Origin of the sequence: Serratia sp. JSRIV004 (genome assembly GCF_019968705.1) — a bacterium.
Classification (GTDB): Bacteria; Pseudomonadota; Gammaproteobacteria; order Enterobacterales; family Enterobacteriaceae; genus Chania; species Chania fonticola_B.
In genome coordinates, this window is sequence record NZ_CP074140.1 from 6,024,972 (window position 1) to 6,068,281 (window position 43,310).

Sequence of the window (43,310 nt, forward strand, 5' to 3'; positions counted from 1 at the left end):
CGTGTTTATCAAGGTGATGTGCCGTTCGATCGATGCGTTGCAACAGGTTCTGATCAACAAGATCCAGACCATCGATGAGATTCAGTCAACGGAGACGCTGATCTCCCTGCAGAATCCTATCATGCGTACCATTACGCCTTAATAAGCGATTTTTCACAGCCCACAAGCCTCTATGATAGGCCCGTGGTGCTGTGTAAAACAGCCCAAACATGATTTGAGTAAAATCAAAAAAAGATTGAAAATCGAGTTTACGGAGGGCACGTTTGCATCAATAGGGTGTTTCTGAAGCATGTTGATCAATTGTTGATTAATTTGGTTATGCACGTAAATATCAGTAATCTGTTAATAATTATAAATGTAAGTCTTACATATGTAGGAATCATACGACATCTGTCGTTATATGCTCTTATATACCTAATGAGTCGTTTAAAATATTATTCTCTCACTTTATAGAACTACACTTTGATCATGCGCTGATAACAGGCGTGGCAAGCAAGGGAGAGATCATGGTTTATATTGACAGTGATACCATTAACAAACTCAGTCTCCGGATATTGAGCAAATATAAAAAAACAGTTTTGTTTTTAGCCGTATTGTTTTTACTGTGCGGCACTTTATGTTTACTGATCCCTGTCTATTCTGGCATTGCTTTGAGCTACCTTATAGGAAGCTTATTTGTTATTTCAGGGGTATACTCCTTCGTCAGCGCATTCGCTTTCATAAAAAACACTTCGAGTTTTTTTTCATTGCTTCTGTTCGGTATTATCTATGCTTTTCTGGGAGTGAGTTTTTTATCAAGCCCCATGATAGGAATGAATATTCTTTCAATGCTCATTTGCATTCTATTTTTGTTAGGGGGATTGAGTCGTCTGACCACAGCATTTAACAATAGTGAAATGATTGGGCGTTACTGGTGTATTTTTATCGGGATCCTGGATTTTGCTATTGCATTCCTGTGGCTGAGTGCTGGTGAAAACACATCATATCTATTAACCGTAATGTTAATCGGTCTTGAAATGGTGTTAACTTCATGGTTTTTCTTCATGCTTAACTATGGTTTAAACCATCATAAGGACAGTTACTCCGGCGCATAATTTCGACACATTTTTCAATATTTTCATTATTAACAGGAGATAATTATCATGACTAAACTTACCAAAAATATCCTTATCGCTTCCGCTTTGGTTGTAGCTGGCATTAATGTTGCCAACGCAGAAACCACGGTTAAAACAACCCCGCAGGATATGACTTGCAAAGAATTTATCGATCTGAATCCTAAGGCAATGACCCCCGTAGCATTCTGGGTGGTCAATAAAGATAATGTTTTTCAGCAAGGTGATTATGTTGACTGGAATGAAGTAGAAACCACCTACGTTCCACTGGTCATCAAAGCCTGCAAGCAAAAACCTGAAAGCAAGCTGGAAGAATTTAAGCAGTGGATTAACGACATTAAATAATGTCTATCAGATAAAGTCAGCTATCTACGATAACTGACTTTATCTGTATAAAAAATTAACTCCACACTAATACCCTTCAAAATTAGTTAGTACTCTCAGCATTAATTTCGGGAATTCTACCTTAAAAGGAAAAAGGATTTACGCTAAAAAAAATAACAATCTACACCGTTATTTTTTATAAGAGGAAGATAAATTATGCCTACAGGCATAGCAGGAAAAGATAGCAATCAAAAATTAGGTCTTTTGGCATTAGTTGCTATCGTCGTCAGTTCGATGATTGGCAGCGGCGTTGATGGGCTACCACAGAATATGTCCGCCAGTTCAGCAGTAGGTTCTGTGACTATAGCCTGGCTAATCTGCGGTTTCGGAATGTTTTTCATTTCTCGTACATTTATTATTCTTTCGGATATTCGGCCAGACCTACAGGCTGGCATCTACATGTATGCTCAGGAAGGCTTTGGTACCTTCTGTGCATTTATTGTCGTATGGGGCTATTGGCTGATGACTATTTTCAGCAACGTCGCCTTTGGTATCATGGTGATGGATACGCTGAATTATTTTATCCCGGGAGGTTTTAGCGGCGGGAATAATATTCCTTCAATTATTGGCATATCAATTCTCATCTGGGGATTCAATTTTTTAGTGTTGTCTGGCACAAGACTGGCTGGTGCGGTAAATATTATAGGGACGTTAGCAAAATTAATACCTCTAGTGATATTTGTATTCGTTCTGGTTTATTTCCTTAACGTTAACGAACTCACCAGTAACATCTGGGCAAACAATCCTTTATTTCCTAAGGAGTATCTAGGCTCGGTATTCTCCCAGATAAAGTCGCCACTTGATGTTGCTCTATGGTGTTTTATTGGTGTTGAAGGTGCCGTTGCGTTGTCTGGAAGAGTAAAAAACAAAAAAGATGTCGGCAGGGCAACCTTAATTGGTTTTATCATTTCACTTATCATATGTATCTTGATTTCTATCCTGCCTTTCGGGGTCTTGACTCAAAAACAACTGAGCGTGATCGCCACGCCATCAACGGCAGGGATCCTGAAGATTGTTGTCGGCGAGTGGGGCGAAAGACTGATTAATATTGGTGTGCTGATCTCGGTGTTAACCAGTTGGTTAGCCTGGACCATGATTTGTGCAGAAATCCCTATGGTTGCGGCCCAAAATGCAGCTTTCCCAGAAAAATTTGCCAGACGAAACCATCAAGGAGCGGCATCGGTTTCACTATGGGTCAGCAGCGCTTTAATGCAGCTTGTGGTTTTGATGGTTTACTTTTCAAGTAACGCCTGGATAGCCATGCTCTCGATTTCAGCCTTGACAGTTTTACCCGTCTATCTGCTGTCCACCGCTTACTTATGCAAGTTATGTATCAATGGTGAATATAATAATTATGTTCGTAATGGTCGTATCAGTGCACTAATCAGTGGTGTCATAGGGCTGTTATTTTGCTTGTTTATGTTTTACGCCAGCGAGCCGAAATATCTTGCCATGGTGCCAATGCTTTTAACTCTGGGATTACCGTTATTCTTTTGGGCACGTATCCATGATGGAGGAATAAAAAAAATATTTAAGGGTAATGAAATGAAAATTTTCTTATCATTAATCGCTCTTGATGCATTTACAGGATTTCTCTTTATGAATGGTACGATAAAGCTATAACCCAATTTTTGTTGTTCTGACGTCATGTTTTGTCGCCTATTAATCGGTGGCCACTCATTTATTCATTCAAAAAAGGTAATTAATCATGAAGTTTAATCACAATATTTTGTTTGTATCCTCTCGAGGATTAAAACAAAATAATCCCGCGATACAAGCTCTCGAAGAGCTCAACGCGGCGGTTAAAGCCAGAGGGTTTACCACCTTCATTGTGGATCAAATTAGCGATGCAGTGAAGGTTGTTAATGAAAGCCAAAAATACAGTGCGGTAGGGATCTGCTGGGACTCAAGCAATCCTGAAACAGGTATTGAATGTCAGGAGTTCATTGATGTTTTCCGTAAGCGAAATGCCACTGCGCCTCTTTTCTTATTATCTGAAGATAATGTCACTGACGGGGTGCCCCTTGCTATACTCAAAGAGATAAATGAGTATATTTATTTATTTTCTGAAACCCCGACCTTCACTGCCAACCGTATTTATACGCTTATTCACCGATATGCTGAAAACCTGCTGCCGCCTTACTTTAAAACGCTAAAAAACTTTACCGAAGACGGCGACTATTACTGGGACTGCCCAGGGCATATGGGCGGCATGGCCTATTTAAAGCATCCTGTCGGTACCGAATTTATCAACTTCTTCGGCGAAAACATGATGCGGGCCGATATCGGGGTCGCTACCGCTGAAATGGGGGATTACCTCATTCATGCTGGGCCGTCCAAAAAATCAGAAGACATCGCCGCAGAGCTTTTTGGCGCTGATTGGACGTTCTATGGCGTTTCCGGCTCATCCGGCTCCAATCGTATCGTGGCTCAAGGGGCGGTCGCAGCGGATGAAATTGCCATTGTCGACCGTAACTGCCATAAATCGCTAAATCATGGTCTTACCCTTTCCCAGGCACGTCCAGTTTATCTTAAGCCCACGCGTAATGCCTATGGGCTGATTGGCCCAATACCGACTCAACGCCTGAAAAAAGAAAGTATTGATGAGTTGATCGCCAAAAGCCCGCTGACTTCAGATGCGGTAGACACCTCGCCTACTTATGCGGTTGTCACTAACTGTACCTATGATGGTTTCTGTTACAACGTTAATGACGTGGTGAAATATCTGGGAGCCAGCGTACCACGTATTCATTTTGACGAAGCCTGGTATGCATATGCCCGTTTCCATCCGATGTATAAGAACCGTTTCGCCATGGACGTTGAAGACACTCCCGATCGTCCGACCATTTTTGCCGTGCAGTCGACCCATAAAATGCTGCCTTCTCTATCAATGGCCTCAATGATCCATGTGAAAAAAAGCCACCGCGCGCCGCTGGATTTTGATGATTTTAACGATTCCTTCATGATGCACGGCACCACATCTCCCTTTTATCCGATCATTGCTTCAATTGATGTAGCGGTAAGTATGATGCAGGGAGACTCCGGTCGTTCCTTGGTACAGGAGTCGATCGATGAAGCCATCGCGTTCCGTAAAGCCGTCGTTTCCGTTAAACGCCAAATTCGTGAGCAAGAGGGCGAATCAGCCTGGTTTTTTGACGTTCTACAACCGACGGAGGTTCATGATAAGGCAACGGGTAAACAGTACAGCTTTGAAGAGGCTCCGCTTGAGCTACTCAACCAGGGCCCTGAATGTTGGGAATTGTGTGCGGGCGATAGCTGGCACGGCTTTCACGATGAAGATCTGGTTGATACCAATAGCATGCTTGATCCGGTAAAAGTCACCATTACCTGCCCAGGCATTAATCTGGACGGTAGTTATCAAGAACAGGGGATCCCTGGCTATTTGATTACCAAATTCCTCGATGACAAAAGGATTGAAATTGCCCGCACCGGCGATTACACGATCCTCATTCTGTTTTCTGTAGGTATCACCAAAGGAAAATGGGGCACGTTAATTGAAAGCCTGCTGACCTTTAAAAAACTCTATGACTCCGATGCGCTTGCCGTTGATGCTATTACATCTTTGAAAGGTCTATCACCGCATTACGATAACTTGACCCTGAAACAACTCTGCCAGCAGATGCATGAAAAAATGCGCGAGCTGGATCTGATGAACCACATTAATGAGGCGGTTAATACAGACCCTGAACCGGTGATGACTCCGTCTGCGGCCTATCAGAAAGTGTTGCGCTATAAGGCGGAACACATCCGCCTGGATGACTTTTCTGGCCGTATTGCCGCCAGCATGTTGGTCCCTTATCCGCCAGGTATTCCAGTATTAATGCCAGGTGAACGTCTGCCAGTGGGCGACAAAGGCATTATGGGCTATCTGCGTGCTTTACAGGAGTTTGATAAGCACTTCCCAGGTTTTGAACATGAGATCCAGGGTATCAACGTTGATGAAAATGGTGATTTTTGGGTAAGAGCCATCATTGAAGATGAACGCGAAGCCGTAAAGCGGCCGGAACAGCTCCGTTTCAAACGCCGGGTGTCTCCAACAATTAAAAAAGGTCGTCAATAATCAGCTGGTTATCTCATCACTCCGACCCGCCAGGGCCGGGGTGATGTCTATTCCGATGCAAGGGTTTTATTTATGTCAAATCAATCTTCAACATCAGCAACAAGTGCTACTGACGCAGCAAAGACGGACGGCGAGCACAAGCTCGGGCTAATTGCATTAATCGCCATTGTTGTAGGTTCTATGCTGGGCGGTGGGGTATTTAGCCTGCCCCAAAACACAGCTGCTACCTCGGCAGTAGGGCCGATCATTATCGCGTGGCTTATCGCAGGTATTGGTATCTACTTTATCGCTAACTCGTTTCGCCTGTTGTCCGACCTGCGCCCAGACCTACAGGCGGGTGTCTATATGTACGCCCAGGAGGGCTTCGGCTCATTTATTGCTTTCAACGTCGCCTGGGGATACTGGCTGATGACTGCCTTTGGCAACGTCGCCTTCGCCGTAATCTTGATGGATGCGTTAAACCAGTTTTTCCCCGGTGTATTCACCGATGGGAATAACCTCAATTCAATTATCTGCGGTTCGGTTTTGATTTGGGGTTACAACTTCCTGGTCTTGTCCGGGACAAAAGTTGCAGGTTTTGTGAACACTCTCGGTACTATCGCCAAACTTGTACCACTGGTGCTGTTTGTTGTCATACTGGGCTTCTTAATCAACTATTCTCAGCTGTTTAGCAACTTTTGGGGAACGGCACCACAAATCGTTGAAGGGGTCGGCAACCACGCTAAGCCCGTATCATTGATGTCGCAAATTCTGGCCCCAATGACGGTAACACTATGGGCATTTATTGGCGTAGAGGGCGCCGTCGTTCTTTCAGGACGCGCCAAAAACAAGAAAGATGTCGGTAAGGCCACGCTACTGGGCTTTCTATTGGCGCTTATCATCTACATACTGATGTCAATATTGCCGTTTGGCGTTATGCCACAGGCTGAACTTTCTCAAGTCAGTAATCCATCAACCGCAGGCGTCCTGGCGAAAGTAGTCGGTCACTGGGGTGGTTGGTTAATGAACGTAGGATTGATTATTTCCGTACTGGCAGGCTGGCTAGCCTGGACGATGCTCTGCGCCGAAATTCCCATGGTTGCCGGGCAAAAAGGCGCTTTCCCACGGGCTTTTGCGCGCACCAATAGCAAACAGGCCGCCAATGTTTCCCTTTGGGTCAGCAGTTTTGTGATGCAGGCCGCGATGTTATTAGTCTATTTTTCTAATGACGCCTGGAACACGATGTACAACATTAGTGCGTTGATGGTGGTGCCTGCATACATCACCACGACCTTGTATATGGCGAAAATTTGCCTCAATCGAGAGTATGATCAGTATGCCAAAAAGGGGCGTAAATTTGCCCTTGTCAGCGGCATTCTTGGCGTCATATTCTGCCTGTTTATCCTTTATGCCAGCCAAATCCAATATGTAGCACTGGTCCCCATTCTGCTTACCTGCGGGCTACCGGTGTTCATATGGTCTCGTAAAGAGAAGGGTGACAATCAGCCGCTGTTCCAGAATAAAGAAATTTTTTATCTGGCTATCCTGTTGCTGCTTGATGCCATCGTCATCTGGTTGCTAATGATGGGGCGCATCACGCTATAACCGATCTTTTGCCCCCTAGCCCGGGAGAAGCTAGGGGAGCAAAGCTGCGATTTGAAGACCTTAGGGTTTGATGAAGGAATGGGTGACAGGGTTAACCATAGCCGCGGCTGATCATGTCATCATACTGCCAGCCTGCTTCTGCGCTCATGCACAGGGCTTTCGCGCCCCCCTCTGTCTTATCCACCAGCTGAAAAATAAAACTTATCCTCACATAGCAACCACCACGGCAAGGTTGGCAAGATGGCTTCAGCCCCCGCCAACAGAATTTCTAGCTAGTTAAATCAATCAATTATGAAAAAATAGCACCATAATTGTGTCTGATGAACCGTAGATGTTGTGGGTGGATCCAGATTCCCTCGATCGTTATACCCATATTATCCACAGGTAGATCCCAGCTGATTCACAGAGTACAATACGGCCTCTTGAGTTTAAGGTTGGGATCATTCATTCATGGCAGACATCACTCTGATCAGTGGCAGCACGCTTGGCAGCGCAGAATACGTGGCTGAACATTTGGCCGAGAAACTCGAAGAAGCAGGTTTCTCAACAGAAATGCTGCATGGCCCTGAATTGGATGAATTGACGCTGTCAGGCCGCTGGCTGGTGGTTTCCTCCACTCACGGTGCCGGTGATTTACCAGATAACTTGCAGCCGCTGCTGGAACAACTGGCAGAGCAGCAGCCTGATTTATCTCAGGTGCAGTTTGGTGCCGTCGGTTTGGGCAGTTCTGAGTACGATACCTTCTGTGGTGCGATCAAACAGATCGACGATCTTTTCCAGGATCGTGGAGCGAAAAGGATCGGCGATCGTCTCGAGATCGACGTGACCCAACATGAAATTCCCGAGGATCCTGCCGAAGAATGGCTGAAGAATTGGATTATTTTACTCTAATTCGGTTAAAGATCGCGCGAACGATTGTGTATAACTAGGCTTGAAAGCAGGGTATAACCGGTAGTTATCCCAATAACAACCGTCGTACGCTTTCTGTCCTGTGGATAACATGCCATTTAGATCCCAGCTTATACTGACCAGGATCACCGATCATTCACAGCAAACGATCCTGCTTAATCGGCTGATCTTTATCTGGAATAATCACTTATCCACAGAGGATCGCGATCCTAATAAGAGATCTAATAAAGAGATCTTTAAATAAAAAAGATCTTCTTTTAATTACCTAAGATCCTGACCGCTTGGTCGATCGACTAAACTTGAGTAGAATCCTCCCCCCAGGGCAAACAACGATCGTTCGCAAGTACTCCGAGGTGCTGTTCCATGTTTTATCCAGAGCAATTTGACGTCATTATCATCGGTGGTGGCCATGCCGGAACCGAAGCCGCCATGGCTGCGGCACGTATGGGACGTCAGACTTTATTACTGACCCACAATATTGACACGCTGGGACAAATGTCCTGTAATCCGGCGATCGGTGGTATCGGGAAAGGGCATCTGGTCAAGGAAATCGATGCACTCGGCGGGCTGATGGCCAAGGCGATCGACCATGCAGGCATTCAGTTTAGGATACTAAACGCCAGCAAAGGCCCGGCAGTGCGAGCCACTCGAGCTCAGGCAGATCGCGTCCTGTATCGCCAAGCCGTTCGTACCGCATTGGAGAACCAGCCAAACCTGATGATCTTCCAACAACCGGTTGAGGATCTGATCGTCGAGAACGATCGAGTGGTGGGTGCGGTGACCCAGATGGGGCTGAAATTCCGTGCCAAAGCGGTAGTACTGACCGTGGGCACCTTCCTGGATGGCAAGATCCACATCGGCCTGGAAAACTACAGCGGTGGCCGTGCCGGGGATCCTCCGTCGATCTCTTTGTCACAGCGTCTGCGTGAATTGCCTCTGCGTGTCAATCGCCTGAAAACGGGTACACCTCCCCGTATCGATGCACGCACCATAGACTTCAGCGTTCTGGCTGAGCAGCATGGCGATACGCCAATCCCAGTGTTTTCTTTCCTGGGCAACGCCAGCCAGCATCCGCAACAGGTTCCGTGCTACATCACGCACACCAATGAAAAAACGCATGACGTGATCCGCAATAACCTCGATCGTAGCCCGATGTATGCCGGGATCATCGAAGGGATCGGCCCACGCTACTGCCCATCGATCGAAGACAAAGTGATGCGCTTTGCCGATCGTAATGCGCACCAGATCTTCCTGGAACCTGAAGGGTTAACCAGCAACGAGATCTACCCGAATGGGATTTCCACCAGTTTGCCGTTTGACGTTCAGATGCAGATCGTACGTTCGATGGAAGGGATGCAAAATGCCCGCATCGTTCGCCCTGGTTATGCCATCGAGTACGATTTCTTCGATCCACGCGATCTGAAGCCGACGTTGGAAAGCAAATTTATTCAAGGGCTGTTCTTCGCAGGCCAGATCAACGGCACCACCGGTTACGAAGAAGCTGCTGCACAAGGTCTGTTGGCCGGGTTGAACGCCGGGCGTTATGCCGTTGAAGACGAAGGCTGGTCACCACGCCGCGATCAGGCTTACCTGGGGGTACTGGTAGACGATCTCAGTACTCTGGGCACCAAAGAGCCGTACCGCATGTTTACCTCACGTGCCGAATACCGTCTGATGTTGCGTGAAGACAACGCCGATCTGCGCCTGACGGAAAAAGGCCGAGAGCTGGGGCTGGTTGACGATGAACGCTGGCAGCGCTACTGCGAAAAGCTTGAGCACATCGAACAGGAACGCCAGCGTCTGCGTGATATCTGGGTGCACCCGCATTCAGAGAACGTCGAACAGGTTAACGTCCTGCTGAAAGCGCCTCTGTCACGCGAAGCCAACGGCGAAGAATTGCTGCGCCGCCCGGAAATGGATTATGGCCAACTGACCGCAGTAGCTGCTTTTGCTCCTGCACTGGCAGACACTGAAGCCGCTGAGCAAGTGGAAATTCAGGTGAAATACGAAGGCTACATCGCTCGCCAGCAAGATGAGATTGACAAGCAGCAGCGCAACGAGAACACCGTGCTGCCGCTTGATCTCGATTATCGTCAGGTCTCCGGATTGTCCAATGAGGTGATCGCCAAATTGAACGATCACAAACCTAACTCGATCGGCCAGGCTTCGCGCATTTCCGGTATCACCCCAGCAGCGATCTCCATTTTGCTGATCTGGCTGAAAAAGCAGGGCTTACTGCGCCGCAGCGCATAAATACGCTCACCGAGTGGCCGTTTGCCTATCTGCTGAGCAAACGGCCGCTGACATCACCTCAAGCCTGAATTATCATAGACTGCCTAAGAGAGCAGTTGCAGATTGGCCTGCTGTTCCACGCCTGTCAGAGGACTCTGTTGTGCAAAAAAAATTGGATTCGTTGCTTTCGGCGGCTGGAATTTCGCTTCCCGATCAACAAAAACAGCAATTGTTGGGCTATGTCGCTATGCTCGACAAGTGGAACAAGGCTTACAATCTCACTTCCGTTCGCGATCCGCAGCAAATGCTGGTGCGTCATATCATGGACAGCATCGTGGTGAATGCCCATCTGACAGGTTCACGCTTTATCGACGTTGGCACCGGTCCTGGTTTGCCTGGCATTCCGTTGGCAATAGTGCGGCCCGATGCGCATTTCACCCTGTTAGACAGCTTGGGCAAGCGCGTACGCTTCCTGCGGCAGGTTCAGCATGAGCTGGGGTTGAACAATATCGAGCCGGTACAGAGCCGTGTAGAAGAGTTTGTGGCAGAACCGCCGTTTGATGGCGTGATCAGCCGTGCTTTTGCTTCACTGCAAGACATGTTGGCCTGGTGTCACCATCTGCCAGCCAAAGGGCAGGGGCGTTTTTATGCGCTGAAAGGGGTTTGCCCGCAAGACGAGTTGGCTCAGTTGCCAGAAGGGATTGCTTTGGAGTCGGTGGTGCGTTTGCAGGTGCCGGAGCTGGAGGGCGAGCGCCATTTGATCGTCCTGAAAGCTCACTAAAGCCAAATCAGAATTGTTTAGCATCAAATAATCAGCGATTGGTGTAGGGTATAGAAGATAAATAGCAAGCAGGCTAATCATATAGGTTCTCCCCTTAGCTTATTTACCTTTGATTAACATTGTTGTGTCAAAAATGCATCATTCCAGTGGGTGATAGTCACGTTAGCAACAATGTGTGAAAGATTCCGATTTGCTGTCAGTGTTAATTGAGTGTTGCTTTATTATTCCTGTGAATGTCAATAAAAGGTTTTTACGGGGTATAAGGATTGTTTTTGAACGGTTACGTTGTAATGATTTGATTTATAATATTTTTTGATCGCCCAAAAAGCTAAAGACCTCGGTCGTGAACCTGGGCTATAACTCATTAATAGTCAGTATTGTGATCGGTTGCACGTTTCTTACCGCAACCGTGGAATAGTCAGACAAATAAATGCGAGCGATTATTCCGGCCATTTTCTTGTGAAAAGAGCCCGAAAAGGGGAAATTTAAATAATTGTTCACCTTTTCGCTACTTATCGATTGAATTCGTTGGAGTGGCCCGTATAATTTGCACGTTTTTTGCTGCTTGACTCAGAACCGCAAAGGCAGTTTTATACGTCGGCATACCCCCTCAGGGGTACGGAGAGAACAAACGTCATGTCTGTGTCCCTGTACAGCGGAAAAGTTGCACGCAAGTTGCTGTTGCTGCAGTTAATGACTTTTGTTTTGATCAGCGCTGCCTTCGGCCTGAAAAGTCTGGAGTGGAGCGGTTCGGCACTGGCAGGTGGCCTGGCTGCCTGGTTACCCAATGCCATGTTTATGCTGTTTGCCTTGCGTCACCAGGCACAGACGCCGGCACCCGGACGGGTTGCCTGGTCGTTCGCCATTGGTGAAGGGCTAAAGGTCGTGATCACCATCGTTTTGCTGATCGTGGCGCTTGGGGTGTTCAAAGTGGCGTTTGTACCGCTTGGCCTGACCTATTTAGCGGTGTTAGTGGTGCAGATAGTGGCACCCGCCGTGATTAACAGTTACCGAAATTAACTAAATAAGGGTAGAGGCATCATGTCTGCAGAGGGATTCAACAGTCCACAGGAGTATATCGGTCACCACCTGACGCAGCTTCAGGTCGGGACTGGTTTTTGGTCGATTAACCTCGACTCGATGTTTTTCTCCGTCGTCCTCGGGGTGGTTTTTCTGGCTATTTTCCGCAAGGTAGCCAAAAACGCCACCAGTGGCGTTCCCGGCAAGCTGCAAACCGCCGTTGAGCTGATCGTTGGCTTTGTCGATAACAGCGTCAAGGATATGTATCACGGCAAGAGCAAGGTGATTGCTCCGTTGGCGCTGACGGTGTTCGTCTGGGTATTCCTGATGAACCTGATGGACCTCATCCCGGTTGACTTCCTGCCTTATATCGGAACCCAGCTTGGTCTGCCGGCACTGCGTGTCGTCCCTACCGCCGACGTGAACATCACGCTGTCGATGGCGTTGGCCGTATTTGTCCTGATCCTGTTCTATAGCATTAAAATGAAAGGCATTGGTGGGTTCGTCAAAGAGTTAACCATGCAGCCGTTCAACCACCCGGTATTTATTCCCATTAACCTGATCCTTGAAGGTGTCAGCCTGCTGTCCAAACCTGTTTCACTGGGTCTGCGACTGTTCGGCAACATGTATGCGGGTGAGTTGATCTTCATCCTGATTGCTGGTCTGTTGCCGTGGTGGTCACAGTGGATGCTGAGTTTGCCTTGGGCAATCTTCCACATCCTGATCATTACGCTTCAAGCCTTTATTTTCATGGTTCTGACGATTGTCTATCTGTCGATGGCGTCTGAAGAGCACTGATTTTCTTAAAACACTTGCACTATTAAACTGAAACAAACTGGAGACTGTCATGGAAAACCTGAATATGGATCTGCTGTACATGGCTGCCGCTATTATGATGGGGTTAGCGGCAATCGGTGCTGCGATCGGTATCGGCATCCTGGGTGGTAAATTCTTGGAAGGCGCTGCACGTCAACCTGATCTGATCCCGCTGTTGCGTACACAGTTCTTTATCGTTATGGGCCTGGTTGACGCCATCCCGATGATCGCTGTTGGTCTGGGTTTGTACGTGATGTTTGCTGTCGCGTAAGTAGGGTTCACACTCTACAAAGAAACCACATTATTAACTTTTAAAGAGGCATTGTGCTGTGAATCTTAACGCAACAATCCTCGGCCAGGCTATCGCGTTCATCCTGTTTGTCTGGTTCTGCATGAAGTATGTATGGCCGCCAATTATGGCTGCCATCGAGAAGCGTCAGAAAGAAATTGCTGATGGCCTCGCTTCCGCAGAACGTGGCAAAAAAGATTTGGACTTAGCGCAAGCCCATGCGACCGACCAGCTGAAAACTGCCAAAGCGGAAGCCCAGGCGATTATTGAGCAAGCAAACAAACGCAAAGCTCAGATCGTGGACGAAGCGAAAGCAGAAGCCGAGCAGGAACGTAACAAAATCGTGGCGCAGGCTCAGGCTGAGATCGAAGCCGAACGTAAGCGCGCTCGTGAAGAGTTGCGTAAGCAAGTCGCGATGCTGGCAATTGCCGGTGCCGAGAAGATCATCGAACGTTCCGTGGATGAAGCTGCTAACAGCGACATCGTTGATAAACTGGTCGCTGAACTGTAAGGAGGGAGGGGCTGATGTCTGAATTTATCACCGTAGCTCGCCCCTACGCCAAAGCAGCTTTTGACTTTGCCGTTGAGAACCAAAGCGTAGAACGCTGGCAGCAAATGCTGGCGTTTACTGCTGTTGTCACGCGTAATGAACAGATGGCGGAACTGCTTTCCGGTGCGGTAGCACCAGAAACCTTGTCCAACACGTTTATTGCGGTTTGTGGCGATGAGCTCGACGAACATGGCCAGAACTTTATCCGTGTAATGGCCGAAAATGGGCGTTTACTGGTCCTTCCTGCGGTGCTGCAACAGTTCATCGAACTGCGCGCCGCGTTGGAATCCACCGTCGAAGTCGAGGTGCTCTCATCGAGCGCACTGAACGACACACAGCAAGCCAAGATTATCGCTGCGATGGAAAAACGTCTGTCACGCAAAGTTAAGCTGAATTGCAAAATTGACAAGTCTGTACTGGCCGGTGTCATTATCCGTGCTGGTGATCTGGTGATCGATGGCAGCGTACGTGGCCGTCTCGAGCGCCTGGCAGACGTCTTGCAGTCTTAAGGGGACTGGAGCATGCAACTGAATTCCACCGAAATCAGCGAACTGATCAAGCAGCGCATTGCTCAGTTCAATGTAGTGAGCGAAGCTCACAATGAAGGTACCATCGTTTCCGTCAGCGACGGGATCATCCGCGTACACGGTTTGGCCGAGGTTATGCAGGGCGAAATGATCGCACTGCCAGGCAACCGTTACGCAATTGCATTGAACCTGGAGCGTGACTCTGTAGGTGCCGTGGTAATGGGTCCGTATTCGGATCTGGCCGAAGGCATGAAGGTAAAATGTACCGGCCGTATTCTGGAAGTTCCGGTTGGCCGCGGCCTGCTGGGCCGCGTAGTCAACACCCTGGGCGCACCTATCGACGGTAAAGGCCCGGTTGACAATGACGGTTTCTCTCCGGTTGAAACTATCGCACCTGGCGTTATCGAACGTCAGTCTGTTGATCAGCCTGTACAGACCGGCTACAAATCGGTCGACGCCATGATCCCAATCGGTCGTGGCCAGCGTGAGCTGGTGATCGGCGACCGTCAAACCGGTAAAACCGCCCTGGCGATCGATGCGATCATCAACCAGCGCGATTCCGGTATCAAATGCGTTTACGTGGCTATCGGCCAGAAAGCGTCCACCATCGCTAACGTTGTGCGCAAGCTGGAAGAGCACGGCGCACTGGCCAACACCATCGTGGTTGTGGCTACCGCGTCAGAATCCGCTGCACTGCAATACCTGGCACCATATGCCGGTTGCGCAATGGGTGAATACTTCCGTGACCGTGGTGAAGATGCGCTGATCGTATACGATGACCTGTCCAAACAGGCCGTTGCTTACCGTCAGATCTCCCTGCTGCTTCGCCGTCCACCAGGTCGTGAAGCTTACCCAGGCGACGTATTCTACCTCCACTCCCGTTTGCTGGAGCGTGCTGCGCGTGTTAACGCCGACTACGTTGAAGCCTTCACCAAAGGTGAAGTCAAAGGCCAAACCGGTTCACTGACCGCTCTGCCGATCATTGAAACCCAGGCGGGTGACGTTTCCGCGTTCGTTCCGACCAACGTAATCTCGATTACCGATGGTCAGATCTTCCTGGAATCAAACCTGTTTAACTCCGGTATTCGTCCGGCGGTTAACCCGGGTATTTCCGTATCCCGTGTGGGTGGTGCAGCACAGACCAAGATCATGAAAAAACTGTCCGGTGGTATTCGTACCGCTCTGGCACAGTATCGTGAACTGGCTGCGTTCTCTCAGTTCGCTTCCGATCTGGACGATGCAACGCGTAAACAGCTGAGCCACGGTCAGAAAGTGACCGAGCTGCTGAAACAGAAACAGTATGCGCCGATGTCCGTCGCACAACAGTCTCTGGTGCTGTTTGCCGCCGAGCGTGGCTACCTGAACGACGTAGAAGTGGCGAAAGTTGTCAGCTTCGAAGCCGCTCTGGTTGCTTTTGCGGACCGCGAGCATGCCGAACTGCTGAACCACATCAACCAAACTGGTGCTTATAACGATGAGATCGAAGGCAAGCTGAAAGGCATCCTCGATACCTTCAAGGCAACCCAGTCCTGGTAACGCATAGCGGCCTGACGTTGCAAGACGGCAGGCCGCTGGCAATGAGGAGAAGCAGAGATGGCCGGCGCAAAAGAGATACGTAGTAAGATCGCCAGCGTGCAAAACACGCAGAAGATCACTAAAGCGATGGAAATGGTCGCCGCCTCCAAAATGCGTAAATCGCAGGAACGCATGGCGGCCAGCCGTCCTTATGCAGAGACCATGCGCGAGGTGATTGGTCACCTGGCTTTAGGGAATCTGGAATATAAGCACCCGTACCTGGATGAGCGTGACGTTAAGCGCGTCGGGTATCTGGTGGTGTCTACTGACCGTGGTCTCTGTGGCGGCTTGAACATCAACCTGTTCAAGAAGCTGTTGGCAGAGATGAAAGGCTGGTCTGAAAAAGGCGTTGAAGCTGATTTAGCGCTGATTGGCTCAAAAGCGGCCTCTTTCTTTGGTTCCGTGGGCGGCAACGTGGTTGCCCAGGTGACCGGCATGGGGGATAACCCTTCCCTGTCGGATCTGATCGGTCCAGTGAAAGTGATGCTGCAAGCCTACGACGAAGGTCGTTTAGACAAGCTGTACGTTGTCAGCAACAAATTTGTTAATACGATGTCCCAGGAACCGCAGTTACTGCAACTTCTGCCATTGCCACCTTCTGATGACAGTGAACTGAAGAAAAAATCCTGGGATTACCTGTATGAACCCGATCCAAAAGTGCTGCTTGATACCTTGCTGCGCCGTTATGTGGAATCGCAAGTTTATCAGGGCGTCGTGGAAAACCTGGCCAGCGAGCAGGCCGCACGAATGGTCGCGATGAAAGCCGCAACCGATAACGGCGGTAGCCTGATCAAAGAGCTGCAGTTGGTATACAACAAGGCGCGTCAGGCCAGCATCACTCAGGAACTCACCGAGATCGTTTCGGGAGCCTCCGCGGTTTAAGCTAGGTTTACGAATTACGTAGAGGATTCAAGATGGCTACTGGAAAGATTATCCAGGTAATCGGCGCCGTGGTGGACGTCGAGTTCCCTCAGGATGCCGTACCAAAAGTGTACGACGCTCTTGAGGTCGCAAACGGCTCCGAGAAATTGGTGCTGGAAGTTCAGCAACAGCTGGGTGGCGGCGTGGTTCGCTGTATCGCAATGGGGACCTCAGACGGTCTGCGTCGTGGTCTGGCCGTAACCGACCTGCAGCACCCAATTGAAGTACCGGTAGGTAAAGCTACCCTGGGCCGCATCATGAACGTATTGGGTCAACCAATCGACATGAAGGGCGACATCGGCGAAGAAGAACGTTGGGCTATTCACCGCCCGGCGCCAAGCTACGAAGAGCTGTCCAACTCTCAGGATCTGCTGGAAACCGGTATCAAGGTAATGGACCTGATCTGCCCGTTCGCCAAGGGTGGTAAAGTCGGCCTGTTCGGTGGTGCTGGTGTAGGTAAAACCGTAAACATGATGGAGCTGATCCGTAACATCGCGATCGAGCACTCCGGTTATTCTGTGTTTGCGGGCGTGGGTGAACGTACTCGTGAGGGTAACGACTTCTACCACGAAATGACCGACTCCAACGTACTGGACAAAGTTTCCCTGGTTTACGGCCAGATGAACGAGCCACCTGGTAACCGTCTGCGCGTTGCGCTGACCGGTTTGACCATGGCTGAGAAGTTCCGTGACGAAGGTCGTGACGTACTGCTGTTCGTCGATAACATCTACCGTTATACCCTGGCCGGTACCGAAGTGTCCGCACTTCTGGGCCGTATGCCATCGGCGGTAGGTTATCAGCCAACGCTGGCGGAAGAGATGGGTGTTCTGCAAGAACGTATCACCTCTACCAAGACCGGTTCAATCACCTCTGTGCAGGCCGTTTACGTTCCTGCGGATGACTTGACTGACCCATCACCAGCCACCACCTTTGCTCACTTGGATGCAACCGTGGTACTGAGCCGTAACATCGCTTCTCTGGGTATCTACCCGGCCGTTGACCCGCTGGATTCCACCAGCCGTCAGCTGGATCCGCTGGTAGTTGGCCAGGAGCACTACGACGTAGCGCGTGGCGTGCAGTCTATTCTGCAACGCTACCAGGAACTGAAAGATATCATCGCCATCCTGGGTATGGACGAGCTGTCAGAAGACGACAAGCTGGTTGTATCCCGTGCGCGTAAAATCCAACGTTTCCTGTCTCAGCCGTTCTTCGTGGCAGAAGTCTTTACCGGTTCTCCGGGCAAGTTCGTATCGCTGAAAGACACCATCCGTGGTTTCAAAGGCATTATGGACGGCGACTATGACCACCTGCCGGAGCAGGCGTTCTACATGGTTGGCACCATTGAAGAAGCAGTGGAAAAAGCCAAGAAACTGTAACGCCTTGAGAGGAGGGTGATATGGCTATGACTTACCATCTGGATGTCGTCAGCGCGGAAAAACAGATGTTTTCCGGCCTGGTGCAGAAGATCCAGGTGACAGGCAGCGAAGGCGAACTGGGGATCTTCCCTGGCCATGCGCCGCTGCTGACTGCCATCAAGCCTGGCATGGTGCGTATTGTTAAACAGCACGGTGAAGAAGAGTTCATCTACCTGTCCGGCGGTATCCTTGAGGTACAGCCGAGCGTGGTAACCGTGCTGGCGGACACTGCCATCCGTGGAACGGACCTCGACGAAGCGAGAGCGCTGGAAGCTAAGCGTAAAGCTGAAGAGCACATCCGTAGCTCTCATGGCGATGTCGACTATGCTCAGGCATCTGCTGAACTGGCGAAAGCGATCGCGAAACTGCGCGTTATCGAGCTCACCAGAAAAGCGATGTAAATTCCCGCGTTGCCTGCAGCGTGTGGAAATAAGAAAGCGGCCCCTGTGGGTCGCTTTTTTTTTGTTTTAAAATAAGCGTTTCATCCGGCTAGGCATTGTGCTGTATTAGCGCTTTCAGTTGAATTAAGCGTCGCCGATCGCCGACAGTTTTTTCACCGTACGGTTGGATTACAGCCATTGGCGGCAGGCTAGGAGCCATGCGGCCTGCGCCGGATTCGTGTAGAGAAATATGTAGTAATTCCGCCATCAAACGGTTTTACTTTCGTCCATCAAAATGGAGTTATCAGGTTGCTTATGTCTAACAGCGCAATGAGCGTGGTTATCCTCGCCGCGGGCAAGGGAACACGCATGTATTCCGACCTTCCCAAGGTGTTACATCCGCTGGCGGGTAAGCCAATGGTGCAGCACGTCATTGATGCCGCCATGAAGCTGGGCGCCAAAAACGTCCATCTGGTTTACGGCCACGGCGGCGAGCTGCTGAAAAGCACCCTGCGCAATGATGCACTAAACTGGGTGTTGCAGGCTGAGCAGTTGGGAACTGGCCATGCTATGCAGCAGGCGGCACCGCATTTTGCCGATGATGAAGACGTGCTGATGCTGTATGGCGATGTGCCACTGATCGCCGTCGAAACGCTGACGCGTCTGCTGGCAGCCAAACCTCAGGGGGGGATCGGCCTGCTGACAGTGAAGCTGCAAGACCCGAGCGGTTATGGCCGCATCGTACGCGAAAACGGCACCGTGGTGGGTATTGTCGAACATAAAGATGCCAACGATGAGCAGCGCCAGATTAATGAGATCAACACCGGCATTCTGGTGGCCAATGGCCGCGATCTGAAGCGCTGGCTGGGCAAGTTGAATAATAATAACGCGCAGGGTGAATTCTATATTACCGACATCATTGCCTTGGCGCATGCCGAGGGTAACAAGATTGAGGCGGTACACCCGGCGCGCCTGAGCGAAGTTGAAGGCGTGAATAACCGCCTGCAACTGTCCCAGCTTGAACGCGTGTATCAGGCTGAGCAGGCAGAGAAGTTGCTGCTGGCTGGCGTGATGCTGTTGGATCCGGCACGCTTCGATCTGCGTGGCGTACTGGAACATGGCCGTGATATCTCCATCGATGCTAACGTGATTATCGAAGGCATGGTCAAGTTGGGTAACCGCGTGAAGATCGGTGCTGGCTGCGTACTGAGAGACTGCGTGATTGGCGACGACTGCGAGATCAGCCCTTACAGCGTGCTGGAAAATGCGCAGCTGGAAGCGGCCTGTACCGTTGGCCCATTTGCCCGTCTGCGCCCTGGTGCCGAACTGGCAGAAGGTGCCCACGTTGGCAACTTCGTGGAAATCAAAAAGGCTCGCCTGGGCAAAGGCTCCAAGGCTGGCCACCTGAGCTATCTGGGCGACGCCGAAATTGGCGACGATGTGAATATCGGTGCCGGTACCATTACCTGCAACTACGACGGTGCCAACAAGCACAAAACCATTATTGGCGATGGCGTGTTTGTCGGTTCGGACACTCAGCTGGTGGCTCCGGTCACCGTAGGTAAAGGGGTGACGATCGCTGCAGGTACCACGGTGACCCGTGATATTGCGGATAATGAGCTGGTGTTGAGCCGGGTCAAGCAGGTGCACATTCAAGGCTGGCAGCGTCCAACCAAGAAAAAGTAATATTTTTACCTCCCTCTCCTTTGGGAGAGGGGTGGTGATAGGGTTTTGCTCTGTACTTTCGCTAAAGAGTACAGAGCAAAACATAATAATCCCCATTCTCTACAGGCTCGGGGAAGCACGGTAAAACCGGCAAAAATCAGGTCGAGACATCGAAAGCGCCCGCAAGGCGTTTAATTAGGAATACAACAGATGTGTGGAATTGTAGGTGCAGTAGCGCAACGTGATATCGCCGAGATCCTGCTGGAAGGTTTACGCCGCCTGGAATATCGGGGCTATGACTCAGCGGGTCTGGCCGTGGTGGATAGCGAGGGGAACGTCAGCCGTCTACGTCGTGTCGGTAAAGTACAAAAACTGGCTGAAGCGGCAGAGCAACAGGATCTGCATGGTGGTACCGGGATTGCCCATACCCGTTGGGCGACGCATGGTGAACCTTCAGAAGCGAACGCGCATCCTCATGTTTCAGATTACATCGCGGTGGTGCATAACGGCATCATCGAAAACTACGAACCGCTGCGCGAACAACTGATTGAGCGTGGCTATCACTTCAGTTCTGAAACTGATACCGAGGTGATTGCTCACCTGGTGCATTGGGAACAGAAGCAGGGCGGTACGCTGCTAGAAGTGGTTCAGCGTGTGATCCCGCAGTTGCGTGGCGCTTATGGCACCGTGGTGATGGATAGCCGCGATCCGAGCGTATTGGTGGCTGCCCGTTCAGGTAGCCCGCTGGTGATTGGCCGTGGCGTAGGCGAAAACTTCATTGCCTCCGACCAACTGGCCCTGCTGCCGGTAACCCGCCGCTTTATCTTCCTGGAAGAAGGCGACGTGGTAGAAGTGACCCGCCGCACCGTCAGCATTTTTGACAAGCAGGGTAATGCAATTGAGCGCCCAGAGATCGAATCTCAGGTGCAATACGACGCCGGTGACAAAGGCGCGTACCGTCATTACATGCAAAAAGAGATTTTTGAGCAGCCAATGGCGCTGAAAAACACCCTTGAGGGGCGTTTCAGCCATGGCAAGATCGACCTGAGTGAGCTTGGCACGCACGCTGACGAACTGCTGTCAAAAGTGCAGCACGTGCAGATCATCGCCTGTGGGACTTCTTACCACTCGGGGATGGTGGCTCGTTACTGGTTCGAGGCGCTGGCCGGTGTGCCTTGTGACGTCGAGATCGCCTCTGAGTTCCGTTATCGCAAGTCTGCGGTACGCCCAGGCAGCCTGATCATCACCCTGTCTCAATCCGGCGAGACGGCTGATACGCTGGCAGCGCTGCGCCTGTCCAAAGAGCTGGGCTATTTGGGTTCTCTGGCGGTGTGCAACGTGGCGGGTTCTTCGCTGGTGCGTGAATCCGATCTGGCGCTGATGACCAAGGCCGGTACCGAAATCGGCGTTGCTTCCACCAAAGCCTTTACCACCCAGCTTGCTGTATTGCTGATGCTGGTGGCGCGTTTGGGCCGCCTGAAAGGCATGGCGGAAAGCGTAGAGCATGACATTGTGCACGGTCTGCAAGCGCTGCCTGCGCGTATCGAGCAGATGCTGTCATTGGACAAGAGCATCGAAGCGCTGGCGGAAGGTTTCTCTGACAAGCATCATGCCTTGTTCCTTGGCCGCGGCGATCAATACCCGATCGCGATGGAAGGGGCGCTGAAGCTTAAAGAGATCTCCTATATCCACGCCGAGGCGTACGCCGCCGGTGAGCTTAAGCACGGCCCGCTGGCATTAATCGATGCCGACATGCCAGTGATCGTGGTTGCGCCTAACAACGAGCTGTTGGAGAAGCTTAAATCCAATATCGAAGAGGTGCGTGCCCGTGGTGGCCAGCTATATGTGTTTGCCGACCAGGATGCTGGCTTCGTCAGCAGCGAAGGGATGACCATCATCCCACTGCCGCACGTGGAAGAAATCGTCGCACCGATCTTCTACACCGTGCCGTTGCAGCTTTTGTCCTATTACGTCGCCCTGATCAAAGGTACCGATGTGGATCAGCCACGTAACCTGGCGAAGTCGGTTACCGTGGAATAATCGTTAACCTTCCTGCTATGAATACCGTGTTGGGTGACTCAACACGGTATTTTTTTCGCCCCAGTTTTACCATTAACGCTATGATTGGCGGGTGATGCTACAGGGAAGGGTATACGTAGATAATGAATATTTTGATTACTGGAGCACGGGCTCCGGTCGCAATAGAGTGGGCACGTATTGCGTTGCGCAGCGGGCACCGCGTCTGGTTGGCGGACAGTCTTAAATGGCCGCTGGGCCGCTTTTTACAAGGGATTGAAGGTTATCTACGGCTTCCCTCACCGCGCCAGGACCTTGCCGGTTATCAACAGCAGCTGCAAGGCTATCTCGACCAACATGCTATTGGGTTGCTGATCCCTACTTGTGAGGAGATCTTCTACCTCTCCCAGGCGTTTGCTGCGTATATCGGGCCTACCGAGTGGCTAATGCCAGAGCGGCAGTTGCTATTTGAACTGCATCATAAATATCAAAGCCTGAGCCTGTTAACGGCATTGGGCGAGGTGCGGACTCCCGCGACCCGATTACTGATCTCTTGCTCGCAAATTGCAGACGATCCCCAGACCATTTTGAAACCGGTTTATTCACGCTTTGGTCGCCAAGTGATCCGTACGCCAAAACCGGGTGTATTGAACGATCGGCAGCTCAACGAGCATATCCCCTGGGTGCAGCAGCAGAAATTAAACGGCGTGGCCTTGTGCAACTATGCCGTGTTCGAACATGGCAGGCTGATCGCTCATCAGGCATATCAACCCAAATATTGTTTCAATCAGGCCGCAGGCAGCTACTTTATCCCCTATCAGGATCGGCGGCTGGACGATTTTGTCTGTCAGTTTGGGGAAAAAACCGGCTTTCATGGCCAGGTGGCGTTCGATTTTATCGAACAGGACGGGGTGATTTTTGTTATTGAGTGTAACCCCAGGGCCACCAGCGGCCTGCATTTGTTGGGGTCTCAGATGTCCATCGCCGCCGATGGGCAATTGCAATACCAGCCAGCGCAGCCCAAGGCAGGACATGTGGGCGTGATCATACTGTTATTCTTTGCCTGGCAGGCTTGGCGCGATAAGCAGTTGGCGACGCTATGGCGGGATTTTCACCAAGCACCTAATCTGCTCAACGATCACCGTTGGCCGATAAGTGCCGGAGCGCAGTGGTGTGCGTTGTTAGAGATGGGATACCGCAGCTTACGCTATCGGCGGCCCCTCACCGATGCCAGCACTTTCGATATCGAGTGGGACGGTTAGCATGGAGCAGGTTAATGATTGGCAGCGCCTGCAAGTGGCTCTGCTACAACAACCAGGCATGATCGCCAATCTCCAGACGTCGATGACCGAGTATCAACAGGATGGTTTCTGGATACCGGCGACGGTTAATGATTACGTACCCGGTAATTGCTATGTGGTTTCCCCGTTGGCGCTGATCGTCGATTACGCGCGGGATGAAATTATCAAAATCGATAACGGCGCGTTGCGGGCGCTGTGCAACGGGCTGACGCTGCTGCTTAAGTGGCCCTTATTGCTGGCACACGTCGATCGGCTCCAGGTGCTGAATAATCAGTGCCTTTCGACCAATATAACCAGCAGCCACTGGCAATCCCTGGATACCGACGCGTTGCGGCAACAGGCATTGCAGCGCTATCCCCAGCATACGTTGATGATCCGTTCGCTTAATGGGCAGCAGACTCCCGAGTTGTTGGCGCGGCTCTCCCGGCAAGGTTGGCTGCCTATCGTCAGCCGTCAGGTTTATTGCCTGGACGATCCTTTACGCTGGTGGGGAAAAATCAATGCGCGCCGGGATGACAAACTGCTGCATCAGATGGGATGGGAGTTCAAACGGCTGTCTGCCGATGCTCCCGAGCTGATGCAGTGTGCCGAACGCCTTTATAACCAGCTCTACCTGGATAAATACAGCCGCCAGAATGTGCAGTTTACCGCTGGTTATTTATCTCAGGCCTCGCAACTGGGTATGTTGCAACTGTACGGTTTGTTCCACCAGCAGCAGATGGTGGGGGTGTTGGGAATGGTTCAGTTGGAACAGACGGTAACGGTGCCGATCGTCGGCTATCGGACGGAATTACCCGCATCATTGGCGCTATATCGTCGGCTGATCGCCTTTGCGTTACGCTACGCCATGGATCGTAAGCTGTTTCTCAATTTGAGTTCTGGTGCGCCAGATTTTAAGCGGGTTCGCGGTTGCCAACCGGAGATTGAATACAGCATGGTTTACGTCCGGCACCTGAACGTTTATCAGCGTAGCGTTTGGGCGATGATTTCCTGGCTTTCCCGCAAGGTCTATCAGCCGTTGCTGAGGCATTATCAGTTATGAGGGGCATGAAGCTTGGAAAATCCGGGTGCCGTTCAAAAAGCACACCGGATTTACTATGACTGGACCGGAGTAATGATTAACCTCTGCTTGATGTTGATTACAAGGCAGCTAACGTATCCAGCGTCATGGGGTCTTTTTCAACCATACGGATCAAAAGAAGTGCCTGTTTGTTGGGTTTGGCTCTGCCCTGTTCCCAGTTTTGATAAGTAGTGACACCGGTATGCAAGTAATCCGCAAAAACGGCTTGTGAAAGACGCAGTTTTTCACGTATTGCTTTTAACTCGTCTGGTGACATAGATATGTTTTTTTTCAGTGATACGGCGTGGGTTTTAAGCGTGATTTTACCCTCATTGTAATCACTCCAGTCTTTCATTCCCTGGGATAGTTCTTCAAAAAGGCTGAGTTCGCTCATAAGGTGCCCCCTTGTTTCAAAATTTCCAACATCCTACGCAGCATCTCGCGCTCGTTGCGGCTAAGGTCATCTTTTTTGTCTTTGTCGTAAATGACAAAAAGCAAAAAGTGAGACTTTTCAAGCCACCAATAATAGATCACCCGCAAGCCACCTCGTTTACCTTTTCCACGACGGTGATCCGCAAATCTGACCTTCCTTAACCCGCCAGTGTGCTGGATAACATCACCGCAGAATGGATTAATCAGCAGCATCTGCTGGAATGTCTTGAATTCATCATCGGAAAGATAATCAGCACGCTTCGCTTCAAAAATACTTAACTCAACAAATATAGCATCCATAACCAGATATCTCCCTGCTACTTGGGGATATTCTACCCCCAAGTTGGGTATACATCAAAGGATGATATGCTGGTTTTTTTGCCGCTTTTGGCAATATGACAAGCGTGTAAAAAAGAGCGAAAACCGCTCATATTCAGAGAGATAGTGCAGCAACAGGCAGATTTTTGCAGATTGTTTTTTGCCTAAAAATGACGTCATCTCACTGATTTTAATCAAATAAATATCAACCACCCTCCGCTGTAATATAACTGTCATATTTCGTACATTTTACTGTCACCAAACTGTCCTATTTTCCCTCCTGCAGCAATACTTACTCTGATGAAAACGACTCAACGTCGATTTTTGAAATATCCCATTAGGAGGGATTATGAAACTGATGCGTACCACCGTCGCCAGTATTGTGGCAGCGACTTTCTCTTTGGCCTCTGTGTCCGCCTTCGCTGCTGCTAGCCTGACCGGTGCAGGTGCGACATTCCCCGCTCCGGTGTATGCCAAGTGGGCAGATTCTTATCAGAAAGAAACCGGCAACAAGGTTAACTATCAGGGGATCGGTTCCTCTGGTGGTGTGAAGCAAATCATCGCCAACACCGTTGACTTTGGTGCTTCTGATGCCCCGCTGTCCGATGAAAAACTGGCTGCGGACGGCCTGTTCCAGTTCCCTACCGTGATCGGTGGTGTGGTACTGGCGGTGAATATTCCGGGCATCAAATCCGGTGAGCTGACTTTGGATGGTCAAACCCTGGGTGATATCTACCTGGGCAACATCAAAAAATGGAATGACCCGGCGATCGTTAAGCTGAACCCGGGCGTCAAGCTGCCGGATCAGGCTATCGCCGTGGTGCGTCGTGCTGATGGTTCCGGGACTTCTTTCGTCTTCACCAGCTATCTGGCCAAGGCTAACGCGCAGTGGAAAGAGAAAATTGGTGCAGGCTCAACCGTAAACTGGCCAACCGGCCTGGGTGGCAAGGGCAATGACGGCATCGCCGCGTTCGTTCAGCGTCTGCCTGGCTCTATCGGCTACGTTGAATACGCTTACGCCAAGCAGAACAACCTGGCCTACACTAAATTAGTGTCTGCCGATGGCAAAGCGGTCAGCCCAACCGAAGAGAGCTTCAGCGCCGCAGCCAAAGGCGCGGATTGGAGCAAAACCTTCGCGCAGGACCTGACCAACCAGAAAGGCGACAACGTCTGGCCAATCACCTCCACCACCTTCATCCTGGTGCACAAAGAGCAGAAGAAGCCTGAGCAGGGCGCTGAAGTGCTGAAGTTCTTTGACTGGGCTTACAAGACCGGTGCCAAACAGGCTAGCGAACTGGATTACGCCGCCTTGCCTGCCGAAGTGGTCGAGCAAATCCGTGCTGCCTGGAAGACCAACATCAAAGACAGCTCCGGTAAGGCCTTGTTCTAACAACGCAGGGGGTGCGGAAGACCGCGCCTCAACCTGACTGTCGGGGCCTGGCGTGCCGGGCCCTCCAAGCTTTAAACAGAAGAGTAATCTATGGCTGAGTACAAGCCGACCATTAAAGCACCGGGCAAAAACGGTGACATCATCTTCAGCGCGCTGGTCAGACTGGCGGCGCTGATTACCCTATTGTTGCTGGGCGGCATCATCGTTTCGCTGATTATCGCCTCCTGGCCCAGCATGCAGAAGTTTGGTTTTGCCTTCCTGTGGACCAAAGAGTGGGATGCGCCAGCCGAGCAGTTTGGTGCGCTGGTGCCGATCTACGGCACGGTCGTCACCTCGGTGATTGCGCTGATTATCGCCGTGCCGGTCAGTTTTGGTATTGCCCTGTTCCTGACCGAGTTGGCCCCTAACTGGCTCAAGCGCCCATTGGGGATCGCAATAGAACTGTTAGCGGCAATCCCTAGCATCGTTTACGGCATGTGGGGCCTGTTCGTGTTTGCCCCTCTGTTCGCCAAATATTTCCAGACCCCGGTGGGGGAAGTGTTGTCCGGTATTCCGATCGTTGGCGAGCTGTTCTCCGGCCCGGCATTTGGTATCGGTATTCTGGCTGCCGGGGTGATCCTAGCCATTATGATTATTCCTTACATTGCGGCGGTAATGCGCGATGTGTTCGAACAAACGCCGGTGATGATGAAAGAGTCGGCCTATGGCATCGGCTGCACCACCTGGGAAGTGATCTGGCGCATTGTGCTGCCGTTCACCAAAAACGGCGTGATCGGTGGCGTGATGCTTGGCCTGGGGCGCGCCCTGGGGGAAACCATGGCGGTGACCTTTATTATCGGTAACACCTACCAGCTCGACAGTTTCTCGCTGTATATGCCGGGCAACAGCATCACCTCGGCGTTGGCCAACGAATTCGCCGAAGCCGAATCCGGGCTACATACCTCTGCATTGATGCAGCTTGGGCTGATCCTGTTTGTGATCACCTTTATCGTCCTGGCGCTGTCGAAGTTGATGGTGATGCGCCTGGCCAAGCGTGAGGGTCGCTAACATGGCAACGATGGATATGCAAAACCCGGTAGCACTGGCGGAAAGCCGCCGTAAAATGCAGGCCTGGCGTCGGCAGAAAAACCGTCTGGCGCTGTTCCTGTCGATGGCGACTATGGCCTTTGGCCTGTTCTGGCTGGTGTGGATCCTGTTTTCGACCATTACCAAGGGCATCGATGGCATGTCGCTGGCGCTGTTTACCGAAATGACGCCGCCGCCGAATACGGCGGGTGGTGGTCTGGCTAACGCTATCGCCGGTAGTGGCTTGCTGATCCTGTGGGCCACCATTTTCGGTACTCCGCTGGGCATCATGGCGGGGATCTATCTGGCGGAATACGGCCGTAAATCCTGGCTGGCGGAAGTGATCCGCTTTATCAACGATATTCTGTTATCCGCACCGTCGATCGTCGTGGGCCTGTTCGTTTACACCGTGGTGGTGGCGAAGATGGAACACTTCTCCGGTTGGGCCGGGATTATTGCGCTGGCTCTGTTACAGATCCCGATCGTGATCCGCACCACCGAGAACATGCTCAAGCTGGTACCAGACACGCTGCGTGAAGCGGCCTATGCGTTGGGCACACCGAAATGGCGCATGATTTCCGCCATTACGCTGAAGGCATCTGTTTCCGGCATTATCACCGGCGTGCTGCTGGCGATTGCGCGTATAGCAGGGGAAACCGCTCCGTTGCTGTTTACCTCGCTGTCGAATCAGTTCTGGAGCACCGACCTGATGCAGCCGATCGCCAACCTGCCGGTCACCATTTTCAAGTTTGCCATGAGCCCGTTTGCCGAATGGCAACAGCTGGCCTGGGCCGGGGTACTGTTGATCACCCTGTGCGTACTGTTACTGAATATCCTGGCGCGTGTGATTTTCGCCAAGAAAAAGCATTCATAAAAATTTAGGTGCCGCTCAGGCGACACCGTGAAAAGAGAGAAGTCTTGATGAGTATGGTTGACTCCACTTCCAGCAGCAAAATTCAGGTACGCGATCTGAACTTTTACTACGGCAAATTCCATGCGCTGAAAAACATCACGCTGGATATCGCCAAGAACAAGGTGACCGCGTTTATCGGCCCTTCTGGCTGCGGCAAATCGACGCTGCTGCGGACTTTCAACAAGATGTACCAGCTCTATCCCGAGCAGCGTGCTGAAGGCGATATCCTGCTGGACGGGCAAAACATCCTGACCGATAACCAGGACATCGCGCTGCTGCGTGCCAAGGTGGGCATGGTGTTCCAAAAGCCAACGCCGTTCCCGATGTCGATTTACGACAACATCGCGTTTGGCGTGCGCCTGTTCGAGAAGCTGTCCCGTGCGGATATGGACGAGCGTGTCCAATGGGCGCTGACCAAGGCAGCACTGTGGAACGAGACCAAGGACAAGCTGCACCAAAGCGGTTACAGCCTGTCCGGTGGCCAGCAGCAACGTCTGTGCATTGCGCGCGGCATTGCCATTCGCCCGGAAGTGCTGTTGTTGGATGAGCCTTGCTCAGCGCTGGATCCGATTTCCACCGGCAAGATTGAAGAGCTGATCAGCGAGCTGAAGTCTGACTACACCGTGGTGATCGTGACCCACAATATGCAGCAGGCGGCGCGTTGTTCCGACTCCACCGCATTTATGTATCTGGGTGAGTTGATCGAGTTCAGCGATACTGACACTCTGTTTACCGCGCCACAGAAAAAGCAGACCGAAGACTACATTACTGGCCGCTATGGTTGATTAGGATGCATCATGGATAACCTGAATTTAAACAAACACATTTCCGGCCAGTTCAACGCTGAACTCGAGCACATCCGCACCCAGGTGCTGACCATGGGTGGGCTGGTGGAGCAACAGCTGACCGATGCCATTACCGCGATGCATAACCAGGACGGTGAACTGGCCAAGCGGGTGATTGAGGGCGATGCCAAGGTCAATATGATGGAAGTGGCGATCGATGAGGCCTGCGTGCGCATCATCGCCAAACGCCAGCCGACCGCCAGCGACCTGCGCCTGGTGATGGCGATCATCAAGACCATTTCCGAGCTGGAACGCATCGGCGACGTAGCGGACAAGATCTGCCGCACCGCCCTGGAGAAATTCTCGCACCAGCATCAGCCATTGCTGGTCAGCCTAGAGTCACTGGGTCGCCATACCGTGCAAATGCTGCACGACGTGCTGGATGCCTTTGCGCGTATGGATCTGGATGAAGCGATCCGGATTTACCGCGAAGACAAGAAGGTCGATCAGGAATATGAAGGCATCGTGCGTCAGCTGATGACCTACATGATGGAAGATACGCGCACCATTCCGAGCGTGCTGACGGCGCTGTTCTGTGCCCGCTCTATCGAGCGTATCGGCGATCGCTGCCAGAATATTTGCGAATTCATCTTCTACTTCGTCAAAGGCCAGGATTTCCGCCATATCGGTGGCGATGCGCTGGACAAACTGTTGTCAGACGGTAAAGACGAGAAAAAAGCGTAATTCAACCAGTGATTTACTCCAGAAGGCGCTGAAGACGGCGCCTTTATGCCATTTAAAAACCGCAAAGTTAAAAAGGTTATAACTATAGCGTTTAATATTATTTCCTGACCTAAGTGAGGCTTGCTAGCTTATCAGCCAGCGGGACATCAATCACTTGGGAGCCTTTCATGAAACAGCGCGTCTTAGCCTTATCTCTGTTAGCCAGCCTGACCAGCCTTGCCACCGGTGTGGCACATGCCGATAAACTCGATGATATTCAAAAAGCTGGCGTGGTGCGTATTGCGGTATTCGATAGCAACCCACCGTTTGGTTATGTCGATCCGCAGAGCAAAAAGCTGGTGGGTTATGACGTGGACGTGGCCGAAGCCATCGGTAAGGCGCTGGGCGTCAAGGTTGAACTGCGCGCCACCAACCCGGCTAACCGAATTCCTTTGCTGGTGTCCAAAAAGGTTGATCTGATCGCGGCCAATTTCACCATCACCGACGAGCGTGCCAAAGAGGTGAATTTCAGCGTGCCGTATTTTGCTACCGGCCAGAAATTCATTGCTCATAAGGGCGTGCTGAAAACCCCGGAAGATATCAAAAAACTGCGCATCGGCGCGGATAAAGGCACCGTGCAGGAAATTACCCTGCGTGAGCACTACCCAACGGCCAAGGTGATCTCTTACGACGATACCCCACTGGCGTTTGTTGCCCTACGTAACGGCAACGTGCAGGCGATTACCCAGGACGATGCCAAACTGGTTGGCCTGCTAGGCAACCTGCCTGCCGCGCAAAAAGCCGACTTTGAAATCTCTCCGTTCAGCATCACCAAAGAATATCAGGGCGTTGGTATCCCGAAAGGCGAAGATCGCCTCACGGCTACCGTTAACGATACCTTGATCAAACTGGAAAAAGACGGCGATGCGGTGAAGATTTACGATCGCTGGTTCGGCCCGGAAACCAAAACCGCCCAACCGCGTGGCGATTTCAAGATCGGCCCATTGGATCAGCAACCTAAAGCCTAATCTCCCTTTTCCCTCTCCCCCTGATTTTGTACCGTGGCGGAGAGGGTTGGGGTGAGGGGAAGTACCTCGCATGAATCTGCAACAACTCTCAGATTGGCTGTTGGCGCCGCAGTATCTGAGCTGGCTATGGAATGGCTTCTTGATGACCTTATGGCTGTCGGCCTGTGCCGGGCTTGCGGCAACGCTGCTGGGTTTTGGTCTGGCGGCGATGCGTGACAGCAGCCTGCGCCCGTTAAGCTGGCTGGCGGTGGCCTATAGCGCGCTGTTTCGCAATACTCCTCTGCTGGTGCAACTGTTCTTCTGGTATTTCGCCGCCGGGCAAATCTTGCCCTCCTCCGCCATGCAATGGCTGAATACCCCCCACCAGTTAGGTTTTCTCGATTGGCCCTCGTTTGAATTCCTGGCGGGCTTTTTCGGTCTGACGCTTTATTCCACCGCGTTTATTGCCGAAGAGATCCGTTCTGGCATCCGTGGCGTCGCCAGTGGGCAAAAGCATGCAGCCTTCGCGCTAGGGCTGACCGGTTGGCAATCGATGCGCTATGTGGTGCTGCCGCAGGCGCTGAAAATCGCTTTCCCGCCGCTGCTGGGGCAGTACATGAACGTGATTAAGAACTCATCGTTAACCATGGCGATCGGCCTGGCTGAGCTGTCTTACGCATCGCGCCAGGTGGAAACCGAAACCCTGCGGACCTTCCAGGCGTTTGGCGTGGCAACGGTACTGTATATCGCCATTATTGCCCTGTTGGAAGGTTGGGGCATGTGGCGTCAACAGCGCAAACCGCTGGGGGGGCACTAAGATGGACTTTACCGTTATCCAGGAAAACCTGGGCTACCTGCTGTGGGGCACCTTCCCGGATGGGCCTTTGGGCGGTGCTGCGTTGACGTTGGCGATCAGCCTGATGGCCGGGCTGGCTTCGGCAATTCTGGGCACGTTGCTGGGCGTCGCGCTGGCGATGTCGCGTGGGGTGCTGGCTGGGTTATTGGCTATGGTGCTCGGGTTCTTCCGCGCCATCCCGGTGATCATGCTGATTTTCTGGACTTACTTCCTGCTGCCAATCGTGTTTGGCGTCGATATCCCGGAAATTACCACCGTAGTGTGCGCGCTGGCGTTGATCGCCTCGGCCTATCTGGCCCATGCGGTAAAAGCGGGCATCGTGGCTATTGGTGCTGGACAGTGGCAGGCGGGGCTATCGCTCGGTTTAAACCGCTGGCAGGTGCTGCGGATGATCGTCTTGCCTCAGGCGCTGCGCATGATGGTGCCTTCGTTTATCAACCAGTGGATCTCGCTGATTAAAGACTCTTCGCTGGCGTACATCGTCGGCGTGGGTGAGCTGACCTTCCTGGCTACTCAGGTCAATAACCGCAGCATGGTTTACCCGATGGAGGTGTTCCTGTTTGTGGCGCTGGTCTATTTTATCTTCTGCCTGACGCTGGACGTGCTGGCGAACGGGCTGAATAAACGCCTTAGCCCGCAGACCAAAGCGCTAAAACGCAGCTGGCGCTGGTGGCGTAATCGCCCGCCGCTACCGGCTAGTTAATCAGACACAATAGGAATGGCTGCCCCTATCTATACCATGGCTAATTAGTTGTCATGATTGAGGGGCTTGACGTATTACAATTTATTATCGTATTACGTTAAATTTATGATTGAGATCAACGTATTGCACTTTTTTAATGCAGCTTGAGTTATTTAGAGTATAAGTAAGATTGATTTATATATTTCCATTGGATGGTAATCATTATGAAAATTAGTGCGTTATTTATAACAACGGATCCAAGTCGGCGGCGGTATGGCGTTGCCTTGTTTGTTGGCATTATTGGCGGGATCCTCTCTGCTTTTGTCAAATGGGGGGCTGAGGTTCCGCTACCGCCAAGAACCCTGAGTGATGGCCGGGCTGAATTTAACCCGCCCTACCTTTTTTTAAGAGATTATCTTGGGATAGATCCAACCGGTACGGTATATACCTTTTCTGAGCATATTATTAATCCGGTTATGGTTACGCACGTCATATTTTCGTTGGTCTTTGCTATCGGTTACTGCTTGGTTGCCGAAGTTTTTCCAAAGATCAAACTCTGGCAGGGGGTGTTGGCGGGTATCATTGCCACCGTTGCCGTGCATGGCATTAGTTTCCCTCTGCTTGGTTTGACTCCCCCACTTTCAATGCTGCCATTTGATGAGTATCTTTCTGAAATATTGGGGCATATATTTTGGTTTTGGGTGATTGAGATAGTACGCCGGGACTTACGTAACAGAATTACCCATGAGCCTGACGCCGAAGTTCCGCTGGGATCCTATCGTTAATCGATAAAGTTCAGCGGGGTATTTTCCCCGCTGAATATCAACGCGGTTTAACGGGTAAGTTGCCAACCCCGCTGTTGCCATAGCGCAGGCAGTTGTGCCAGATCCTCAAACGTCGTCACCAGCGGGTGATCGATCGGTTGATTATGAGGATCGGCGCAGAAGTAGAACACCGGGATGCCAGCCGCGATCCCTGCCTGGGCACCGGCAACGGAATCATCCACCAGAATACAGCGCTCTACGGGCACCTGCATCTGTTGGGCGGCATGGAATACGATGGCCGGATCGGGTTTCCAGCGTTGAATATCGTAGCCGCTGAACAACCGGTCATCAAAATAGGACAGCATGTCGGTTAACCCCAGCGAATGCTGCATTTTGCTCACCGGGCCGTTAGAAACGGTGCACATCGGGGCAGTCATTTGTGCCAGCAACTCCCGTGCACCGGCAATCGGCTGGAGCTCGGCATCAAACAGACGGGCCACTTCCTGGCGAAAAATCGGCTCCAGATCGCTGGCGGGTAAATTGACACCCTGCTCGGTGTTAACCCGCTCAATGATCTCGTAGAGCTTGATCCCTTTGTACTTTTTAAATACCTCTTCCAGCGCCAGCTCGATACCGTAGTGGGCAAACATATGCACATAGGCCTTGCTGCACAGCACTTCGCTGTCTACCAGCGTGCCATCGCAATCAAATAAAACACATTCAACCTGATTCATTGGGGTAAGCGCCCTCGGTTAAGTCATAACTGCTGTTACTTTAACCGGATCGCAGCGGGTTGTCCCTCTTTGGCAATCAATCTCAATAAATACAACTTGTTGGCCGTTTTAGCCGTAAAGATGGCGAAAAAAACCTGTGAGCGAGGTCAAAACCCGGACTTTTTGTTATAGGATAGCCAGCGACAGTCCTAATCCCTCTTCGGAATTCTATAATGAGCAAACAAGACCTCAGCCTTGATGCCAATCAGGGCTTGCTTGAGCGCGTGTTTAAACTCAAGCAGCACGGCACCACGGTACGTACGGAAACGATTGCCGGCATCACCACCTTTTTAACCATGGTGTATATCGTGTTCGTTAACCCGCAGATCCTGGGCGCGGCGGGCATGGATACTCAGGCGGTGTTTGTCACCACCTGCCTGGTTGCCGCGTTGGGCAGTATCCTGATGGGCTTGCTGGCTAACCTGCCGGTGGCGCTGGCTCCGGCGATGGGCCTCAACGCGTTCTTCGCGTTTGTGGTGGTCGGCGCGATGGGTATTTCATGGCAAGTCGGTATGGGCGCTATTTTCTGGGGCGCAATCGGTTTCCTGTTGCTGACCATTTTCCGTATCCGCTATTGGATGATTGCCAATATCCCGCTGAGCCTGCGCGTGGGCATCACCAGCGGTATCGGCCTGTTTATCGCCATGATGGGGCTGAAAAACGCCGGTATCGTGGTCGCCAACCCGGATACGCTGGTAGCGGTAGGCAATCTGACCTCTCACAGTGTGCTGCTGGGAGCCTTGGGCTTCTTTATTATCGCGGTGCTGGCTTCGCGTAATATTCATGCTGCGGTACTGGTCTCAATCGTGGTGACTACGCTGATCGGTTGGGCATTGGGTGACGTGAAATATGGCGGCGTATTCTCCCTACCGCCGGACGTCACCTCCGTGGTCGGCCAGGTGGATATCGCCGGGGCGCTGAATATCGGCCTGGCAGGTGTGATTTTCTCCTTTATGCTGGTCAACCTGTTTGACTCCTCGGGTACGCTGATCGGAGTGACCGACAAGGCTGGCCTGACGGATGAAAACGGCAAGTTCCCGCGTATGAAGCAGGCGCTTTACGTGGACAGCATCACCTCGGTCGCCGGTGCTTTTGCGGGTACCTCTTCGGTCACCGCCTATATTGAAAGCTCCTCTGGGGTGGCCGTTGGTGGGCGCACGGGCCTGACCGCCGTGGTGGTAGGCATTCTCTTCCTGCTGGTGATTTTCCTGTCACCGCTGGCGGGAATGGTGCCAACTTATGCTGCTGCGGGCGCGCTGATTTATGTGGGGGTGCTTATGACTTCCAGCCTGGCGCGGGTGAAGTGGGAAGATATGACCGAAGCGGTTCCGGCCTTTGTGACCGCCGCTATGATGCCTTTCAGCTTCTCGATCACCGAAGGGATTGCCCTGGGCTTTATCTCTTACTGCATCATGAAGCTGGGCACCGGCCGCTGGCGTGAAATCAGCCCCTGCGTGATCGTGGTGGCGCTGCTGTTCGTGCTGAAAATTGCGTTCGTTGACGGGCATTAATGCCCGCTACGTGGGGCGCAGCATGCTGCGCCCCGTTGTAAGCTCCTGTTACTCTCAAGCGCCGGGTGAGGCATCCTGTTCTCTACCCATTACCCAGCGTAAAGGCCGGTTATACCGCGTCTGCCAGCCACCGATATTATCTTCCCCCTCGGCAAAATTGGCGATCTCGACCTGATTTTTGTCTCTGAACAAGTCAGCAAAATCAAGAGCCAGCGCCCGATCGTTGAAATTCTGTCGATCGTAATAGGCAATCATGATGCGTTTGTTTTCTGCCAGTGAATGCTTCGCTGGGAGGAGGCGGCCCTTCGGGGCAATCAGCAGCGCTCCGGAATAAAACTGCGGGTAATTGGCCATCAGGTTAGCCGCGTGTAGCGCCCCCTGACCACGGGCGGTCAGGTAAACCTGTTGGAGATTAAGCTTCAGCTTGGGGCCCAGGTTTTCCAGGGTGCGTTGAATGGCGTTCTGGGTGCTGGTAGAGCTGTAGTTAGACCAGCGAAAGCTCCCTTCCGCCAGCATCTGGGTGCCGTTTATCTCAATGTAGGCCACTCCGGCTTCGGCAAACAGCAACCGATCCTCCGGGATGATGGTGGCGGCTTTCCCGTAGGGATGGAGGTAGACGATGGTTGGCCAGCCTCCGGCCGGGGGCTCGCCACTCGGCACGGCATAGTGAGGTTTACCTTCAAACTTTGCGGCGTGTTGCTGATAGCGCGCTTTGGTGGTGGCCAGAATTGAACGGTAGGTGTCACTTTGCTGAATGCTGCTGAACGAGTCGTCTTCCAGCAGATTGTAGTAATACCACAATCCTCGCTTGGCGCTAAGTTGCAGATAACGTTCGGCTAACTCGGTCTGACCCTGTTCGGCCGAGGAGGCAGCCAGTTGAAAGGGGGCCCAGATATTACGGCCATCTTCACGCATCAACGTCAGATATAGCGATGTGGCGCCGGCTTTTTTATCCTCATGATTGTACGCTGAGCGAGGTAATGGCTTACTCAGCGGGCTATGGATAGGCAGTTCTAGCGGCTCTTCTCCCTCAGGATAGAGCATGGGTGCAGCAAACAATGGACTGGTGGCAAAAGCCAAAAAGATGGCTAAAATAAAAAAAGGCATGATTTTATAACTTTGTTTTTCAATAATATTAATGAGAAAACGATGAAAAACGGCGCCTTCGATAGTGTTATCTCTGTGCGCCGCCTGGCAGCTTATTTTACACGGCGGATATAGTCGCTGAATGCGGACAACTGGCCGGTCAGGAAATCCCGCGTGCCTTGGTCAACCAGTTCACCCGCCTGCTCATCAACCTTATTCTGTATCACTCCCCCCATAAACTCAGGTTTGTTGATCACCATGGCATCCAGAAACACCAGGATCTGGCGTAGGTGATATTGGCAACGTGCTCCGCCAATCGGCCCCATAGAGCTGGTCTGGATTGCTACCGGTTTGCCAGCCAGCGGTTGGTTAGGCAAACGGGACAGCCAGTCTATGGCGTTTTTCAGGCCACCTGGCACAGAGTAGTTATATTCTGGCGTTACGATGATCACGCCGTCAGCCTGACGGATTTGTTCGGCAATGGCTTCTACCGCGGCCGGGAAACCCTCTTCTTGCTGGAGGTCTGCATCGTACAGTGGGATATCGCGGATGGAGGGAAGGGCTTCGATAGTAACACCCTGAGGAGCTAACTGAGGTAAAGCGCGTGCGACGATGGCGTTATAAGAGCCTTTACGAAGGCTCCCCAGTAGCGTGACGATCTTTAGTGCTTGCTCTGACATTTTGATTCTCCCTTTTCTGATGAACAGACTCAGCTTAGAACAACCAGCAGATAATAGGGCAAATAAGGGATGTATCCTAGGTAGAGGCTAAGTCTTTATCTGTTTTTACAATTCAAAGCAGTAAATCATGCGTTAAGAAAAGTTTTATTTTGATTATTCCCCCGAAGGCAGACGTTAAATCGGTGCTTTCAACGTGTAACAGAGGCGAGGCTGGTCAGTTTCAAAAAGTGTGTGGAGAGGGGCGGGTTGCGCGATGAAATTTCGCCACATTTCTGTAAGCCCTGGCTATCGTCATATTGCCAGCAAATCAGCCGATCCAAGCCAGGCTGATGGGCGCAGGCCCAGCTGAGATACTCCCCTGCATCACTCATGACGTGCACGTTAGGCAGGGTGTTGCAGCGTAATTGGCCGGAAAAAGGGTGCAAATTCAGCAAACTCTGGCCACTGTTACCCAGGCCGGCCAGTTTCAGCACGCATTGGCGGATGCTCCACAGCTGGGTTTCGGCTTCCAAGCGGTCGTTCTGCGCCGCGATCCATGCGTTCTCCGTGGTGCTGGAGTATTGATGCAGCAGGTTGTGGCTCCGTGCGCGCATCACCTCAATATCCAACCCCACCTTGCCTTCTAGGCTCAGTAGCACGCCTACGGTATTGCCAGCATAGGCGAGGCTGAAGTCAGGTAGATGATGATCGGCAAAGCACGGGCGCCCGGTCGGTGCCGTAGCAATGGGGGGAAGTACCGGGATACCATACAAATAAAATATCATTTCGGCCAACAGGATCCGGCCTTGCAAAAAACGCCGGCGGCGCTTGACGGAAAAGCGAGCAGTTCTTTCGATCAGGTCTTCAGGGAGCCGATGAGTATCTAAACGCTCTGCAACCGCATCCCATCGGATAAAATGACAAGCCATTGTTCACTCCATGACCGAGGCTCATAAAAAAACTGGAGTGCTAGAGTAAGCATTACGTTAAGATTTTTCATTAAGAATTCGCATGATCTTTTTCTTAATTATTCTTCTGTTGAATGAAAAAGCAGCGGGGTGGTAGGAGTGCGGCGGGGGCCTCGCGAGGCAGGCTTTGGCGGAGACAAAAATAAAGCCAAGCATCAACAGTGAGTTAATGCATGGCTTTTGACGCTGAAGAGGTCGTGCATCTGAACGTTGGGTTATTTACCAATACAGAAGCTGGAGAAGATGCGCCCGAGCAGATCATCAGAAGTAAACTCCCCGGTGATTTCGCTCAACGCCTGCTGTGCCAACCGCAGTTCCTCAGCCAGCAGTTCCCCCGCGTAAGCGCTCACTAACTGTTCTTTACCCTGCACCAGATGCTGTGCCGCCTGCTCCAGAGCCTGCAAGTGACGGCGGCGGGCCAGGAAGCCGCCTTCCATATTGCTGGTGAAGCCCATGCTCTGTTTCAGATGGTCACGCAGCAGGTCGATCCCCTCACCGGTACGCGCCGACAGGCGAATAAGTGAGTGACCATTTACTTCGCTCAGGCCTAATGCCTCGCCGGTAATGTCGGCCTTGTTACGCACGACGGTGATCGGCAAGGTGTTGGGCAGACGTGCCATAAACTCTGGCCAAATCTCGGCGGGCTCGGTGGCGGAGGTGGTGGTGCCATCCACCATAAACAGCACGCGATCCGCCTGTTCGATCTCGTTCCAGGCACGTTCGATGCCGATACGCTCAACTTCGTCGCTGGCTTCCCGCAGCCCGGCGGTATCGATAATGTGCAGTGGCATGCCATCGATATGAATATGTTCGCGCAACACATCGCGCGTGGTGCCTGCAATGTCGGTGACGATGGCTGCTTCACGCCCTGCAAGCTCATTGAGCAGGCTGGATTTTCCGGCGTTGGGCCGCCCGGCGATCACCACCTTCATCCCTTCACGCAGCAGGCTGCCTTGTCGCGCCTCGGCCCGTACGCCGTCCAGATCGGCCATCACACCGTTCAATTGGGCTTCGATTTTGCCATCCGAAAGGAAGTCGATTTCCTCATCCGGGAAGTCGATGGCCGCTTCTACGTAGATGCGCAGGTGAGTGAGCGCTTCCACAAGCTGATGGATACGGAGGGAAAAAGCACCTTGCAGCGAGTTCATGGCTGAACGGGCTGCCTGTTCAGAACTGGCATCGATCAGATCGGCAATGGCTTCGGCCTGGGCCAGATCCAGCTTGTCATTGAGGAAAGCGCGCTCCGAGAACTCACCTGGGCGGGCAATCCGCACGCCTGGTAGCGCCAACACGCGTTTGAGCAACAGATCGAGGATCACCGGCCCACCGTGGCCCTGCAGTTCCAGCACGTCCTCACCGGTAAAGGAATTGGGGCCGGGGAACCACAGTGCGATCCCCTGATCCAGCGTACTGCCTTCAGCGTCACGGAACGGCAGATAATCGGCATAACGCGGCTTAGGCAGTTTACCGAGTACCGCCAGGGCAACGTCCTTGGCTCCGCGGCCAGAAATGCGCAGGATGCCGACACCGCCGCGTCCGGGCGGGGTAGCAAGAGCAGCGATGGTATCGGTGGTGTTCATAGCGGTTTATCTCTCTGACAATATGCAAAAAGGCGGTCTAATGACCGCCTCTACTGGCAACGTGACTGGTGTCGTAGGGGCATAAGCCCCTACGGGTGTTGCCTAACTCAATACTAGACTTTCTTCTTGTCGCGGCTGTGCAGACCACGTTTTTCCAGCCCGCGGTAAATCAGCTGCTGCTGGACGATGGTCACCAGGTTACTGACGATATAGTACAGCACCAGACCAGACGGGAACCACAGGAAGAACACTGTGAAGATCACCGGCATAAAGGTCATGATTTTCTGCTGCATCGGGTCAGTCACGGTGGTGGGTGACATCTTCTGGATGAAGTACATGGTCACACCCATCAGCACTGGCAGGATGTAGTACGGGTCTTGCGCCGACAGGTCATGGATCCACCAGATGAACGGCGCATGACGCAGCTCAACCGAGCCCATCAGCATGTAGTACAAGGCCAGGAAGATTGGCATCTGGATAACCAGCGGCAAGCAACCCCCTAACGGGTTCACCTTCTCAGCTTTGTACAGCGCCATCATTTCCTGGCTCATACGCTGCTTGTCATCACCGATACGTTCACGCATCGCCTGCAGTTTTGGCTGCAGCATGCGCATTTTGGCCATCGAGGTGTACTGCGCTTTGGTCAGCGGGTACATGATGCCGCGCACGATGAAGGTGATGATGATGATCGAGAAGCCCCAGTTGCCGATGAAACTGTGAATGAACTTCAGCAGTTTGAACAGCGGTTGGGAGATGAACCACAGCCAGCCGTAATCGACGGTCAGATCCAGATGCGGTGCCAGTTGGGCCATCTGATCTTGCAGCTCCGGGCCAACCCACAGGGTAGCATTCAGCTGTTTCTCAGCGCCTGGTTGCACAATCACTGGCTCAGCTTTAAAGCCGATGGCAGACAGGTTGGTACCTGGCTTAGAGGTATAGAACGTGTTGACGCCCTGAGTCTGCGGCACCCACGCGGTGGCGAAGTACTGTTGCAACATCGCAATCCAGCCGCCCTGGGTGGTGACGTTCAGATTCTCATCCTTGTCGAACGCATACTTCTGGTATTTGTCTTCGCTGGATGAGTAAGCCGCACCACGGAAGGTGTGCAGTGCAAAGTTGTTGCTGCCGGTGTCACGATGCTTAGGCAAGTCGGTGGTCTGCTTCAACTGGCCAAACAGGGTCAGTTCCAGCGGAGTCGCGCTTTTGTTGACGATGGAGTAGTCCACGCCAACGGCATAATGGTTACGCTTGAGCACAAAGGTCTTGGTGAAGACCGAACCGTCTTTGCCGGTAAAGGTCAGCGGAATACGCAGTTCATCCTGGCCATCAGCCAGCGTGAAGGTATCCTGCGCCGCCTCAAACAGAGGACGCTCGCCGTTTGCCGGGTTATCCGGGCCGTCTCGGCCCGTCAGGCCGCTTTGTGCCTGGTAGACGAATGACGGGGTGGATTCCAGCAGCGTAAATGGAGTCGATGAACCCAGGGTTTCCGGGTAGGCCAACAGTTTAGCCTGCTCGATATCGCCACCACGGGTATTGATGGTCAGCGACAGCACGTCAGTGTTAACGGTGATCAGTTTACCCTGGCCACTGCCTGGTACAGCTGAACTTGCGGCATCACCGGTTGCTGGGTTCGCAGTCTGTTGCGTGGTCTGGGTGGCTACTGGTTGCGGAGCGTTGTCCACTTGCCAGGCCTGCCAGATCATGAAAGACACGAACAGCAGAGCGATGAGGAGAAGATTGCGTTGCGAATCCATCGTTAGTGTTCTCTGTTATCGTCGGTTTTCGGCGGCACGGGATCATCGCCACCTGGGTTCAAAGGGTGGCATTTTAATACGCGTTTCAATGTCAACCAACTGCCTTTTAACATGCCAAACCTGCGTAATGCCTCAATTGCGTAATGAGAACATGTCGGCTGGAAGCGACAACGTGGCCCAAGCAGCGGGCTGAGCACGAGCTGATACGCCCGAACCAGCCCGATCAGGATGCGGGAGCCTGGCGACAGTGGCGACGCCATAATTTTTCCAAAGCTTCCGTCAGTGCACGATTATCCAAATCCGCTATCCCTTTTTTGGCCACCACCACAAAATCCATCGCCGGTAGCTCGTGCTGACGTAAACGGAAGCTTTCGCGGGTTAGGCGTTTGATCCGGTTGCGTTCATGCGCGCGTTTGACGTGTTTTTTGGCGACGGTAAGACCGATGCGGGGATGCCCCAGCTGGTTCAGGCGGCCGAGGATGGTGATTTGCGGCGTGCCAGCCCGTTGTGGCTGCTGGAAGACGAAAGTGAAATGAGTGGGAGTTAACAAACGTAACTCCCTAGGAAAAGCGAGCTTAACCACTCAGCGGGTTAGCTTTTATTACTTAGAAACAGTCAGACGAGTACGGCCTTTCGCACGACGGCGGGCCAGAACTTGACGACCATTCTTGGTTGCCATACGAGCACGGAAACCGTGGCTACGGTTACGCTTCAGTACGGACGGTTGGAAAGTGCGTTTCATAGCGATTTCTACCTAAACTTAAATGAAATACTGATAAGTCAAATGCGTTTGGCTACTCGGCGTGAAGATGACCGACGCCTCAATCGCAATACATAAAGAGGCGGGATTGTAATAATTGTACAGTCCTGAGTCAATTCACATCGCGCTAGCCTACCTGGTTGTCTGCCAATTCGGAGTAAAATCCGGTGTTGGCCCGTGGTCACCGCAGAATCCTGTCTTGGCTAAATGACTCACCATTAAGGAACCAGGTATCACACGTGGGCGAAGATTATACGGACTCGGGGGTAAATCACAAGGATCTCCGTACGATCCTGCGTGTTTTCTGCAAGGATCCGCGTGGATAACCAGGTATAACCTGTGAAAGGTGCTAAAACCCGGCCCCACAGGTTCAGATCTCATCGGTGTCGATCCTGCGTTGATTAAAAACTGGTCACTCTTCAAGGGCTGTGGATAAAATGGATCTAATCTGTGATGAAGGGGAGGATCTCTTGCGCAGATTGCGCTATGATCCGTCATTCCGATCGCGATCCCAAAACAGGATCGTTAAGGGCATAAACCGTGAAAGGCGGTTCGCATACCCTACAGGTTTTTCAGCCAATACCGGGCGTGTGTCAAAAATCATGAGTTATAAAAAAGTAGCCTGATTCTTTTCTTTTTATTGATCTTGTTCGAGTGGAGTCCGCC

At 51.9% G+C, this 43,310-nt stretch carries 43 protein-coding genes (1 of these 43 only partly in view); 32 read left to right on the plus strand and 11 right to left on the minus strand.

The window, feature by feature from the left end; genetic code table 11:
* The 22 genes from asnC to KGP21_RS28765 all read left to right on the plus strand — a co-directional run.
* Positions 1-142 carry the 3' end of a transcriptional regulator AsnC gene (asnC, locus tag KGP21_RS28660; protein ID WP_021181440.1) on the plus strand. It extends 320 nt beyond the left edge of the window, so 142 of the gene's 462 nt are visible here — the last part of the coding sequence; its start codon lies off the left edge, out of view; its stop codon occupies positions 140-142.
* Positions 143-506: 364 nt separating this feature from the next.
* Positions 507-1,094: a DUF308 domain-containing protein gene (locus KGP21_RS28665; protein WP_223500564.1), complete on the plus strand. Its 588-nt coding sequence runs from the start codon at positions 507-509 to the stop codon at positions 1,092-1,094.
* Between the two features lie 48 nt (positions 1,095-1,142).
* Entirely contained in the window at positions 1,143-1,457 is a 315-nt protein-coding gene (hdeB, locus tag KGP21_RS28670; RefSeq protein WP_223500565.1) for an acid-activated periplasmic chaperone HdeB, read from the plus strand.
* Positions 1,458-1,652: 195 nt separating this feature from the next.
* Positions 1,653-3,119 carry a basic amino acid/polyamine antiporter gene (locus KGP21_RS28675; protein WP_059199287.1) on the plus strand — a complete coding sequence of 489 codons (1,467 nt, stop codon included), beginning with the start codon at positions 1,653-1,655 and terminating at the stop codon, positions 3,117-3,119.
* An 85-nt stretch (positions 3,120-3,204) separates the two neighbouring features.
* Positions 3,205-5,577, plus strand: a complete 2,373-nt coding sequence (locus KGP21_RS28680) for an Orn/Lys/Arg decarboxylase N-terminal domain-containing protein (RefSeq protein WP_209523448.1) — start codon at positions 3,205-3,207, stop codon at positions 5,575-5,577.
* Between the two features lie 72 nt (positions 5,578-5,649).
* Entirely contained in the window at positions 5,650-7,161 is a 1,512-nt protein-coding gene (locus KGP21_RS28685; protein WP_071925985.1) for a basic amino acid/polyamine antiporter, read from the plus strand.
* Positions 7,162-7,611: 450 nt separating this feature from the next.
* Positions 7,612-8,052: an FMN-binding protein MioC gene (mioC, locus tag KGP21_RS28690; protein WP_223536727.1), complete on the plus strand. Its 441-nt coding sequence runs from the start codon at positions 7,612-7,614 to the stop codon at positions 8,050-8,052.
* Positions 8,053-8,433: 381 nt separating this feature from the next.
* On the plus strand, positions 8,434-10,323 hold the full coding sequence (mnmG, locus tag KGP21_RS28695) for a tRNA uridine-5-carboxymethylaminomethyl(34) synthesis enzyme MnmG (RefSeq protein WP_021181433.1): 1,890 nt from the start codon (positions 8,434-8,436) through the stop codon (positions 10,321-10,323).
* A 139-nt stretch (positions 10,324-10,462) separates the two neighbouring features.
* On the plus strand, positions 10,463-11,083 hold the full coding sequence (rsmG, locus tag KGP21_RS28700; RefSeq protein ID WP_071682660.1) for a 16S rRNA (guanine(527)-N(7))-methyltransferase RsmG: 621 nt from the start codon (positions 10,463-10,465) through the stop codon (positions 11,081-11,083).
* Between the two features lie 636 nt (positions 11,084-11,719).
* On the plus strand, positions 11,720-12,103 hold the full coding sequence (gene atpI / locus KGP21_RS28705; RefSeq protein ID WP_021181431.1) for a F0F1 ATP synthase subunit I: 384 nt from the start codon (positions 11,720-11,722) through the stop codon (positions 12,101-12,103).
* 21 nt (positions 12,104-12,124) lie between these two features.
* The gene (gene atpB / locus KGP21_RS28710; RefSeq protein ID WP_021181430.1) at positions 12,125-12,901 is read left to right on the plus strand and encodes a F0F1 ATP synthase subunit A; all 777 of its coding nucleotides are present in this window, start codon (positions 12,125-12,127) and stop codon (positions 12,899-12,901) included.
* Between the two features lie 49 nt (positions 12,902-12,950).
* Positions 12,951-13,190, plus strand: coding sequence for a F0F1 ATP synthase subunit C (gene atpE, locus KGP21_RS28715; RefSeq protein WP_004393045.1), 240 nt, complete (start codon positions 12,951-12,953; stop codon positions 13,188-13,190).
* 58 nt (positions 13,191-13,248) lie between these two features.
* Positions 13,249-13,719, plus strand: a complete 471-nt coding sequence (gene atpF / locus KGP21_RS28720) for a F0F1 ATP synthase subunit B (protein WP_021181429.1) — start codon at positions 13,249-13,251, stop codon at positions 13,717-13,719.
* Between the two features lie 14 nt (positions 13,720-13,733).
* On the plus strand, positions 13,734-14,267 hold the full coding sequence (gene atpH / locus KGP21_RS28725; RefSeq protein ID WP_024527380.1) for a F0F1 ATP synthase subunit delta: 534 nt from the start codon (positions 13,734-13,736) through the stop codon (positions 14,265-14,267).
* A 12-nt stretch (positions 14,268-14,279) separates the two neighbouring features.
* The gene (gene atpA / locus KGP21_RS28730) at positions 14,280-15,821 is read left to right on the plus strand and encodes a F0F1 ATP synthase subunit alpha (RefSeq protein ID WP_021181427.1); all 1,542 of its coding nucleotides are present in this window, start codon (positions 14,280-14,282) and stop codon (positions 15,819-15,821) included.
* Positions 15,822-15,878: 57 nt separating this feature from the next.
* Positions 15,879-16,742 (plus strand): F0F1 ATP synthase subunit gamma, encoded by an 864-nt coding sequence (gene atpG, locus KGP21_RS28735; RefSeq protein ID WP_021181426.1) that lies wholly within the window; start codon positions 15,879-15,881, stop codon positions 16,740-16,742.
* Positions 16,743-16,774: 32 nt separating this feature from the next.
* Entirely contained in the window at positions 16,775-18,157 is a 1,383-nt protein-coding gene (atpD, locus tag KGP21_RS28740; RefSeq protein ID WP_021181425.1) for a F0F1 ATP synthase subunit beta, read from the plus strand.
* A 20-nt stretch (positions 18,158-18,177) separates the two neighbouring features.
* Positions 18,178-18,597, plus strand: coding sequence for a F0F1 ATP synthase subunit epsilon (locus KGP21_RS28745; RefSeq protein ID WP_004933814.1), 420 nt, complete (start codon positions 18,178-18,180; stop codon positions 18,595-18,597).
* A 294-nt stretch (positions 18,598-18,891) separates the two neighbouring features.
* Positions 18,892-20,262, plus strand: a complete 1,371-nt coding sequence (glmU, locus tag KGP21_RS28750; RefSeq protein ID WP_115160431.1) for a bifunctional UDP-N-acetylglucosamine diphosphorylase/glucosamine-1-phosphate N-acetyltransferase GlmU — start codon at positions 18,892-18,894, stop codon at positions 20,260-20,262.
* Between the two features lie 189 nt (positions 20,263-20,451).
* Positions 20,452-22,281 (plus strand): glutamine--fructose-6-phosphate transaminase (isomerizing), encoded by a 1,830-nt coding sequence (glmS, locus tag KGP21_RS28755; protein ID WP_218520083.1) that lies wholly within the window; start codon positions 20,452-20,454, stop codon positions 22,279-22,281.
* Between the two features lie 122 nt (positions 22,282-22,403).
* Positions 22,404-23,519, plus strand: a complete 1,116-nt coding sequence (locus KGP21_RS28760) for a hypothetical protein (protein ID WP_223536728.1) — start codon at positions 22,404-22,406, stop codon at positions 23,517-23,519.
* A 1-nt stretch (position 23,520) separates the two neighbouring features.
* On the plus strand, positions 23,521-24,600 hold the full coding sequence (locus tag KGP21_RS28765) for a GNAT family N-acetyltransferase (RefSeq protein ID WP_223500571.1): 1,080 nt from the start codon (positions 23,521-23,523) through the stop codon (positions 24,598-24,600).
* A 97-nt stretch (positions 24,601-24,697) separates the two neighbouring features.
* On the opposite strand, the gene KGP21_RS28770 is transcribed toward KGP21_RS28765, so the two are convergent.
* A complete protein-coding gene (locus KGP21_RS28770) occupies positions 24,698-25,012 on the minus strand; it encodes a DNA-binding transcriptional regulator (RefSeq protein WP_021181420.1) in 315 nt (104 codons plus the stop codon).
* Positions 25,009-25,350 carry a hypothetical protein gene (locus KGP21_RS28775; protein ID WP_021181419.1) on the minus strand — a complete coding sequence of 114 codons (342 nt, stop codon included), beginning with the start codon at positions 25,348-25,350 and terminating at the stop codon, positions 25,009-25,011. The genes KGP21_RS28770 and KGP21_RS28775 overlap by 4 nt, the downstream gene beginning before the upstream one ends.
* A 367-nt stretch (positions 25,351-25,717) precedes the next feature.
* Here KGP21_RS28775 and pstS point away from each other — a divergent pair, with 367 nt between their 5' ends.
* From pstS to KGP21_RS28820, 9 genes are all read left to right on the plus strand, one after another.
* Entirely contained in the window at positions 25,718-26,758 is a 1,041-nt protein-coding gene (gene pstS / locus KGP21_RS28780) for a phosphate ABC transporter substrate-binding protein PstS (protein WP_021181417.1), read from the plus strand.
* Positions 26,759-26,848: 90 nt separating this feature from the next.
* Positions 26,849-27,805, plus strand: a complete 957-nt coding sequence (gene pstC / locus KGP21_RS28785) for a phosphate ABC transporter permease PstC (protein ID WP_024527373.1) — start codon at positions 26,849-26,851, stop codon at positions 27,803-27,805.
* 1 nt (position 27,806) lies between these two features.
* A complete protein-coding gene (gene pstA, locus KGP21_RS28790) occupies positions 27,807-28,697 on the plus strand; it encodes a phosphate ABC transporter permease PstA (RefSeq protein ID WP_059199278.1) in 891 nt (296 codons plus the stop codon).
* A 53-nt stretch (positions 28,698-28,750) separates the two neighbouring features.
* Positions 28,751-29,521: a phosphate ABC transporter ATP-binding protein PstB gene (gene pstB / locus KGP21_RS28795; RefSeq protein ID WP_370454353.1), complete on the plus strand. Its 771-nt coding sequence runs from the start codon at positions 28,751-28,753 to the stop codon at positions 29,519-29,521.
* A gap of 12 nt (positions 29,522-29,533) precedes the next feature.
* Complete coding sequence (gene phoU / locus KGP21_RS28800; RefSeq protein ID WP_024484696.1) at positions 29,534-30,265, plus strand: phosphate signaling complex protein PhoU; 732 nt, start codon at positions 29,534-29,536, stop codon at positions 30,263-30,265.
* 167 nt (positions 30,266-30,432) lie between these two features.
* Entirely contained in the window at positions 30,433-31,272 is an 840-nt protein-coding gene (locus KGP21_RS28805; protein WP_024484697.1) for an ABC transporter substrate-binding protein, read from the plus strand.
* Between the two features lie 70 nt (positions 31,273-31,342).
* On the plus strand, positions 31,343-32,068 hold the full coding sequence (locus KGP21_RS28810) for an amino acid ABC transporter permease (protein WP_223536729.1): 726 nt from the start codon (positions 31,343-31,345) through the stop codon (positions 32,066-32,068).
* 1 nt (position 32,069) lies between these two features.
* Complete coding sequence (locus KGP21_RS28815) at positions 32,070-32,810, plus strand: amino acid ABC transporter permease (protein WP_223536730.1); 741 nt, start codon at positions 32,070-32,072, stop codon at positions 32,808-32,810.
* A 203-nt stretch (positions 32,811-33,013) separates the two neighbouring features.
* On the plus strand, positions 33,014-33,574 hold the full coding sequence (locus tag KGP21_RS28820; RefSeq protein ID WP_059199275.1) for a DUF1440 domain-containing protein: 561 nt from the start codon (positions 33,014-33,016) through the stop codon (positions 33,572-33,574).
* Between the two features lie 47 nt (positions 33,575-33,621).
* Here the strand turns inward: KGP21_RS28820 and yieH are convergent, their stop codons facing one another.
* A complete protein-coding gene (yieH, locus tag KGP21_RS28825) occupies positions 33,622-34,287 on the minus strand; it encodes a 6-phosphogluconate phosphatase (RefSeq protein ID WP_021181405.1) in 666 nt (221 codons plus the stop codon).
* A 212-nt stretch (positions 34,288-34,499) separates the two neighbouring features.
* Here yieH and KGP21_RS28830 point away from each other — a divergent pair, with 212 nt between their 5' ends.
* A complete protein-coding gene (locus tag KGP21_RS28830) occupies positions 34,500-35,837 on the plus strand; it encodes an NCS2 family permease (protein WP_059199273.1) in 1,338 nt (445 codons plus the stop codon).
* A 54-nt stretch (positions 35,838-35,891) separates the two neighbouring features.
* Here KGP21_RS28830 and KGP21_RS28835 read toward each other — a convergent pair whose 3' ends face one another.
* The 8 genes from KGP21_RS28835 to rpmH form a co-directional block, all read right to left on the minus strand.
* Positions 35,892-36,944: a hypothetical protein gene (locus KGP21_RS28835; protein WP_223536732.1), complete on the minus strand. Its 1,053-nt coding sequence runs from the start codon at positions 36,942-36,944 to the stop codon at positions 35,892-35,894.
* A gap of 92 nt (positions 36,945-37,036) precedes the next feature.
* Entirely contained in the window at positions 37,037-37,603 is a 567-nt protein-coding gene (locus tag KGP21_RS28840; protein WP_021181402.1) for an NADPH-dependent FMN reductase, read from the minus strand.
* A 188-nt stretch (positions 37,604-37,791) separates the two neighbouring features.
* The gene (locus KGP21_RS28845) at positions 37,792-38,511 is read right to left on the minus strand and encodes a 4'-phosphopantetheinyl transferase superfamily protein (RefSeq protein WP_094982465.1); all 720 of its coding nucleotides are present in this window, start codon (positions 38,509-38,511) and stop codon (positions 37,792-37,794) included.
* 254 nt (positions 38,512-38,765) lie between these two features.
* Positions 38,766-40,130, minus strand: a complete 1,365-nt coding sequence (gene mnmE, locus KGP21_RS28850; protein WP_223536733.1) for a tRNA uridine-5-carboxymethylaminomethyl(34) synthesis GTPase MnmE — start codon at positions 40,128-40,130, stop codon at positions 38,766-38,768.
* A gap of 113 nt (positions 40,131-40,243) precedes the next feature.
* Entirely contained in the window at positions 40,244-41,884 is a 1,641-nt protein-coding gene (yidC, locus tag KGP21_RS28855) for a membrane protein insertase YidC (protein ID WP_021181397.1), read from the minus strand.
* 2 nt (positions 41,885-41,886) lie between these two features.
* Entirely contained in the window at positions 41,887-42,144 is a 258-nt protein-coding gene (yidD, locus tag KGP21_RS28860) for a membrane protein insertion efficiency factor YidD (protein WP_025120915.1), read from the minus strand.
* On the minus strand, positions 42,108-42,467 hold the full coding sequence (rnpA, locus tag KGP21_RS28865) for a ribonuclease P protein component (protein WP_004950547.1): 360 nt from the start codon (positions 42,465-42,467) through the stop codon (positions 42,108-42,110). Before rnpA ends, yidD begins: the two co-directional genes overlap by 37 nt.
* Positions 42,468-42,485: 18 nt before the next feature.
* Positions 42,486-42,626: a 50S ribosomal protein L34 gene (gene rpmH, locus KGP21_RS28870; RefSeq protein WP_004093983.1), complete on the minus strand. Its 141-nt coding sequence runs from the start codon at positions 42,624-42,626 to the stop codon at positions 42,486-42,488.
* Between the last annotated feature and the right edge of the window lie 684 nt (positions 42,627-43,310).

Coding starts and splice junctions, on each gene's coding strand:
- KGP21_RS28765 (WP_223500571.1), top strand. CDS start 23,521: ATGGAGCAGGTTAATGATTGGCAGCGCCTGCAAGTGGCTCTGCTACAA.
- atpD (WP_021181425.1), top strand. CDS start 16,775: ATGGCTACTGGAAAGATTATCCAGGTAATCGGCGCCGTGGTGGACGTC.
- atpG (WP_021181426.1), top strand. CDS start 15,879: ATGGCCGGCGCAAAAGAGATACGTAGTAAGATCGCCAGCGTGCAAAAC.
- KGP21_RS28805 (WP_024484697.1), top strand. CDS start 30,433: ATGAAACAGCGCGTCTTAGCCTTATCTCTGTTAGCCAGCCTGACCAGC.
- glmS (WP_218520083.1), top strand. CDS start 20,452: ATGTGTGGAATTGTAGGTGCAGTAGCGCAACGTGATATCGCCGAGATC.
- KGP21_RS28775 (WP_021181419.1), bottom strand. CDS start 25,350: ATGGATGCTATATTTGTTGAGTTAAGTATTTTTGAAGCGAAGCGTGCT.
- mnmG (WP_021181433.1), top strand. CDS start 8,434: ATGTTTTATCCAGAGCAATTTGACGTCATTATCATCGGTGGTGGCCAT.
- KGP21_RS28770 (WP_021181420.1), bottom strand. CDS start 25,012: ATGAGCGAACTCAGCCTTTTTGAAGAACTATCCCAGGGAATGAAAGAC.
- rpmH (WP_004093983.1), bottom strand. CDS start 42,626: ATGAAACGCACTTTCCAACCGTCCGTACTGAAGCGTAACCGTAGCCAC.
- KGP21_RS28760 (WP_223536728.1), top strand. CDS start 22,404: ATGAATATTTTGATTACTGGAGCACGGGCTCCGGTCGCAATAGAGTGG.
- atpH (WP_024527380.1), top strand. CDS start 13,734: ATGTCTGAATTTATCACCGTAGCTCGCCCCTACGCCAAAGCAGCTTTT.
- atpE (WP_004393045.1), top strand. CDS start 12,951: ATGGAAAACCTGAATATGGATCTGCTGTACATGGCTGCCGCTATTATG.
- yidC (WP_021181397.1), bottom strand. CDS start 41,884: ATGGATTCGCAACGCAATCTTCTCCTCATCGCTCTGCTGTTCGTGTCT.
- KGP21_RS28840 (WP_021181402.1), bottom strand. CDS start 37,603: ATGTCAGAGCAAGCACTAAAGATCGTCACGCTACTGGGGAGCCTTCGT.
- KGP21_RS28745 (WP_004933814.1), top strand. CDS start 18,178: ATGGCTATGACTTACCATCTGGATGTCGTCAGCGCGGAAAAACAGATG.
- KGP21_RS28680 (WP_209523448.1), top strand. CDS start 3,205: ATGAAGTTTAATCACAATATTTTGTTTGTATCCTCTCGAGGATTAAAA.
- pstS (WP_021181417.1), top strand. CDS start 25,718: ATGAAACTGATGCGTACCACCGTCGCCAGTATTGTGGCAGCGACTTTC.
- KGP21_RS28810 (WP_223536729.1), top strand. CDS start 31,343: ATGAATCTGCAACAACTCTCAGATTGGCTGTTGGCGCCGCAGTATCTG.
- mnmE (WP_223536733.1), bottom strand. CDS start 40,130: ATGAACACCACCGATACCATCGCTGCTCTTGCTACCCCGCCCGGACGC.
- KGP21_RS28815 (WP_223536730.1), top strand. CDS start 32,070: ATGGACTTTACCGTTATCCAGGAAAACCTGGGCTACCTGCTGTGGGGC.
- phoU (WP_024484696.1), top strand. CDS start 29,534: ATGGATAACCTGAATTTAAACAAACACATTTCCGGCCAGTTCAACGCT.
- KGP21_RS28665 (WP_223500564.1), top strand. CDS start 507: ATGGTTTATATTGACAGTGATACCATTAACAAACTCAGTCTCCGGATA.
- pstB (WP_370454353.1), top strand. CDS start 28,751: ATGGTTGACTCCACTTCCAGCAGCAAAATTCAGGTACGCGATCTGAAC.
- atpB (WP_021181430.1), top strand. CDS start 12,125: ATGTCTGCAGAGGGATTCAACAGTCCACAGGAGTATATCGGTCACCAC.
- KGP21_RS28820 (WP_059199275.1), top strand. CDS start 33,014: ATGAAAATTAGTGCGTTATTTATAACAACGGATCCAAGTCGGCGGCGG.
- yieH (WP_021181405.1), bottom strand. CDS start 34,287: ATGAATCAGGTTGAATGTGTTTTATTTGATTGCGATGGCACGCTGGTA.
- KGP21_RS28685 (WP_071925985.1), top strand. CDS start 5,650: ATGTCAAATCAATCTTCAACATCAGCAACAAGTGCTACTGACGCAGCA.
- glmU (WP_115160431.1), top strand. CDS start 18,892: ATGTCTAACAGCGCAATGAGCGTGGTTATCCTCGCCGCGGGCAAGGGA.
- pstC (WP_024527373.1), top strand. CDS start 26,849: ATGGCTGAGTACAAGCCGACCATTAAAGCACCGGGCAAAAACGGTGAC.
- KGP21_RS28845 (WP_094982465.1), bottom strand. CDS start 38,511: ATGGCTTGTCATTTTATCCGATGGGATGCGGTTGCAGAGCGTTTAGAT.
- yidD (WP_025120915.1), bottom strand. CDS start 42,144: ATGGCGTCGCCACTGTCGCCAGGCTCCCGCATCCTGATCGGGCTGGTT.
- KGP21_RS28835 (WP_223536732.1), bottom strand. CDS start 36,944: ATGCCTTTTTTTATTTTAGCCATCTTTTTGGCTTTTGCCACCAGTCCA.
- KGP21_RS28830 (WP_059199273.1), top strand. CDS start 34,500: ATGAGCAAACAAGACCTCAGCCTTGATGCCAATCAGGGCTTGCTTGAG.
- pstA (WP_059199278.1), top strand. CDS start 27,807: ATGGCAACGATGGATATGCAAAACCCGGTAGCACTGGCGGAAAGCCGC.
- atpI (WP_021181431.1), top strand. CDS start 11,720: ATGTCTGTGTCCCTGTACAGCGGAAAAGTTGCACGCAAGTTGCTGTTG.
- atpA (WP_021181427.1), top strand. CDS start 14,280: ATGCAACTGAATTCCACCGAAATCAGCGAACTGATCAAGCAGCGCATT.
- hdeB (WP_223500565.1), top strand. CDS start 1,143: ATGACTAAACTTACCAAAAATATCCTTATCGCTTCCGCTTTGGTTGTA.
- mioC (WP_223536727.1), top strand. CDS start 7,612: ATGGCAGACATCACTCTGATCAGTGGCAGCACGCTTGGCAGCGCAGAA.
- KGP21_RS28675 (WP_059199287.1), top strand. CDS start 1,653: ATGCCTACAGGCATAGCAGGAAAAGATAGCAATCAAAAATTAGGTCTT.